Annotated in this window: 48 protein-coding genes, 1 tRNA gene and 1 pseudogene (1 of these 50 only partly in view); 26 read left to right on the top strand and 24 right to left on the bottom strand. The window is 37.5% G+C overall.

Features of this window, described 5'->3' with window-relative positions; translation table 11 throughout:
- Positions 1 to 103 precede the first annotated feature (103 nt).
- The 3 genes from carA (at position 104) to BMX01_RS04350 (ending at position 5,644) form a co-directional block, all read left to right on the top strand.
- Complete coding sequence (gene carA / locus BMX01_RS04340) at positions 104 to 1,273, top strand: glutamine-hydrolyzing carbamoyl-phosphate synthase small subunit (RefSeq protein ID WP_064082297.1); 1,170 nt, start codon at positions 104 to 106, stop codon at positions 1,271 to 1,273.
- A 37-nt stretch (positions 1,274 to 1,310) separates the two neighbouring features.
- The gene (gene carB, locus BMX01_RS04345; RefSeq protein WP_064082298.1) at positions 1,311 to 4,541 is read left to right on the top strand and encodes a carbamoyl-phosphate synthase large subunit; all 3,231 of its coding nucleotides are present in this window, start codon (positions 1,311 to 1,313) and stop codon (positions 4,539 to 4,541) included.
- A 98-nt stretch (positions 4,542 to 4,639) separates the two neighbouring features.
- A complete protein-coding gene (locus BMX01_RS04350; protein WP_074647860.1) occupies positions 4,640 to 5,644 on the top strand; it encodes an ornithine carbamoyltransferase in 1,005 nt (334 codons plus the stop codon).
- A 126-nt stretch (positions 5,645 to 5,770) separates the two neighbouring features.
- Here BMX01_RS04350 and thiQ read toward each other — a convergent pair whose 3' ends face one another.
- Both thiQ and thiP read right to left on the bottom strand, forming a co-directional pair.
- Positions 5,771 to 6,412: a thiamine ABC transporter ATP-binding protein gene (thiQ, locus tag BMX01_RS04355; protein WP_064082299.1), complete on the bottom strand. Its 642-nt coding sequence runs from the start codon at positions 6,410 to 6,412 to the stop codon at positions 5,771 to 5,773.
- Entirely contained in the window at positions 6,409 to 7,995 is a 1,587-nt protein-coding gene (gene thiP / locus BMX01_RS04360; RefSeq protein WP_064082300.1) for a thiamine/thiamine pyrophosphate ABC transporter permease ThiP, read from the bottom strand. Before thiP ends, thiQ begins: the two co-directional genes overlap by 4 nt.
- 274 nt (positions 7,996 to 8,269) lie before the next feature.
- Here thiP and BMX01_RS04365 point away from each other — a divergent pair, with 274 nt between their 5' ends.
- The 5 genes from BMX01_RS04365 (at position 8,270) to ettA (ending at position 14,337) form a co-directional block, all read left to right on the top strand.
- Positions 8,270 to 8,527, top strand: a complete 258-nt coding sequence (locus BMX01_RS04365) for an HPr family phosphocarrier protein (RefSeq protein ID WP_010944269.1) — start codon at positions 8,270 to 8,272, stop codon at positions 8,525 to 8,527.
- A gap of 130 nt (positions 8,528 to 8,657) precedes the next feature.
- Positions 8,658 to 10,379, top strand: a complete 1,722-nt coding sequence (ptsI, locus tag BMX01_RS04370; RefSeq protein ID WP_064082301.1) for a phosphoenolpyruvate-protein phosphotransferase PtsI — start codon at positions 8,658 to 8,660, stop codon at positions 10,377 to 10,379.
- Between the two features lie 89 nt (positions 10,380 to 10,468).
- Complete coding sequence (gene crr / locus BMX01_RS04375) at positions 10,469 to 10,972, top strand: PTS glucose transporter subunit IIA (RefSeq protein ID WP_010944267.1); 504 nt, start codon at positions 10,469 to 10,471, stop codon at positions 10,970 to 10,972.
- Positions 10,973 to 11,151: 179 nt separating this feature from the next.
- Positions 11,152 to 12,579 (top strand): tRNA (N6-isopentenyl adenosine(37)-C2)-methylthiotransferase MiaB, encoded by a 1,428-nt coding sequence (gene miaB / locus BMX01_RS04380; RefSeq protein WP_064082302.1) that lies wholly within the window; start codon positions 11,152 to 11,154, stop codon positions 12,577 to 12,579.
- Between the two features lie 87 nt (positions 12,580 to 12,666).
- Positions 12,667 to 14,337, top strand: coding sequence for an energy-dependent translational throttle protein EttA (ettA, locus tag BMX01_RS04385; RefSeq protein WP_074647833.1), 1,671 nt, complete (start codon positions 12,667 to 12,669; stop codon positions 14,335 to 14,337).
- A gap of 73 nt (positions 14,338 to 14,410) precedes the next feature.
- Here ettA and BMX01_RS04390 read toward each other — a convergent pair whose 3' ends face one another.
- Entirely contained in the window at positions 14,411 to 15,109 is a 699-nt protein-coding gene (locus BMX01_RS04390) for a DarT1-associated NADAR antitoxin family protein (RefSeq protein ID WP_064082304.1), read from the bottom strand.
- Positions 15,110 to 15,119: 10 nt separating this feature from the next.
- Positions 15,120 to 16,118, bottom strand: a complete 999-nt coding sequence (locus BMX01_RS04395) for a DarT ssDNA thymidine ADP-ribosyltransferase family protein (RefSeq protein WP_064082305.1) — start codon at positions 16,116 to 16,118, stop codon at positions 15,120 to 15,122.
- A 177-nt stretch (positions 16,119 to 16,295) separates the two neighbouring features.
- On the opposite strand from BMX01_RS04395, the gene dnaQ reads away from it, so the two are divergent.
- Both dnaQ and BMX01_RS04405 read left to right on the top strand, forming a co-directional pair.
- Positions 16,296 to 17,066: a DNA polymerase III subunit epsilon gene (gene dnaQ / locus BMX01_RS04400; RefSeq protein WP_064082306.1), complete on the top strand. Its 771-nt coding sequence runs from the start codon at positions 16,296 to 16,298 to the stop codon at positions 17,064 to 17,066.
- A gap of 102 nt (positions 17,067 to 17,168) precedes the next feature.
- A tRNA-Asp gene (locus BMX01_RS04405) sits at positions 17,169 to 17,245 on the top strand.
- 72 nt (positions 17,246 to 17,317) lie between these two features.
- Here BMX01_RS04405 and BMX01_RS04410 read toward each other — a convergent pair.
- A complete protein-coding gene (locus BMX01_RS04410; RefSeq protein WP_064082307.1) occupies positions 17,318 to 17,710 on the bottom strand; it encodes a SufE family protein in 393 nt (130 codons plus the stop codon).
- 137 nt (positions 17,711 to 17,847) lie between these two features.
- Here BMX01_RS04410 and clpP point away from each other — a divergent pair, with 137 nt between their 5' ends.
- From clpP to BMX01_RS04435, 5 genes are all read left to right on the top strand, one after another.
- On the top strand, positions 17,848 to 18,441 hold the full coding sequence (gene clpP / locus BMX01_RS04415; protein ID WP_010944262.1) for an ATP-dependent Clp endopeptidase proteolytic subunit ClpP: 594 nt from the start codon (positions 17,848 to 17,850) through the stop codon (positions 18,439 to 18,441).
- Positions 18,441 to 19,697, top strand: a complete 1,257-nt coding sequence (gene clpX, locus BMX01_RS04420) for an ATP-dependent protease ATP-binding subunit ClpX (RefSeq protein ID WP_064082308.1) — start codon at positions 18,441 to 18,443, stop codon at positions 19,695 to 19,697. Before clpP ends, clpX begins: the two co-directional genes overlap by 1 nt.
- A 29-nt stretch (positions 19,698 to 19,726) precedes the next feature.
- Entirely contained in the window at positions 19,727 to 20,713 is a 987-nt protein-coding gene (gene lpxK, locus BMX01_RS04425; RefSeq protein WP_064082309.1) for a tetraacyldisaccharide 4'-kinase, read from the top strand.
- A complete protein-coding gene (locus BMX01_RS04430) occupies positions 20,706 to 20,873 on the top strand; it encodes a Trm112 family protein (RefSeq protein ID WP_064082310.1) in 168 nt (55 codons plus the stop codon). The genes lpxK and BMX01_RS04430 overlap by 8 nt, the downstream gene beginning before the upstream one ends.
- A 162-nt stretch (positions 20,874 to 21,035) precedes the next feature.
- A complete protein-coding gene (locus BMX01_RS04435; protein ID WP_064082311.1) occupies positions 21,036 to 22,670 on the top strand; it encodes an ABC transporter substrate-binding protein in 1,635 nt (544 codons plus the stop codon).
- 43 nt (positions 22,671 to 22,713) lie between these two features.
- Here the strand turns inward: BMX01_RS04435 and pdxH are convergent, their stop codons facing one another.
- The 4 genes from pdxH to BMX01_RS04455 form a co-directional block, all read right to left on the bottom strand.
- Positions 22,714 to 23,343 carry a pyridoxamine 5'-phosphate oxidase gene (gene pdxH, locus BMX01_RS04440; protein WP_064082312.1) on the bottom strand — a complete coding sequence of 210 codons (630 nt, stop codon included), beginning with the start codon at positions 23,341 to 23,343 and terminating at the stop codon, positions 22,714 to 22,716.
- A 66-nt stretch (positions 23,344 to 23,409) separates the two neighbouring features.
- Positions 23,410 to 24,738, bottom strand: coding sequence for an ATP-dependent RNA helicase SrmB (gene srmB, locus BMX01_RS04445; RefSeq protein ID WP_074647836.1), 1,329 nt, complete (start codon positions 24,736 to 24,738; stop codon positions 23,410 to 23,412).
- Between the two features lie 44 nt (positions 24,739 to 24,782).
- Entirely contained in the window at positions 24,783 to 25,220 is a 438-nt protein-coding gene (gene rimI / locus BMX01_RS04450; protein WP_010944255.1) for a ribosomal protein S18-alanine N-acetyltransferase, read from the bottom strand.
- Between the two features lie 8 nt (positions 25,221 to 25,228).
- Positions 25,229 to 25,633 (bottom strand): DNA polymerase III subunit psi, encoded by a 405-nt coding sequence (locus tag BMX01_RS04455; RefSeq protein WP_064082314.1) that lies wholly within the window; start codon positions 25,631 to 25,633, stop codon positions 25,229 to 25,231.
- Positions 25,634 to 25,811: 178 nt separating this feature from the next.
- Between BMX01_RS04455 and rsmC the strand changes: the two genes are divergently transcribed.
- Positions 25,812 to 26,801: a 16S rRNA (guanine(1207)-N(2))-methyltransferase RsmC gene (rsmC, locus tag BMX01_RS04460; protein ID WP_064082315.1), complete on the top strand. Its 990-nt coding sequence runs from the start codon at positions 25,812 to 25,814 to the stop codon at positions 26,799 to 26,801.
- Positions 26,802 to 26,849: 48 nt separating this feature from the next.
- Here the strand turns inward: rsmC and BMX01_RS04465 are convergent, their stop codons facing one another.
- A complete protein-coding gene (locus tag BMX01_RS04465; RefSeq protein ID WP_064082316.1) occupies positions 26,850 to 27,515 on the bottom strand; it encodes a DNA utilization protein GntX in 666 nt (221 codons plus the stop codon).
- 120 nt (positions 27,516 to 27,635) lie between these two features.
- Here BMX01_RS04465 and BMX01_RS04470 point away from each other — a divergent pair, with 120 nt between their 5' ends.
- The gene (locus BMX01_RS04470) at positions 27,636 to 28,445 is read left to right on the top strand and encodes a Cof-type HAD-IIB family hydrolase (protein ID WP_064082317.1); all 810 of its coding nucleotides are present in this window, start codon (positions 27,636 to 27,638) and stop codon (positions 28,443 to 28,445) included.
- Positions 28,446 to 28,491: 46 nt separating this feature from the next.
- Here BMX01_RS04470 and BMX01_RS04475 read toward each other — a convergent pair whose 3' ends face one another.
- The 3 genes from BMX01_RS04475 to rplU all read right to left on the bottom strand — a co-directional run bounded on the left by BMX01_RS04475 (position 28,492) and on the right by rplU (position 30,119).
- A complete protein-coding gene (locus BMX01_RS04475; protein WP_064082318.1) occupies positions 28,492 to 29,424 on the bottom strand; it encodes a DMT family transporter in 933 nt (310 codons plus the stop codon).
- A 105-nt stretch (positions 29,425 to 29,529) separates the two neighbouring features.
- The gene (rpmA, locus tag BMX01_RS04480) at positions 29,530 to 29,787 is read right to left on the bottom strand and encodes a 50S ribosomal protein L27 (RefSeq protein WP_005621788.1); all 258 of its coding nucleotides are present in this window, start codon (positions 29,785 to 29,787) and stop codon (positions 29,530 to 29,532) included.
- Between the two features lie 20 nt (positions 29,788 to 29,807).
- Positions 29,808 to 30,119: a 50S ribosomal protein L21 gene (gene rplU / locus BMX01_RS04485; protein ID WP_010944249.1), complete on the bottom strand. Its 312-nt coding sequence runs from the start codon at positions 30,117 to 30,119 to the stop codon at positions 29,808 to 29,810.
- 291 nt (positions 30,120 to 30,410) lie between these two features.
- On the opposite strand from rplU, the gene slyD reads away from it, so the two are divergent.
- The 3 genes from slyD (at position 30,411) to rpiA (ending at position 33,287) form a co-directional block, all read left to right on the top strand.
- Complete coding sequence (gene slyD, locus BMX01_RS04490; protein WP_064082319.1) at positions 30,411 to 30,980, top strand: peptidylprolyl isomerase; 570 nt, start codon at positions 30,411 to 30,413, stop codon at positions 30,978 to 30,980.
- Positions 30,981 to 31,175: 195 nt separating this feature from the next.
- Positions 31,176 to 32,510: a phosphoglucosamine mutase gene (glmM, locus tag BMX01_RS04495; protein WP_074647839.1), complete on the top strand. Its 1,335-nt coding sequence runs from the start codon at positions 31,176 to 31,178 to the stop codon at positions 32,508 to 32,510.
- 117 nt (positions 32,511 to 32,627) lie between these two features.
- Positions 32,628 to 33,287 (top strand): ribose-5-phosphate isomerase RpiA, encoded by a 660-nt coding sequence (gene rpiA / locus BMX01_RS04500; protein WP_064082321.1) that lies wholly within the window; start codon positions 32,628 to 32,630, stop codon positions 33,285 to 33,287.
- Between the two features lie 111 nt (positions 33,288 to 33,398).
- On the opposite strand, the gene znuA is transcribed toward rpiA, so the two are convergent.
- Positions 33,399 to 34,301 (bottom strand): zinc ABC transporter substrate-binding protein ZnuA, encoded by a 903-nt coding sequence (gene znuA / locus BMX01_RS04505; protein WP_074647842.1) that lies wholly within the window; start codon positions 34,299 to 34,301, stop codon positions 33,399 to 33,401.
- A 147-nt stretch (positions 34,302 to 34,448) separates the two neighbouring features.
- Between znuA and ubiD the strand changes: the two genes are divergently transcribed.
- Both ubiD and BMX01_RS04515 read left to right on the top strand, forming a co-directional pair.
- Positions 34,449 to 35,912 carry a 4-hydroxy-3-polyprenylbenzoate decarboxylase gene (gene ubiD / locus BMX01_RS04510; protein WP_064082323.1) on the top strand — a complete coding sequence of 488 codons (1,464 nt, stop codon included), beginning with the start codon at positions 34,449 to 34,451 and terminating at the stop codon, positions 35,910 to 35,912.
- 149 nt (positions 35,913 to 36,061) lie between these two features.
- On the top strand, positions 36,062 to 36,583 hold the full coding sequence (locus BMX01_RS04515; protein WP_064082324.1) for an isoprenylcysteine carboxyl methyltransferase family protein: 522 nt from the start codon (positions 36,062 to 36,064) through the stop codon (positions 36,581 to 36,583).
- 31 nt (positions 36,584 to 36,614) lie between these two features.
- Here the strand turns inward: BMX01_RS04515 and BMX01_RS04520 are convergent, their stop codons facing one another.
- Complete coding sequence (locus BMX01_RS04520; RefSeq protein WP_064082325.1) at positions 36,615 to 37,613, bottom strand: RsiV family protein; 999 nt, start codon at positions 37,611 to 37,613, stop codon at positions 36,615 to 36,617.
- A 466-nt stretch (positions 37,614 to 38,079) separates the two neighbouring features.
- Here BMX01_RS04520 and rne point away from each other — a divergent pair, with 466 nt between their 5' ends.
- On the top strand, positions 38,080 to 41,139 hold the full coding sequence (gene rne, locus BMX01_RS04525; protein ID WP_172592905.1) for a ribonuclease E: 3,060 nt from the start codon (positions 38,080 to 38,082) through the stop codon (positions 41,137 to 41,139).
- A 157-nt stretch (positions 41,140 to 41,296) separates the two neighbouring features.
- Positions 41,297 to 41,614 (top strand): hypothetical protein, encoded by a 318-nt coding sequence (locus BMX01_RS04530; protein ID WP_064082326.1) that lies wholly within the window; start codon positions 41,297 to 41,299, stop codon positions 41,612 to 41,614.
- Between the two features lie 134 nt (positions 41,615 to 41,748).
- Here the strand turns inward: BMX01_RS04530 and BMX01_RS04535 are convergent, their stop codons facing one another.
- Positions 41,749 to 43,776, bottom strand: a complete 2,028-nt coding sequence (locus BMX01_RS04535; protein WP_078179343.1) for a M13 family metallopeptidase — start codon at positions 43,774 to 43,776, stop codon at positions 41,749 to 41,751.
- A gap of 350 nt (positions 43,777 to 44,126) precedes the next feature.
- Here BMX01_RS04535 and dnaK point away from each other — a divergent pair, with 350 nt between their 5' ends.
- Both dnaK and dnaJ read left to right on the top strand, forming a co-directional pair.
- Positions 44,127 to 46,031: a molecular chaperone DnaK gene (dnaK, locus tag BMX01_RS04540; RefSeq protein ID WP_064082327.1), complete on the top strand. Its 1,905-nt coding sequence runs from the start codon at positions 44,127 to 44,129 to the stop codon at positions 46,029 to 46,031.
- 226 nt (positions 46,032 to 46,257) lie between these two features.
- Complete coding sequence (gene dnaJ, locus BMX01_RS04545; RefSeq protein WP_074647845.1) at positions 46,258 to 47,391, top strand: molecular chaperone DnaJ; 1,134 nt, start codon at positions 46,258 to 46,260, stop codon at positions 47,389 to 47,391.
- A 96-nt stretch (positions 47,392 to 47,487) separates the two neighbouring features.
- On the opposite strand, the gene ptrA is transcribed toward dnaJ, so the two are convergent.
- The 8 genes and pseudogenes from ptrA to BMX01_RS04585 all read right to left on the bottom strand — a co-directional run.
- Positions 47,488 to 50,442 carry a pitrilysin gene (gene ptrA / locus BMX01_RS04550; protein ID WP_074647848.1) on the bottom strand — a complete coding sequence of 985 codons (2,955 nt, stop codon included), beginning with the start codon at positions 50,440 to 50,442 and terminating at the stop codon, positions 47,488 to 47,490.
- On the bottom strand, positions 50,439 to 53,780 hold the full coding sequence (gene recC, locus BMX01_RS04555) for an exodeoxyribonuclease V subunit gamma (RefSeq protein ID WP_064082330.1): 3,342 nt from the start codon (positions 53,778 to 53,780) through the stop codon (positions 50,439 to 50,441). Before recC ends, ptrA begins: the two co-directional genes overlap by 4 nt.
- Before the next feature lie 77 nt (positions 53,781 to 53,857).
- Positions 53,858 to 54,178, bottom strand: a complete 321-nt coding sequence (locus BMX01_RS04560) for a DUF5374 domain-containing protein (protein WP_231087422.1) — start codon at positions 54,176 to 54,178, stop codon at positions 53,858 to 53,860.
- Between the two features lie 244 nt (positions 54,179 to 54,422).
- The gene (locus BMX01_RS07775) at positions 54,423 to 54,842 is read right to left on the bottom strand and encodes a hypothetical protein (protein ID WP_078179341.1); all 420 of its coding nucleotides are present in this window, start codon (positions 54,840 to 54,842) and stop codon (positions 54,423 to 54,425) included.
- Positions 54,832 to 55,551: a prepilin-type N-terminal cleavage/methylation domain-containing protein gene (locus tag BMX01_RS04570; RefSeq protein ID WP_064082332.1), complete on the bottom strand. Its 720-nt coding sequence runs from the start codon at positions 55,549 to 55,551 to the stop codon at positions 54,832 to 54,834. The genes BMX01_RS07775 and BMX01_RS04570 overlap by 11 nt, the downstream gene beginning before the upstream one ends.
- Positions 55,499 to 56,033, bottom strand: a pseudogene (locus BMX01_RS04575) (pilus assembly FimT family protein). The gene BMX01_RS04570 and the pseudogene BMX01_RS04575 overlap by 53 nt, the downstream one beginning before the upstream one ends.
- 88 nt (positions 56,034 to 56,121) lie before the next feature.
- Entirely contained in the window at positions 56,122 to 56,652 is a 531-nt protein-coding gene (gene fabA / locus BMX01_RS04580) for a bifunctional 3-hydroxydecanoyl-ACP dehydratase/trans-2-decenoyl-ACP isomerase (protein WP_074647851.1), read from the bottom strand.
- 110 nt (positions 56,653 to 56,762) lie between these two features.
- Positions 56,763 to 57,671 carry the 3' portion of an AAA family ATPase gene (locus BMX01_RS04585; protein WP_064082335.1) on the bottom strand. The gene runs 729 nt beyond the window's last position, so only the last 909 of its 1,638 coding nucleotides appear in the window; its start codon lies beyond the right edge, outside the window; its stop codon occupies positions 56,763 to 56,765.

Genomic DNA, 57,671 nt, shown 5'->3' on the forward strand with positions numbered 1-57,671 from the left:
TTGAAAGCAATCATTTGCTTTGTTAGAATAGTTCGCCTACTTCTAAGAGAAAGGTTAATGGCGACTCTCAAGTACCAACCCACAACAACTGGAGTAATAAATTATGTTCAACCCTGCAATACTTGTTCTTGCTGATGGCAGTACGTTTTATGGCAAATCTATAGGCTATCAAGCCGTTTCGGCCTACCGCATTGGTGAAGTCGTATTTAATACTGCAATAACTGGCTACCAAGAAATTCTCACTGATCCCTCCTACGCAAAACAAATCGTCACACTCACTTACCCCCATATTGGCAATACTGGTACAAATGATGAAGATAATGAATCAAATCAAATTTATGCATCAGGTTTAATCATTCGAGATCTACCGCTTCTCCACAGTAACTTTCGTGCAACTTCTTCTCTCTCTGACTACCTTATTCAACACAACATTATTGCGATTGCCGATATCGATACACGCCGTCTAACTCGAATTTTACGCGAAACCGGCTCACAAGCGGGCTGTATCTATATACCAAACGAAAATGAATCATTAGCACAAGTGGTCGAAAAAGCTCAAGATCTTGCAAAAAGTTTTGGCTCTATGGCTGGTAAAGATTTAGCGAAGGAAGTTACCTGCCAACACCGTTATGAATGGCAAGAAGGTATTTGGCACTTACCAACTAATAATGCAGGCAAGCCTTTTAATCTCCAAACGACACCTACATTTCATGTCGTTGCTTATGATTTTGGCATAAAACAAAATATCTTACGAATGCTTGCTGAACGCGGTTGTAAAATTACTGTTGTTCCGGCGCAAACCTCCGCAGAAGATATCCTAGCACTTAATCCTGATGGTATCTTTCTTTCTAATGGCCCGGGTGATCCTGAATCTTGTACTTATGCTATTCAATCAATTCGCCAGCTACTCAATACCCAAAAACCGATCTTTGGCATCTGCTTAGGGCATCAACTATTAGGTTTAGCCGTTGGCGCAAAAACACGAAAAATGGCTTTTGGACATCATGGTGCTAATCACCCAGTCCAAGACTTAAAAACAGAACACGTTTTAATCACAAGCCAAAATCACGGTTTTGAAATAGACGAATATAGTTTGCCTGAAAATGTCATAATCACCCATCGATCTCTTTTTGATAATTCAGTACAAGGCATTGAACTGACTAACCAAGTCGCCTTTAGTTTCCAAGGCCACCCAGAAGCGAGTCCAGGGCCACAAGATGTTGCTTATTCATTTGATAAATTTATTAACGCAATGCAAGCAACCAAAGCATAATGCCCACCATTTTTAACAAATTTTAGAGAGATAGAAGATGCCAAAGCGTACAGATATAAATACTATATTAATCATTGGTGCAGGCCCAATCATAATCGGACAAGCCTGTGAATTTGACTATTCAGGCGCACAAGCAGTTAAAGCATTGCGTGAAGAAGGCTATAAAGTAATATTAATCAATTCAAACCCCGCAACAATTATGACCGATCCTGATATGGCAGATGTCACTTACATCGAACCCATTCAATGGCAAACCCTTGAAAAGATCATAGAAAAAGAACGGCCAGATGCTATTTTACCTACTATGGGTGGACAAACAGCTCTCAATTGTGCCTTAGCATTATCTAAAAATGGGGTATTGAAAAAATATGGTGTTGAATTAATTGGCGCAACTGAAGATGCGATTGATAAAGCAGAAGATAGAGGTCGCTTCAAAGATGCAATGACTAAAATCGGCCTGAACACACCAAAATCTTTTATATGCCATAGTTTTGAAGAAGCTTGGCAAGCACAGGAACAAGTTGGTTTTCCTACTTTAATTCGCCCGTCATTCACAATGGGCGGTTCTGGTGGTGGCATTGCTTACAATCGTGATGAATTCCAAGCTATTTGTGAACGCGGCTTTGAAGCTTCGCCCACTCACGAATTACTCATTGAACAGTCTGTATTAGGCTGGAAAGAATACGAAATGGAAGTAGTACGTGATAAAGCAGACAACTGTATTATTGTCTGCTCAATTGAGAACTTTGATCCAATGGGCGTACATACCGGCGATTCAATCACTGTTGCACCTGCACAAACATTAACGGACAAAGAATATCAAATTATGCGTAATGCTTCATTAGCCGTATTACGTGAAATCGGAGTTGATACCGGTGGTTCAAATGTGCAATTTGCGATCAATCCAACCAATGGTGAAATGATTGTTATCGAAATGAATCCTCGTGTCAGCCGATCCTCAGCATTAGCCTCCAAAGCGACCGGTTTCCCTATCGCTAAAGTTGCCGCAAAATTAGCGGTTGGATATACCTTAAACGAATTACGTAATGATATTACCGGTGGTTTAATTCCCGCGTCATTTGAGCCAACAATTGATTATGTTGTCACCAAAGTACCTCGCTTCGCATTTGAAAAATTTCCTCAAGCATATGATCGCCTCACTACACAAATGAAGTCTGTTGGTGAGGTTATGGCAATGGGTAGAACATTCCAAGAATCATTACAAAAAGCATTACGCGGCTTAGAAACCGGCATTTGCGGCTTTAACTTACGTTCAGAATCCCCTGAGACTATTCGTCGCGAGCTGGCTAATCCTGGTCCGAATCGTATTCTTTATGTTGCAGATGCATTTGGTGCAGGCTTCTCACTTGAAGAAGTGCACCACTATTCAAAAATTGACCCTTGGTTTTTAATTCAAATTCAAGACTTAGTGCAAGAAGAAATGGCACTTGAGAAACGTGCTTTTGCTGAGCTTGATTATGCAGAACTGCGCCGTTTAAAACGCAAAGGTTTCTCGGATAAACGGATTGCACAGCTCATCAAGGTCAGTGAAAGTGACGTTAGAGCAAAACGGTATGCTCTCAATTTGCACCCTGTATATAAACGGGTTGATACGTGTGCGGGCGAATTTAAAGCAGATACAGCCTATCTCTATTCAACTTATGAAGATGAATGTGAAGCTAAACCAACAACTCGCCAAAAAGTAATGATTTTAGGGGGTGGTCCAAACCGTATCGGTCAAGGCATTGAATTTGATTACTGTTGTGTGCACGCCGCTTTAGCATTACGTGAAGCAGATTTTGAAACCATTATGGTCAATTGTAACCCTGAGACAGTATCAACCGATTTTGACATCTCAGATCGGTTATACTTTGAACCACTGACACTTGAGGATGTATTAGAAATTATTTATAAAGAGCAACCTTGGGGAGTGATTGTACATTATGGTGGGCAAACCCCGTTAAAATTAGCCAATGCATTAGAGCAAAATGGCGTAAATATTATTGGTACGTCTGCAGACAGTATTGATGCCGCAGAGGATCGTGCTCGTTTTCAAAAAATCTTAACCGATTTAGGCCTAAAACAGCCAAATAACCGTACTGCACGCAATACGGAAGAAGCAGTGAAATTAGCAGAAGAAGTGGGCTATCCATTAGTTGTGAGACCGTCTTATGTATTAGGCGGTAGAGCAATGCAAATTGTCTATAATGTAGATGAATTAAACAACTATATGCAAGAGGCTGTCTCCGTTTCTAATGATAGCCCTATTTTACTTGACCATTTCTTAAAGAATGCAATTGAAGTCGATGTAGATTGTATTTCCGATTCTGAACAAGTTTTAATTGGCGGTATTATGCAACACGTTGAACAAGCGGGTATTCATTCTGGTGATTCAGCCTGTTCATTACCTGCTTATTCATTAACCAATGAAATTCAAGAGGAAATCCGCCGCCAAACTTCGGCGATGGCTTTTGCGCTAGGCGTGAAGGGCTTAATGAACGTCCAATTTGCGGTACAAAATGAGACTATTTATGTATTAGAAGTCAACCCACGTGCAAGCCGTACCGTGCCTTTTGTCAGTAAAGCAACGGGTAATCCATTAGCTAAAATTACTGCCTTGGTGATGGCAGGGAAATCGTTAGCAGAACAAAATGCTACAACCGAAATTATTCCGCCTTATTTTAGTGTAAAAGAAGCGGTTTTCCCATTTATCAAATTCCCTGGTGTGGATACGACACTCAGCCCAGAAATGCGTTCAACAGGTGAAGTAATGGGAACAGGTCAATCCTTTGCTGAAGCTTACTATAAAGCGCAGTTAGGTGCTGGTGAACGTATTCCAAGTACGGGTAAGGTGTTCTTATCTATTGCCGATGAAGACAAACCGCAAATTATCCGTGTTGCACAATATTTACAAGCAGAAGGTTATGGTTTATGTGCCACAATAGGCACAGCACAATATTTACGCGAAAATGGTGTTGGCGTACAAATTATAAATAAGGTACGTGAAGGGCGCCCAAATATTGTAGATAGCATCAAAAATAATGAGATTGCGATGATTATTAATACCGTCAATAATCTGCCTGAAAGCATTAAAGAAGCACAAGAAATCCGTCGTAATGCATTAAAATTACATATGCCGACTTATACTACGCTTGCAGCAGCAGAGGCGATCAGTGAAGCAGTCCGCCATATCAATAAATATGATGTCAATGCACTTCAACAGTTACATCTTTCATCATCAGCGCTCACTAATCAAATAACTCGATAACGACTCGTGGTGTGCATTCCCTCAAGCGGTTTAGTTTTTAAAAAATGCAAAAACAACCGCTTGATTTATATGCTTCGCATTCATATCCGGAGAATAACATGGCTTTTAATCTTAAAAATAGACACTTGCTCAGCTTAGTCAATCACACAGAACGTGAAATTAAATACTTATTAGCATTAGCACGTGATTTAAAACGTGCAAAATATAGCGGTACTGAACAACAAACATTAAAAGGCAAAAATATTGCTTTAATCTTTGAAAAAACATCTACCCGTACCCGTTGTGCGTTTGAAGTCGCCGCTTATGATCAAGGTGCTCAAGTCACTTATATTGATCCAAACTCCTCTCAAATTGGCCATAAAGAATCGATGAAAGACACTGCACGTGTATTAGGCAGAATGTATGATGCCATTCAATATCGTGGTTTTAAACAAGCCACTGTAAATGAATTAGCCAAATATGCAGGAGTACCTGTTTTTAATGGTTTAACTGATGAATTCCATCCAACACAGATGCTCGCTGATGTATTAACTATGCTTGAAAGTTGTGAAAAACCATTAAATCAAATAAGCTATGTCTATATGGGTGATGCACGCAATAATATGGGTAATTCTTTATTACTTATTGGTGCTAAATTAGGTATGGACGTCCGTATTTGTGCACCTCAAGCCTTAATGCCAGAAGACTCCTTGGTCACACTATGCCAACAATTTGCTCAACAATCTAACGCGCGCATCACCATCACAGATGATATAGATCTAGCAATACAAGGGGTCGATTTTATTCATACTGATGTATGGGTATCAATGGGTGAGCCGTTAGAGATGTGGGGCGAACGAATTAATATGTTAATGCCTTATCAAGTGACTCCTGCGCTAATGCAACGTACAGGCAATCCAAACGTAAAATTTATGCATTGTTTACCCGCTTTCCATAATAGTGAAACCACAATGGGTAAACAAATTGCTGAACAGTATCCACAGCTTGCAAACGGTATTGAAGTAACAGAAGAGGCTTTTGAATCCACTGCAAATATCGCCTTTGAACACGCTGAAAATCGAATGCACACCATTAAAGCCGTAATGGTAGCCAGCTTAGCATAATTACTCTATTTAAGTAGAATCAGCTATGCTTGATTTCACAACCTACCTACCACGATTCAAGCGGTTTAATTTACACTTTTTTTTGTTCATTAAACCGCTTGTCGTAAAACACGCCCAATCTGCGCCTTAAAGCAATTGATCCGCAACAATCCGTCCCTGTTCAATATGAATAACACGATCGAATAATGCCTGACTTTCTGAAAATTGATGGGTCACCATTAATAGCGTTAATTGACGCTGATGGCAAATCTCTAACACCAACTGTTGCAATTCATTACGCCGAATAGGATCCAATGCAGAAAAAGGTTCATCTAATAACAAAATAGGCTTATCTTGTAACAAAGTACGGGCCAACGCAACCCGTTGTTTTTGCCCTCCCGATAATTGATCCGCTCGCCGTAATAACAATTCAGCAATCCCCATTTGACCGGCAATCTTTTTTACCGCCTCTTGCTGTTGTAGCGTTAAATGCAAGCTAGGCACCAACGCTAAACCAATATTTTGCTCAACAGTCAAATGAGGAAAAACATTATTTTCTTGAAATAACATCGACACTGGACGATCTGCCACTTCTGCGAAAGTGTAATCGACTTCATTCAACAAAATCTGCCCGCTAGTCGCCAAATCAAAACCCGCAATCAAATTTAATAATGTACTTTTACCAGCGCCACTTTCACCCACGACAGCCACCCGTTGTGCTTTAGCCACTTGCAAGATAAAGTGCATTGGCATTTGTTCATAATCAAACGTTACATTTAATTCAATCATTTTAGGCTCTCTTGTTGTTTAATCAGTAAAAAAGGCAACAAGGCAAATAGCATTAATACCAAAGCGGTTACCGCCGCGTCTTCTGTACGATAGTTGCCTAATTGTTGATAAAGTAGATAAGGTAATGAACTAAAATCTGGACTACCAAAAAAAGCAATCACAGCAAAACTACCTAAACTGGCTGACATAGCCAAACAAAATGCATTGATAAGCGGTCGAATTAAATAATGTTTTTCCACAATCCACCATCGCCGTAAACCACATAATCCTAAATTGCGAGCTAACTGGTCTTGTGCCACAAACACTTGCCACATTGTCGCAAATAATAAACGATAAATATAAGGCAATAGGCTCAAGCCGTTACAAATGCCGACTAACCAAAGCAATTGCGTAGTACTTAAATCCACCTCCATCAATAACAAAAACAACCCCACTGCTAATAAAAAAATCGGCAAAACTAACGGATAATTCACGACCCCACTCAAAATACTGTACCCCATTTTCTGCTGACGGTAACTTTGTTGACGCGTTTCTAATGCTAGTAAATAAGCAAGCGCAACCACTGTTGAAGCCGCAATTAGACTCAGCCATAACGAGAACCAAGTCGCCTGCCATAAAGCATCATTTGCTAGCCGTTGCCAAAAGTTTGATACCTGCAAAGCTGAAATGATCACACTGATTAGCGGTAAAATAATGGCTAAACTTTGCAAAAAAAGTACCGCTTGCAATCCATATTTAGCTTTACCCATTACCTTAGGCAACCAAATATGATCCACTGCTGGCGGTGTTTGTTTTTTATGTTTAAACGCCGTTTTACTGGCCAAATCCATCATTAACTGCAACAACATTCCTACAAATAGCTGAGTAATAATCAACATCGTCGCTTTGGCAAAATCAAATTCAAATGTAACCGCTTGATAAATTGCCACTTCTAATGTGCTATATTTAGGGCTACCGCCTAACATCAGCACAATTGGAAAACTAGTAAAACAAATCAAAAACACATTCGCAAAGCTATAAGGCAAAATGCCACTTAATGTTGGCCACTCCACAATACGAAAATAAGCCCAACCTCGCAATGTTAACTGCGCGGCTAATTTATGCTGACTACTTGGGATTAACCGCAATCCTTCCAAACAATATTTAGTGACTAACGGAACATTAAATAATAAATGCGCTAACAAAATGCCTTGTAAACCATAAAGTGAAAATTGCCACTCCAAACCGAGCAAATTGGCAAATTGGGCTAACCAACCAGCATTGCCCCAAACGCCAATAATGGCAAAAATCACAACCAATGACGGTAAAGCCCAAACGAACGAGATCACCTTATATAGCAACGTTTTGCCTTTAAACTGCAAATAAAAAAATGAACGCGCTAACAATACAGCAAAAATGGTGGCTAATCCTGCCGAAAGCCCCGCTTGTAACAAGCTATATTTTAAAATAGGCCACATTTCTGACCATTGCCAATCACTCTCACCTTGACGATGATTGAGTAAGGCAAACAAACTAAACAGATAAAGTAAAACTATACCTAAATAAACAAGCCAAGCACTAAATTTAGTGAGCGAACGTAACATAATTTTCCCATCAACCAACTATTTGATTATATTTTAACCGCCTGTAAAAAATACTTAGCAATCGTTTAACTAACCATCGCACTAAGCAAGCAATTTATGTATGAAAAACAACCGCAACTGGTTAACTAACAAGCTAATATTTGATTTTTATCACAAGTTTTCAGTTTTAGCGCGTGTTTTTATTTTTTTTTTGTAGTAAAGTTATTCTGAAATAATTATGGATTTAATTATCTGTTTCAACTTTCCCACTTTTAGAATCTCAAGAGGAATTTTTATGTACTCAAAAGACGTTGTTATTACAGCACCAAATGGTTTACACACTCGTCCAGCAGCAGAATTTGTTAAAGCAGCTAAAGGTTTTGCTTCTGACATTACTGTAACTTCAGGTAGCAAAAGTTCAAGTGCAAAAAGTCTCTTTAAACTCCAAACATTAGGCCTTACGCAAGGTACATCTATTACTATCTCTGCGGAAGGTGAAGACGAACAGAAAGCGGTAGATTTCTTAGTAGACTTAATCCCTACTTTAGAATAATTGCTCATCAACAGTTAGATAAAAAATGCAACCCTATTCTTCTACTTTATTAATCAGATAGTGAAGTAGCAATAGGGTTGTTTTGTATTACGATCTAAGCATTTTGTACTATTTAAAACAAGGACAAATTATGATTACAGGTATTGCTGCATCACCAGGTACTGTATTTGGCAAGGCACTCGTTTTAAAAGAAGAACCTATTGTACTAAATACTAAAAAAATTACCGCTGATCAAATTGAAATTGAAAAAGAAAAATTTTTCGCAGGGCGAGCCAAAGCTGCGGCACAATTAACCGCAATTAAAGAAAAGGCAAGACATACATTAGGTGAAGAAAAAGAAGCGATCTTTGAAGGCCATTTAATGATCCTAGAAGATGAAGAACTAGAAGAAGAAATCCTAGAATTCATTACCAACAACCTAGTTACTGCAGACTTCGCCACGCATAAAATTATTGAAATGCAAGCAACAATGTTAGCGGAAATTGACGATGAATACCTAAAAGAACGTGCCACAGATTTACGCGATATCGATAACCGCTTATTACGTAATATTTTAAATATGTATATTGTTGATCTTGGCGATATTCAGGAAGAAGTTATTCTAGTGGCTTACGATCTTACACCATCAGAAACAGCCCAATTAAACTTAGATAAAGTATTAGGCTTCGTGACTGATATTGGCGGCCGCACATCACATACCTCAATTATGGCACGTTCATTAGAGTTGCCCGCAATAGTTGGCACGAATAACATTACCGAACAAGTCAAAACCGGCGATATTTTAATCTTAGATGCAATTAACAATCAGATCAAAATCAATCCATCTGTAGATGAAATTTCCGCATTTAAAGCCATACAAGCAAAAGTTGAAGCAGAAAAAGCAGAGTTAGCCCAATTAAAAGATTTAGCTGCTGAAACGTTGGATGGTCATAAAATTGAAGTGGCTGGCAATATCGGCACAATTCGTGATATTGATAGCGTACTACGTAATGGCGGAGAATCTATAGGCTTATATCGCACCGAATTCTTATTTATGGATCGTTGTAAATTGCCTGATGAAGAAGAACAATTCGAAGCCTATAAAGAAATTGTCGAAGCAATGCAAGGCAAACAAGTTATTCTACGCACAATGGACATTGGCGGCGATAAAGAATTACCTTATTTAAATTTACCCAAAGAAATGAATCCTTTCTTAGGTTGGCGTGCAATCCGTATTGGCTTAACTCGCCGTGAAATCTTAGATACGCAATTACGAGCAGTGTTACGAGCTTCTGCTTTCGGCACATTAGCGGTCATGTTTCCAATGATTATTTCAGTAGAAGAAATTCGTGAATTAAAAGCAATCGTTGCCGAATTAAAAGCACAATTACGCGCTGAAGGAAAAGCATTTGATGAACATTTACAGCTTGGTATTATGGTAGAAACACCATCTGCAGCAGTAAACGCCCGCCATTTAGCCAAAGAAGTCGATTTCTTTAGCATTGGGACTAACGACTTAACGCAATATACATTAGCCGTTGACCGTGGCAATGAGATTATCGCACATTTATATAACCCATTAAGCCCATCAGTCTTAAACTTAATCAAACAAGTGATTGATGCCTCTCACGCCGAAGGTAAATGGACCGGTATGTGTGGCGAATTAGCCGGCGATGTACGCGCTACCGCCCTCCTATTAGGAATGGGATTAGATGAGTTTAGTATGAGTGCCATCTCTGTTCCGCACGTTAAGAAATTAGCCCGCTCTATTCATTACACTGATGCAAAAGCCTTAGCGGATGAAGCATTAGCCCAGCCAACGGTTGCAGATGTTGAACGATTAGTGAATGCCTTTTACGCTAAACTAAACTAATTTTCGAATAAAGTAGCATACAAACACAAAATTCTCGTATAAAATATGCGAGAATTTTTTTAATAAAGATTAAAATAATGGAGATTTCTATGGGTTTTTTCGATAAATTATTCGGCTCAAAACAAACTTCAGCTAACGAAGTTAACATATATGCTCCTATTTCAGGTGAAATCGTAAACATTGAAGATGTGCCCGATGTTGTTTTCTCTGAGAAAATTGTAGGCGATGGCATAGCGATCCGCCCAAATGGTGATACTATTGTAGCTCCAGTAAATGGTACTATCGGAAAAATTTTTGAAACTAATCACGCTTTTTCAATTGAATCGGAAGAAGGAATTGATTTATTCGTCCACTTCGGCATCGATACAGCAGAATTAAAAAGTGAAGGATTTACACGCATTGCACAAGAAGGACAAACCGTTAAGGTTGGCGATGTAATTATCAAATTCGACTTAGAATTACTTGAAAATAAAGCAAAATCAGTATTAACTCCAGTATTAATTTCTAATATGGATGATATCAGCAACCTAGTGAAAAAAGTTGGAAATGTTGTTGCCGGTGAAAGTGTTGTATTGACCTTAACCAAACAATAACATCCTCTCATGATAAAATGTCACGCTAGCAATATCGTGGCATTTTGCTTATTAAGCGATTAACTCTAGCGAAAAAATAAGCAAACAGGTAGAATAGCACGATTAAAGATGCGTAAAGGGAATTGTCTCTTTACGCTTTTATTTTAACTTATTAAGATATTTATTATTTTTTGAAAATTATGGCAAAATTACATATCACAACTTGGGGTTGCCAAATGAATGAGTATGACTCATCAAAAATGGCAGATCTCTTAAACTCAACACACGGATTAGAATTAACCGATAAACCTGAAGAAGCGGATATTTTATTATTGAATACTTGCTCAATTCGTGAAAAAGCACAAGAAAAAGTCTTTTCACAACTTGGTCGTTGGAAAAACTGGAAAAAGGACAAACCCGATTTAATTATTGGCGTTGGTGGCTGTGTTGCTTCACAAGAAGGTGAACATATCCGTGAACGTGCCCCTTTTGTTGATATAGTATTTGGGCCACAAACATTGCACCGCTTACCAGAAATGATCAACCAGATCCGAGCTGGCGATCGTGCAGTAGTCGATATCTCCTTCCCAGAAATTGAAAAATTCGACCACTTACCAGAACCCAAAGCAGAAGGTCCAACTGCTTTCGTATCAATTATGGAAGGCTGTAATAAATACTGCTCATTCTGTGTAGTGCCTTATACCCGTGGTGAAGAAGTTTCCCGCCCTGTTGATGATGTCTTATTCGAAATCGCACAATTAGCAGAGCAAGGCGTTCGTGAAGTTAACTTATTGGGTCAAAACGTTAATGCTTACCGTGGTGAAACCTTTGATGGTGGCATTTGCACTTTTGCAGAATTATTACGTTTAGTTGCCGCCATTGATGGTATTGACCGCTTACGTTATACCACAAGCCACCCCATTGAATTCACCGACGACATTATTGAAGTGTATCGTGATACTCCAGAATTGGTCAGCTTCTTGCATTTACCTATCCAAAGTGGCGCCGATCGTGTTTTAACCATGATGAAACGTAACCACACCGCATTAGAATACAAAGCCATTATTCGTAAATTACGTGCAGTTCGTCCAAATATCCAAATTAGCTCAGATTTCATTGTTGGCTTTCCTGGCGAAACAGCGGAAGATTTTGAACAAACAATGAAAATTATTGAACAAGTCAATTTTGATATGAGCTTTAGCTTTATCTACTCTGCGCGTCCAGGTACGCCTGCATCAGACTTACCTGATGATGTGTCTGAAAATGAGAAAAAAGACCGCTTAGCACGCTTACAACAACGAATTAACCATCAAGCGATGCAATTTAGCCGCTTAATGCTTGGCACTGAACAACGAATTTTGGTTGAAGGCCCATCTAAAAAAGATATTATGGAATTAACGGGTCGTACAGAAACCAATCGTATAGTTAATTTCATCGGCACACCAAATATGATCGGCAAATTCGTAGATATTAAAATCACCGATGTTTACTCAAACTCATTACGCGGTGAAGTAGTCAGAACAGAAGATCAAATGGGTTTACGTATTGTTGAATCAGCGTCAAGTGTCATTGCACGGACCCGTAAGGAAGATGATTTAGGTGTAGGCAAATACGCAGTAAATCTGTGAAAACTCACTAACGCAACGGCTTATCGGCTATTACGTAACAAAATTCTGGCAGCTAAATAGCTTATTTTTCTATGAGGAATACTAAAAATGTCCACTCAATTCGTATATACGATGCATTGTGTTGGCAAAGTTGTGCCACCAAAGCGTCATATTCTTAAAGATATTTCATTAAGCTTTTTCCCCGGTGCTAAAATTGGGGTACTAGGTTTAAATGGTGCAGGTAAATCCACGCTATTACGTATTATGGCTGGTGTAGATAAAGAATTTGAAGGTGAAGCACGCCCACAACCCGGTATTAAAATTGGTTATTTACCACAAGAACCTAAACTCGAACCGCAACAAACTGTCCGTGAAGCGATTGAAGAAGCGGTTACAGAAGTAAAAAACGCCTTAACACGTTTAGATGAAGTATATGCTCTCTATGCAGATCCTGATGCTGATTTTGACAAATTAGCGGCCGAACAAGCAAACTTAGAAGCCATTATTCAAGCGCACGATGGCCATAACTTAGACAATCAATTAGAACGAGCAGCAGATGCCTTACGACTCCCCGACTGGGATACTAAAATTGAACATTTATCAGGCGGTGAACGCCGTCGTGTCGCATTATGCCGTTTATTGCTTGAAAAACCGGATATGTTACTACTAGATGAGCCAACCAACCACTTAGATGCAGAATCTGTTGCTTGGTTAGAACGCTTCTTACATGACTATGAAGGCACTGTAGTTGCCATTACCCACGACCGTTACTTCTTAGATAATGTTGCAGGCTGGATCCTAGAACTTGACCGTGGTGAAGGTATTCCTTGGGAAGGCAATTATTCTTCTTGGTTAGCACAAAAAGAAAAACGTTTAGAACAAGAACAAGCGGCTGAATCTGCCCGCCAAAAATCTATTGCGAAAGAATTAGAATGGGTACGCCAAAATCCAAAAGGAAGACAGGCGAAAAGTAAAGCGCGTATGGCACGTTTTGATGAATTAAATTCAGGCGAATACCAAAAACGGAATGAAACTAACGAACTGTTTATTCCACCGGGTCCACGCTTAGGCGATAAAGTGATCGAAGTGCAACACTTAATGAAATCTTACGGTGACCGTACCTTAATTGATGATCTCTCGTTCTCAATTCCAAAAGGAGCCATTGTCGGCATTATCGGTGCTAATGGTGCAGGTAAATCAACACTATTCCGTATGCTTTCAGGCAAAGAACAGCCAGATTCAGGTTCAATTGTGTTAGGTGAAACCGTTACACTCGCTTCTGTAGATCAATTCCGTGATGCAATGGACGATAAAAAAACTGTTTGGGAAGAAGTATCAAACGGACAAGATATTCTAACCATTGGTAACTTTGAAATTCCAAGCCGTGCATATGTTGGGCGTTTTAACTTCAAAGGCGTAGATCAACAAAAACGCGTGGGCGAATTATCCGGTGGTGAATGCGGTCGATTACATTTAGCCAAATTACTACAACGTGGCGGAAATGTACTGCTATTAGATGAACCAACCAATGACTTAGACGTTGAAACTTTACGTGCTCTCGAAAATGCAATTTTAGAATTTCCGGGCTGTGCTATGGTTATCTCGCACGACCGTTGGTTCTTAGACCGTATTGCAACGCACATTTTAGACTACGGCGATGAAGGCAAAGTCACTTTCTACGAAGGTAACTTCTCTGACTACGAAGAGTGGAAAAAGAAAACCTTAGGTGATGCAGCAACGCAACCACACCGTATTAAATACAAACGTATTGCGAAATAGCTTGTACATATCTGATAAAAACCACCCGCTTGTTAGAAATGCAAGCGGGTGGTTTTTTAGGCATTGTTAATTGTTAGATCAGTCCAGGTTGTATTTTATTCACTTTATATAATTCATTTTTTTCCGAAAATTTAATAGGATATTTTAAAAAATCTCTGACACAATCATTCTCATATAATGAAACACATAAAGCTAGTGTTCTTGCTTGACAACTAAACGATTTTTTGGGGTTAAATTCAATATCACTAAATGCCTCAAATTTTTCATCAAACAATCTTTCTCTTAATTCCAAATTCTTGTCTGAAAATAACACATTTAAATAAAGCCAATCATAAAATAAACTCTTTGGTTCCAAAGGAAAATCTTTTTTATTTATATGAAATTTAATTAAATTACCGCTATTTTTTAAACGTTCATCTTTTTTAGCTTCCCTTGGAGTTACCTTTAATAAACTTCTAAAAGGCCCACCATTTTCAAAAACTTTACTACTTTGAAATAGATTCTCAACAGGGATACCATCAATATTTGACAAATAAAATGCACTTAATTTAATACCAATCGGATCCTCTGACTTGCTTGATGCTTCTAGAATTTTTTTATAACCAGCTTGCATTGCTTTGTTATGTAAACTGACAATTGAGCGCTTACGCACTTCAGCAGACATTCCTAGATGCCAATCAAATTCAATTTCATGTTCAATGACACCGATAGTATTTCTATCAGGAATGAAAATAGGACGTATAGTTTTTCCAATAGATTTTTTTTCTGACATGTTTAATTTCCTAAAAAATAAAAATATATATGATTATAAAAAATATAATAATATAGCAACACTCGCTCCCATCAATATAACTATAGTTATAGCTAGGCTGGCTTACCTTATTTTTAGATACCTTATTATATCGTTCTATAGTTTTCCTATTATTTTCTGACTTTTCTTTTTGCTCTTGAAGTACCCTTCCTATCTGTTGTTCAGAATGTAGGTACTCCTCCATTTCTTTAGCTACATCCCTCCAAGAAGCCTGCTGCTCCTTAATGGTTTCAACTCTTGAAGAAAAGGGTTCTAATGGTGGCTCAAAAATAATTTCATTATATTCTACTATAGCGTTACTATTTTTAATCTTTTGAATTGCTTGATTTAATTCTTTATAAGTTAAAGGTATATCCTTATCAAAGATATAACTAATATATTCAGGCTCAATATCGTCTAAACACTGAACCTCTGCTTGATTCGAAGTAGTTTCACAAAGTTCTAAATTCCCGTGCCGATAAATAGATTGTTGCTCTCTCCCTGATTTCTGATAAATAATTTGTTCAGAAAACAAATTCTCTAACGCTTGTGCTCCCGATAAAGCTAAATCACTCATTGTTCTGAAAGAAGCGGTTGCTGCATTATGTGAATAAAATAAGCAATATTTCTTAAATAAGATCTCTGGGTTAATTAACAATAAACAAAGATCATATCCATTTGCTTTTTTCTTATTAAACATCCATTGATTTGGTTGACTAATAGACAAGCAAATTGCTGTATTATTACGATCATAACGAAAACTATCTGTTACACGCATATTTATATTACGTAATCTCAAACCTTCTCTTTTAATTTTTTCTAGATTTTCTCTAGGTGTAAAATGGCATAACCACTTTATATCACGCTTTTTAATAACGGAATAAATTTCTTCCTGATATTCATTTCTATTTTCTGATTCTCTAATTATAAATTTAGTGTTTGATGAATTTATAAGTTGAATTTGGTTGCGAGTTAAATATTTAATTGGCATAATTTACACTTATTTGCTTGCAATATAGAAAGAAAATTACGCAATCGCATAACCATTCCATTTAAAAAAAGAAAATAGCTTATGTCACGCGATTACAGCAGTTTTTATTTTACGGAATTTTTTCACAAGTAATCAAATCTAGGCTATAATTTGCAAAAAATTTAGTGAGAGAACAAAATGAGTGAACCGCAAATAATCCGGCAAGTCGTACTAGATACTGAAACGACAGGAATGAATTTTAATGGACCGCCACAAATTGGGCATAACATTATCGAAATAGGCGTAGTAGAACTAATCAATCGCCGTTTAACTGGCCGTACTTTCCACGTTTATGTAAAGCCGCCCCGCGAAGTTGAAGAAGAGGCAATTAAAGTACACGGCATCACTAATGCATTTTTACAAGATAAGCCCACCTTTGCTGAAATTGCACACGAATTTCTAGCTTTCATTCAAGGTGCAGAATTAATTATTCATAATGCGCCCTTCGATGTGGCCTTTATCGATCAAGAATTTTCCTCACTCGTAAATCCACCTAGCAAAATGGCTGAAATGTGTACGGTTACTGACACTTTACAAATGGCACGTAAAATGTATCCAGGTAAACGTAATAACTTAGATGCGCTTTGTGACCGCTTGGGAATTGATAATAGCAAACGTGTATTACATGGTGCTTTACTCGATGCGGAGATTTTAGCTGATGTTTTTCTAATGATGACAGGTGGACAACTAGCATTATTAACGGAAGAAGAACATTCCCATACACAACAACAGCGTGAAACATCTCTAGCAGTAAAAGAACATTTTGATACAAGCGGACTAATTGTATTGCAATTAAGCCAAGAAGAATGTCAAGCACATCAAGAATATTTAGCGCTACTCGATAAAAAATCCAAAGGCAATTGTCTTTGGAACATGCTAACAAAAGCAGAATCTGAAGCTAAACATTAAGAATTTACCCATACTGATTTGAAAGTAAGCAAAAAAGCCAATTCTCTTAAAAATTAATTGACGAACTATGCTGAAATACGTATGATGCACATCACCAATTGTGGAGTGGTAGTTCAGCTGGTTAGAATACCTGCCTGTCACGCAGGGGGTCGCGGGTTCGAGTCCCGTCCGTTCCGCCACTTTAGATAGAGAGTCTCTGATTATTCAGAGGTTTTTTTATTATCTATAATCTGCCAATCTCGGCTTGTCTTTTAATCAACTAACGCCGACAAATATAATTGTTGAATGCGCGCTAAACCATTCAAACGAGTCTGTGTCAAACTTTGACTAATATGTAATGTTTGAAACATATTAGTCAACGAAAATTCCTTCAATTCTTGGCTAGATTTTTCTGTTAAAACTGCCACAATAATGACTAATATTCCCTGCATTAAACGTGCATCACTGTATGCCATTACTTGTCGAGGCTCAGCTTGAAATTGAAACCATAAACGGCTCTCACAGCCGTGAATTTCTGGCAAATTGGCAAGCTGTTCAGCCGTTGGCTTCACTAACAAACGACTCAACTGAACTAACAGACGATAGCGATCCTCCCAAGTTTTACAAAGTTCAAATTTTTGGTAAATTTCGGCAACGGTTACCATTGTTTAGGTTTATTGATTGATCATAATAGTTAAAATAGACGAAAGATTCTAACAATTTGGCCGCTTGTTGTTAATGATTTTGTGAAAGTTTGGTAGAATTGGATGCATTTTTCAGAATTCGATATAAGGAACCCAAAATGGCCGTTATTCCTATGGTAGTTGAGCAAACTTCAAAAGGCGAAAGATCATACGATATCTATTCCCGCTTGCTTAAAGAACGCATTATTTTCTTAAATGGCGAAGTGGAAGATCATATGGCAAACTTAATTGTAGCCCAACTTTTATTCCTCGAAGCAGAAGATCCGGAGAAAGATATTTATCTTTATATTAATTCACCAGGCGGTGTGGTAACTGCCGGGCTTGCCATTTACGATACGATGAATTTCATTAAACCGGATGTTGCGACACTATGCACTGGCCAAGCTTGCTCAATGGGGGCGTTTTTATTATCGGGTGGGAAAAAAGGGAAACGCTTTGCCTTACCTAATGCACGGGTAATGATCCATCAACCATTAGGCGGGGCTCGCGGTCAAGCAACAGATATCCAAATTCAAGCACAAGAAATTTTAAAATTAAAAGAAATGTTAACGCGTAAAATGGCAGAACACAGCGGTCAAACTTTTGCTAAAGTTGCTGCAGATACAGAACGAGATAATTTTATGTCGGCAACAGAAGCTAAAAATTATGGCTTAATTGATAAAGTATTAACATCTCGTGGTGAGGTAGCATAATGGCATTTGAAAAAGAGCCACATTGTAGTTTTTGTGGCAAGCGTAGATCCGAAGTTGATCAACTGGTAGAAGGCAGTGAAGGCTATATTTGTAACGATTGTATTGAAGAATCCTACGTATTATTAAATGGCGCAGAGGAGCCATTGATTGATGATTCACAAAATGATGAAAAATTCTTTGAGAATGTACCCACCCCTCATCAAATACACGCGCATTTAGACGACTATGTAATCGGTCAAGAGCACGCCAAGAAAGTCTTGTCTGTTGCGGTCTATAATCACTATAAACGCTTACGCAATGCGCTTTCTCATCATCAAGAAACCAATGGCGTTGAATTAGGCAAGAGCAATATTTTACTGATTGGGCCAACAGGTAGCGGTAAAACATTATTAGCCGAAACGCTTGCACGCCGTTTAAACGTTCCTTTTGCAGTGGCGGACGCGACAACTTTAACGCAAGCAGGTTATGTTGGAGAAGATGTAGAAAACGTTATCCAAAAACTACTGATGAAATGCAATTTTGATGCTGAATTAGCCGAACGCGGTATTATTTTTATTGATGAAATCGACAAAATAACACGTAAGTCTGAAAGTCCATCTATTACACGTGACGTTTCAGGTGAAGGTGTACAACAAGCATTGTTAAAATTAATTGAAGGCACCGTGGCTAATATTAATCCTCAAGGTAGCCGTAAACATCCTAAAGGCGAAACCATTGCTGTGGATACATCAAAAATATTGTTTATCTGTGGTGGCGCCTTTTCAGGCTTAGATAAAGTAGTTGAAGCACGTACTCATACTCAAAGTGGCATCGGTTTTGCCGCTGAGTTGAAGAAAGATAAAGATCGGGAAGATTTAACTTCATTATTCAAACAAATTGAGCCTGAAGATTTAGTGAAATTTGGTTTAATTCCAGAATTAATTGGGCGCTTACCGGTGATCACGCCGTTACAAGAATTAGATGAAGCTGCATTAATTGCAATCTTAACCAAACCCAAAAATGCCATCATTACTCAATATCAAGCGCTTTTCAAAATGGAAGGTGTTGAACTCAAATTTACTAAAGATGCTTTAACTGCAATTGCACAAAAATCCATTGTTCGTAAAACAGGTGCACGTGGCTTACGTTCGATTGTAGAAAATTTATTGTTGGATACAATGTACGATTTACCGACTTTAAAAAATAGTCAAGGCATTACAAAAATCACGGTGGGTAAAGGCTGTGTACAGAATGGCGATAAGCCCAAAATGGCCTAATCTTGTTAATGCAAAATAGGCAAACCATAATGAATATTTGGCAAAAAAAATCCATCATTAGTTGGTTACTTTTTCCATTCTCTTGTTTATTTTGGTTAATTAGTCAAATTCGTTGGTATTTATTTCGCAAAAATTGGTTAAAACCCTACCGCTCCCCCGTTCCCGTGTTAATCATTGGCAATATTTCGGTCGGGGGTAATGGTAAAACGCCTCTCGTCGTTTGGTTAGTGGAACAATTGCAAGCACGCCAGATCAACGTCGGCGTAATTTCACGTGGTTACGGCGGTAAAACGACACAGTTTCCACAACTGGTGGACGCTCAAAGCCAAGCAGAAATGGTAGGAGACGAGCCGGTCTTAATTGTGCAACGAACTGGCGTTCCGCTTGCTATATCACCTAATCGTAAACAAAGCATTGAGCTATTACTTAGTCGATTTCCACTTGATTTGATTATTAGTGATGATGGCTTACAACACTATGCTTTACAGCGTAATATTGAGTGGGTCGTGATTGATGGCGAACGACGTTTCGGTAATGGTTTTCTATTACCCGCAGGCAGTTTACGTGAATTGCCTTCTCGCTTAACCTCTGTACAAGCGGTGATTTGTAATGGTGGAACGGCTAATATCGGTGAACATTTCATGAAGCTTGACGCTACTTTTGCCCAAAATTTACTGACGGGTGAACAACGGCCGTTAAGCCATTTTACTCAAGCTTGTGTTGCGATGGCAGGTATTGGTTACCCGCCACGCTTTTTTAATATGTTACGTCGATTAGGTCTCCAATTAACGCAAACATATAGTTTTGCCGATCACCAAGCATTTAACGCCGTGCAATTAGCAACATTAGCATCACACGAAACACCATTGTTAATGACAGAAAAAGATGCTGTTAAATGCCGGCATTTTGCTCAAGCAAATTGGTGGTATGTCCCCGTTAACGCCACATTTTCAGCAGAATCGACCACTTATTTAATGACGGAAATTTTAAAATACTTAGGAAAATCAAATGAATGAAGCCCTTTTAAAAACCATTGCTTGTCCACTCACGCATACTGCGTTGGAATGGGATAAACAACATAACCGTTTAATCAGCCGAGTAGCACAATTAGCTTATCCTATTCAAAACGGTATTCTGGTGTTATTACCTGAAGCCGCTGAAAAAATAGCGGATTAATTGGCTAAAATCTTTAGCTGATGATTTTTTAATATAAAAATTGCAAAATTAGCCCGCTTTTTATAGCTTATAATTATAAGTATATAACTTTTGTTCTTTACTCAACAATCAAGAAAAGGTACTCTCTCTCGCAATTTTCTTTCTTATTCCTTGGAGAAGCTTATGACATTAGCATCTTTATCTAAAATTAGCTTAGGCGTGTTAATCGCAGTTGGGTTGATCGCGTGTGATAACAAAGGTGACAATACAAACTCAACTAAATCTGTCTCTGAAAAAACCTTTGTTAATTGTGTAAGCCGTTCACCACAATATTTTAGCCCTGCACTGGCAATGGATGGTGTTTCATATAATGCAAGTTCTCAACAAGTATACAATCGCCTAGTAGAATTCAAACGTGAGTCAACTGAAATTGCGCCCGCTTTAGCAGAATCTTGGGATATTTCTGAAGATGGCTTAAGCTATACTTTCCACCTACGTAAAGGTGTGAAATTCCATTCAAACAAAAATTTTACTCCAACGCGTGATTTTAATGCAGATGACGTACTGTTCTCATTTAACCGCCAACTTGATCCGCAACATCCTTATCATCAAGTGTCAAAAGCAACTTATCCCTATTTTAATGCGATGAAAATGCCCACTTTGTTGAAAGCGGTTGAAAAAATAGATGACTATACCGTCAAATTTACCTTGGCTAAACAAGACACCACTTTTATTTCAATTCTTGGTATGGACTTTACCTCCATTTATTCAGCTGAATATGCAGATAAAATGTTAAAAGCAGGCACGCCGGAAATGATTGACACGACACCAATTGGTACAGGGCCCTTTGCGTTTACTAGCTATGTGTTAGATCAAGCAAGTCGCTACGTGGCTCATAAAGATTATTGGCAAGGAAAAGCTGATTTTGACCGCTTGATCTTTGAAGTTGTACCGGATGCGACAACACGCTATGCCAAATTAAAAGCAGGACAGTGTGATTTAATTGATTATCCGAACATCACAGATATTGAAAAAATAAAAACCGATCCAGCCGTGCAATTACTGTCGCAAGCAGGTCTAAATATTGCCTATGTTGCATTTAATACTGAAAAAGCGCCTTTTAACCATATTAAAGTACGCCAAGCGCTCAATCTTGCTGTAGATAAAAAAGCGATCATTGATATTGTTTATCAAGGGGGAGGTATTGCCGCGAAAAATCCTTTACCACCTACTATTTGGGGCTACAATGATAGTATCCCTGAATCAGAATACAATATTGAAAAAGCCAAAAAATTATTATCGGAAGCCGGTTATCCAAACGGATTTGAAACGGAACTTTGGGTTCAGCCAGTGATCCGCGCCTCTAATCCAAATCCACGCCGAATGGCTGAAATTATTCAGGCAGATTGGCAAAAAATTGGGGTAAATGCTAAGTTAGTAACCTATGAATGGGGCGATTATATTAAGCGTACCAAAGCGGGCGAATTTACTGCCGGAACCTATGGTTGGTCAAGCGACAACGGCGATCCTGATAATTTCTTATCGCCACTATTTAGCGCGACCAACATTGGCAACAGTAATTATGCACGTTTCAATAATGCTACATTTGAAGCCTTGTTAGATCAAGCGATTGGCTTAAAAGATAAAGCAGAGCGCGCTAAACTTTATCAAAAAGCTCAAGTTTTGCTACACGATGAGATGCCGTGGATCAATGTGGCTCATTCAGTCAATTTTGCACCGGTTAGCAAAAGGGTTATTAATTATCAACAAAGTCCATTCGGTTACACTTATCTTTATGGGACAAAGTTAGCTGATTAATCAACAAAAAATGGTGGGATATCCCACCATTTTACTTTAGCCATCACGGCGATAATCTTTCCTTAAGCCATTCATTTTCAACCAACCAATAACAAATACGATCATGCAACCGACTTGGTCTCCCTTGCCAAAATTCAATTTTAGTTGGTTGAACAAGATAACCGCCCCAATGTGCTGAACGTGGCACAAACAAAGGATATTTAGCACTTAATAAGGCCATTTTCGCTACTAATGTACGTTTACTGCTTAACACCTGACTTTGATCGCTCGCCCAAGCACCAATACGACTAGCATAAGGACGGCTAGCAAAATAATCATTTGAAGCTTGTTCGCTTAATTTAGTCGCAATGCCTTCAACGCGCACCGAACGCTCTAGCTCTGGCCAAAAGAATGTCAATGCGACATAAGGATTTAACGCAATTGCCCGTCCTTTACAGCTTTGATAGTTGGTGAAGAAAATAAAGCCTTGTTGATCGACTTCTTTTAGCAATACGATACGACTGGTTGGTTTGCCATCTATGACGGTTGCCACATTCATGGCTGTCGGTTCATTCACCTTTGCCATTATCGCTTCATTTAACCACCGCTCAAATTGCTTCATTGGATTTGCATCACACTCTTTTTTTGAAAGTTGTTGCTTAGTGTAGTCTGCGCGAATATTGTGTAAATCCATACGGTTTCCTATTCGATTGGCTAGGACAAGCGATCAAATAATCGCAACATTTTGCTAAAAACGCGTTTATGCATTTGTTGTTGCCACTTTACGCCGTTTACCTATGTTTTTGCTCTCTTTATGCCGAACTTTTAGTTTGGTTTTAGCCTCAATCTTTTTGGCTTCTTTACGCTTTTTAAGTCGTGCTTTTGCTTTTTTCGAAGTGCTATTTAATTCGCCATCTTTAGGCGCTTTTGTACGTGGTTCTAAACCTTCTACTATTCTAGGTTTTAATGCCTCTTGTGTATAACGCTTAATTTTACCCAGTAACTTATAATCGTGCGCTTCCACTAATGAAATCGCTGAACCTTTTTTGCCCGCACGAGCAGTCCGCCCAATTCGGTGCAAATAAGTATCCGCACTATATGGCAAATCAAAATTAATGACATAATCCACTTCATCAATATCAATGCCACGTGCGGCTACATCCGTCGCAACTAATACATTCACTCCGCCCTCTTTTAGGCGTGTAATTGCTTGATTACGTTGTGTTTGCGCCATATCACCTTCAAGATAAGTGCTTCGAATAGCGCGTTTACGTAACGTATCACTTAGCGTTCGCACATCTTCTCGACGGCGTACAAACACTATTACTTTTTCCATTTCAATAGTGGTAATAATACGTGCTAATAATTTAGTTTTATGTTCTACATTGTCTGCGTGATAATACCACTGTTGAATTTTTTTCCGTTCACGCCGACTTGGATCAGCATTAATATGCAATGGATCCGTTAAAATTCGTTCACTGAAATCCGTTAGCAATTCACCTTCTAACGTGGCAGAGAATAACCACGTATATTTGCGCCAACGTGTTTCTGCTACGATCTTTTCTACGTCCTGACCAAATCCCATTTGTAACATACGATCGGCTTCATCCAAAATCAGCACTTCAACAGCACGGCAATCGAAATTTTCTTCTTTGATGTATTGCATTAACCGTCCTAGGGTCGCCACTACAATATCTTGATTACTATTAAAAACTTCACCGTAATTTTGATATGCGACACCACCTGTAATGGTTGCGATACTTAATGTAGTAAATGCTGCAAAAGCCTGCGCTTCTTCTGCTACTTGCATTGCAAGCTCACGAGTAGGCGTTAAAATCAAAATACGGGGCGCGCCAGGCTTACGGCGTGGATAATCTAATAAATGCTGAATGGCAGGTAATAAAAAAGCGGCCGTTTTTCCTGTACCTGTTGGTGCTGAACCTAACAAATCACGCCCTGCTAACGCATAAGGAATCGTTTCTGCTTGGACTGAAGTTGGGCGGGTATAACCTTTTTTAGCTAATGCTTTAAGCAACGCGGGCGCTAAATCAAGTTCTGCAAAAGTAACAATATCATTTTCTGTGGTCATGCTTTGTTATATTCCTAATGGCATTTCTCTCGTTCTCAGAGAAGCTACAAATACAATGCCATAATGACCGCATTTTCACGGCTACCATCCGGCATTGGATAATAATTTTTACGAATCGTGATTTGATTAAAGCCAACTGAATCATAGAGTTTTTGTGCGATGGTATTGGATTGACGAACTTCTAACCAAAGCGTTGATATACCACGCGCTTGTAACTGATTAATTAGCGCAGTTAATAATTTTTTAGCATAGCCTTGAGCTTGAAAAGCAGGATCAACCGCTAAGTTAAACAAGGTCGCTTCGTCTAACAGCGTTTGGCAGATCGCAAATGCAATAATGTTATCTTGTTCGGTATATTTTAAATTAAGATATTTAGCGCCTTGGTTATTTAGTAATGTGCCTTTACTCCACGGCACTAGGTGGGCTGCCTGTTCAATTTCAAATAAGCGGTTAAAATCCTGTTCAACAATAGTTTCAATCATCATTTACCTCAACCATTAGCAAATGGTGCTATTTGTTGCCAAAATTGGCGCTTTGTGGCAACAAATGCTAATTGATGCCAAGATTCATTCTGCCAAATGGGCAAATTAGCATTTTTATGTGCAAAGGCTACCGTTTGTTCAGTATTACCAATTAACCAAAAAATCGGCTGATGTTGAAAAACTAACCGCTTCGCTTGAGCAAAATCAAACCACTGATATTGTTCTTTTTGCATATTTAAAGTCAATAAAATATCTTGAAATAGCTGCGTGGTGTGGTGCCTTTCTTGGCAAACAATAACTAACTTAATACGATTATCTAAGCAAATCTGCGCTTCGCCTTTCAATACTTGAGGCTTAGTTAATTGCCACTGAGTAATCCCCATCTCTTCTAATAGCAAATCTCGCCGATTCATTTCATACCTCGCAAAAACAAGTAGGGAATAGTAACAAAAGTCGGTAAAATGGGGAAATGTTTTATTTGTTTATCCATCACGGCTATATTTAAATGTTAAGGCAAACTCGTTTAACTTATTACCATTCATTTTGTTATAGTTATACCTTGATCTCCGTGATCATTATGCAAGGATTTTTATGCTCTCTTTAAAAAGTGAAGTCTTGGCTCGCCATTTACCATTATTCAATGGCAAGTCAATTTTATTATTTGGCAATGTGCGCGACCGCTTTGCTGATCAGATTCGATCGATTAGCTCACACGTGGCGATTTTTAGTCATTATTTTGATTATGCGCGACACTATAATGATGTTGAATTTGGTTTGGACTGTACTACTCCTGCCAATCTAGGTGTATTTTACTGGACCAAAAACAAACAAGAATGCCATTATCAATTACTGCAATGGCTTTCACAAACTGCCATCGGCCAACAAATGTTAATTATCGGCGAAAACCGTGCCGGCGTACGTTCAGTCGAAAAACTATTATCTCCTTTTGGACAAATTGCTAAAATTGATTCTGCCCGTCGCTGTGGTTTATACCATTTTGAACTACAAACCATTCCCCAATTCGATTGCCAAAAATTTTGGAAATCCTACCGCTTAGCCGATCTGACTGTATTGAGTTTACCGGCTGCATTTAGCTCAACTGAATTAGATGCTGGCTCACAACTATTACTCTCTAGCTTCACCAACCAAGATCACCTAACCGGCAACGTGTTAGATCTTGGCTGTGGTGCCGGTGTTATTGGGGCATATTTGAAACAACAATTCCCCGCTATTTCACTCACAATGTCCGATATTCATAGCATGGCTATTCACTCTGCTCAGGCGACCTTAGCAAAAAATAAACTAACGGGTACAGTGATTGCTAGTGATGTTTTCTCACACATTAATGATCGCTTTGATTTAATTGTGTCCAATCCGCCCTTCCACGATGACATTGACACTGCTTATCACACGGTTGAATCTCTCATTATGCAAGCGAAAAATCACCTTAATTATGGTGGTGAATTACGGATCGTTGCTAATGCCTTTTTGCCTTATCCAGACTTATTAGACAAGGCATTTGGTTCACATCAAGTCGTCACTAAATCAAATAAATTTAAAGTTTATTCTGCTCGCGTTTAACCTAATCTCTAAACAGATCATAAAAAAGCTAATCACCTTAGCTTTTTTTTATGTTCTTGCTAAAGTCCAAACCTGAATATCTTGTACACCTTGCTTTAATAACTCACTACAAATCGCATTTAATGTTGAGCCGGTTGTAACTACATCATCAACAATCGCAACTGATTGATATTTTTTTGTTGGTTGATAGCAAAAAGCCCCTCTTAAATTATAGCTTCTTTCAACTGCACTTAATTCACGCTGAGAACGTGTGGATCGAATACGCTGTAAACTAGCACAATCTAACGGTATCGCTAACCAAGCGGACAAATATTTTGCTAATAACGCCGCTTGATTAAACCCTCGTTGCCAAAACAGTGGAACAGGCAAAATGACTTCAGGCAAAGATAACTGCCGCTCTCGCTGCGCCTGTTTAATCACTAACAATAATAAACGCACCAAAGCCCGATCAAGCCAATATTGATGCTGAAATTTAAAACGATGAATCCAATCCGAAAGCGGTGGTTGATAACGCGAAACTTGCACTAAATGATGCCATTTAGGTTCATTTCGCAAACATTCCCCACAAGCATTGCGATTTTCCAACAATAAACTACCACAGTGTCCACAATAACAATGCCGTTTAATTTTAGCTACACAACCACTACAAATACCATGACTAGCAATAGCTAACGGCGCTTGACAAGCAAAACAGCGAAAACCCAACCAATTCATTTTTTCTCCTTGCATAAAATAGGCTTTTTAACAAAAAAACCAACAAAGAAAAGAAGTTTTTTTGCGATATAAGTCGAAAAAACGTAAAATTAATGCCTTAATTTATAAAGAGACCCTACCATGCTTGAACTTAAAGACCTGATTAAAATCGTCTTTTTTGATATTGATGAAACACTATATAGCAAAGATAAATGTCACATTCCTGATTCTATTACTCAACAAGTCCTTCCTCGTTTAAAAGCTAAAGGCATTATTCCTGCTATTGCAACAGGCAGAGCATATAGTGCTTTTCCTAGCGCATTAATGCCATTGATTAACCAACAAGGATTTGAGCTTTTTGTGACTATTAATGGGCAATATAATTTCTATCAAACTCAGCTAATCAGTCAGTATGGATTAAGCCAACAACAAATTGAACGCTGTATCCATTTTTTAAAACAACTTAATATTGCTTATGGTTTCGTTACCACCGATCAAATCGCTGTATCAGAAAATAACCTAATGGTGCATGAGGCACTCTCGCCCATCAAAGCCGATTATATTGTTGATGCTGAACATTACCGACAAAATAACGTCATGCAACTATTAGCATTTTATCCACAAGAACGTGATCACGAAGTCTTTAATACAGGAATCTTTCAACAGGATTTAAAAGTGCCTCGTTGGCATCAAAATGCGGTCGATATTCTCTGTAAACAACATTCAAAAGCCCAAGGGATTAAAGATGTGATTAAACATTTTAATCTCAACCTAGCCAATACATTAGCCTTTGGTGATGGTTTTAATGATTTAGAAATGTTAGAAACGGTCGGGGTAGGCGTTGCGATGGGTAATGCAGAAGAAGCAGTAAAACAATTAGCCGATTTTGTAACCAAACCAATCAACGAAGATGGTATCTTATATGCATTAGAACACCTAAACATTATTTAAATAACCCACTCGTAAAACAAAGGGTTCTTACGATGATTCATCCGCCTTATTTATCAAGCGGTCGATTTGCATAAAAAATTTTATGGCCAATGGCAGAAAGTGCAGCACCACATACCACTAATAATACACCGATTAAGCTAGATAAAGATAATTCCGGTTTAGCAAAATAACTAGGCATACAATAATAGATAACTTCTGCAAAAATAATAGTGATAATTGGGATTTGCGTCATCATTACACTAACCTTGGCAACTTCCCAGCGATTTAATGCTTCAGCGTAACAACCATAAGCAATCACGGTATTCAAACAACAAAAAATTAAACACGCTGACATAAAAGGCGTTAGTTCAAAGACTTGTGAAAAATTAGCAACCGGAGTAAAAATAATAGAACAGCCAATATAAATCATCAGCAAAATTTGTAATGAACTGGACCGCTTCAACATCAGCTTTTGTGCAATACCGTAACAAATCCAGATCAAAGAAGCAATCACCGCATATAGAATGCCAAAAGCATAATCGTTCATCATAGAAAAATCTGCCAAGCGATGCTTAAAAAATAATAACAAGCCAATAATTAAAGTGATTAAACCAATTTTCTGGTGAATACCAATAACTTCCTTAAACAACACAACACTCGCAAAAATCATAATAAAGGAAGAAAGCGGGGTAATTACTTGGCTTGCTGCAGGTGGGATATAATGCAACGCTAGATTAAATAAGAAAAAGTTACAAGATAAACCAAAAACGCCCAAAAGGATCAGTAAGAATTGTTTAGTATCAATTTGTTTAAAACTAGGTAGTTTTTTCTTGAATAATAATATGAAAAAGGTGCCTACCATCGCACTAAAGAAGCGAAACCATACAATAGTTTGTACATCCATAGCGTGAAAAATAGGTTGTAATACTATTGGTAATAGTCCCCACATTATAACCGCTATCGTGGCTAGAAAGAATCCGAACAAAGGTGATTGTTTCATTTTGATGTGATATAAGAAATAAAAAACACGAGCATAAAATAAAGAAAAAGCCTCACTGAAATCAGTAAGGCTTTCTATTCATATTGAAATGAACGTAAGTCGCTATTATTCAGCAACGATGCTTACATATTTACGATTTTTCTCGCCTTTCACTTCAAATTTAACTTTACCATCTGCTGTCGCAAATAATGTATGGTCTTTACCCATACCAACATTTGAACCTGCGTGGAATTTAGTACCACGTTGACGAACAATAATGCTACCCGCTAATACAGATTCTCCACCGAAACGTTTAACACCAAGGCGTTTAGCTTCAGAATCACGACCATTACGAGTTGAACCACCAGCTTTTTTAGTTGCCATCTACTTGATCTCCTCTGAAATTATGCTTGAATCCCAGTGATTTTCACTTCGGTGAACCACTGACGATGACCTTGTTGTTTACGGCTATGTTTACGACGACGGAATTTAACGATTTTAATTTTATCGCCACGACCTTGCGCTACAACTTCAGCCATTACTTTCGCACCTGCAACTACTGGTGCACCAATTTTAATATCTTCACCATTAACGACCATTAACACTGAATCGAATTCAACTTTTTCACCTGTTGCTAATTCAAGTTTTTCTAAACGAACGACTTGACCTTCACTTACTCGGTGTTGTTTGCCGCCACTTTGGAAAATTGCGTACATTATTTACTCCGCTAATTTGTGCCTATTGCGTATAACTTAGGCACTATTAAATTCATATAAAATAGGTTGCTAATTATACGCAAAGACGATACAAAGAGCAAGAATGATTTTGATAAAAAATTAAAAAATTGTGCGTGATATTTGATAAGGTTCGCTTTGCATTTTATTTTATCTTTTCTCGCATATTTAATCGCCAATAAAGCGCGGTCATTTATTTTTCAATATTTGCAAATCTAAGATAAATAGCTACAATGCTTACTGTCTCTACCTCAATAACAAAGGAATCTTTTAATGAAAATTACAAAAAATGTTGTACCTAGTATCGCTTATCAAGTACGTACTCAAGACGGTGTATTAGTCGATGAAGCGCCTGTTAATCAGCCGTTAGAATACCTACACGGCCACAACAATTTGGTAGAGGGCTTAGAAAAAGCACTTGAAGAAAAAGCGGTTGGTGATGTATTTGAAGTGCGGGTAAAACCAGAAGAAGGCTACGGTGAATACAACGAAAATATGGTACAACGTGTAACAAAAGATGTATTTATGGGCGTGGATGAATTAGAAGTCGGTATGCGTTTTATTGCAGACACTGATTTAGGTCCTTTACCTGTAGTGATCACCGCAGTAGAAGGCGATGAAGTGGTCGTTGATGGTAACCATATGTTAGCTGGCCAAGAATTATTATTCTCTGTTGAAGTTGTGGCTATCCGTAAAGCGACTGAAGAAGAGATTGCACACGGCCATATTCACACTGATGAACACGGCTGTTGCGGTGGACATGGTGATGAAGAAGGCGGTTGCTGTAACGAGCACGATGAACATCATAATCATGGTAACTGTGGTTGTAACGACCATCACTAATTTTAGGTTTGCTCACTGGCACAAACATTTTTTGTTTGTGCCTTTTATTATTTTTTCAACAGCAATTAATCCCTTGAAAGCTATCGCAAAAATAAGCATTATAACTAGATAAATTGAATGATTAGCGAAGCAAGCGGTCATATAAACTTAATATAATTTGCAATAAAAGAAACAAGATGATTTTGAGGTGTTTAGATGGCAGAACGTAAATATTTTGGCACTGATGGCGTGCGTGGAAAAGTAGGTCAATTTCCGATTACACCTGATTTCGCATTAAAGCTAGGTTGGGCAGCGGGTAAAATTTTAGCAACACAAGGAACCAAGCAAGTATTAATAGGGAAAGATACTCGTATTTCAGGCTATATGTTAGAATCTGCTTTAGAAGCGGGCTTAGCTGCTGCGGGTCTTTCTGCTGCGTTTGTTGGGCCAATGCCGACTCCAGCAGTAGCATATCTGACGCGAACTTTTCGAGCGGAAGCTGGCATTGTTATCTCTGCATCGCATAATCCATATTATGATAATGGCATAAAATTCTTTTCTGCCAATGGTGAAAAATTACCAGACGAAGTCGAAGAAGCTATTGAGGCGTTGTTGGATCAACCGATGGACTATGTCGAATCCGATCAATTAGGTAAAGCCATTCGGATTAATGATGCTGCTGGTCGTTATATCGAATTCTGCAAAGGCACTTTCCCTGCTGATGCTAGTTTAAAAGGCTATAAAATAGTAGTCGATTGTGCACACGGTGCAACTTATCATATTGCGCCGAATGTTATGCGTGAGCTAGGGGCAGAAGTAATTGAAATCGGCACCCATCCAAATGGTTTGAATATCAATGATAAATGTGGTGCTACAGATATCAGCACGTTACAACAAGCTGTTTTAGCCTCAAAGGCTGATCTTGGTGTCGCCTATGATGGTGATGGTGATCGGATTATTATGGTCGATCATTTAGGCAATAAAGTCGATGGCGATCAAATTCTATTTATCATTGCTCGTGAAGCATTATGTTCCGGTAAATTGAAAGGCGGTGTGGTCGGCACGTTAATGAGTAATATGGGATTAGAGATAGCATTGAAGCATTTAGCCATTCCATTTACGCGCGCTAATGTAGGTGATCGTTACGTACTAGAACAATTAAAAGAAAAAAATTGGAAGCTCGGCGGAGAAAATTCCGGGCATATCATTGTCTTAGACAAAAATACTACGGGGGACGGTATCATTGCTTCATTAGAAGTATTAGCTGCAATGGAAGCACATAAAATGAGCTTAAATGATTTAACACACGCAGTGCCATTATTTCCACAAGTATTATTAAATGTTCGTTTTGATGGTGGTAACAATCCATTAGAAAACGCAGCCGTGAAAGCTCTTGCTAAAGATATTGAAACGCGTTTAGTTGGCAAAGGTCGTATTCTGCTACGTAAATCCGGTACAGAACCGCTAATTCGTGTAATGGTGGAATGTGAAGATGCCGTTTTAGCACAACAATATGCGGAAGAAATTGTCTCTGCAATACAACACCATTAATACATTGCAAGCGGTCTGCTTTTAGCAATATGTTACGATAAAATAACCGCGTTATTGTTATGATTTAAGTATAATAAGTAACCCTAATTTAATCGCCTAGAAGTGAGAGGTTCTCTGATGACTCAACAAGAAATGAAAAAAATTGCGGCCCAAGCTGCTCTTCAATTTGTTAAACCAGATACGATAATCGGTGTGGGAAGTGGTTCCACTGTCAATTGCTTTATTGATGCCCTTGCCTCAATCAAAGATGAGATTAAAGGTGCCGTAGCGGCCTCTAAAGCATCAGAGGATCGGTTGCGTGCAATGGGTATTGAGGTGTTTAACGCTAATGAAGTTGCGGGATTAGATGTATATATTGATGGTGCTGATGAAATCACGCCACAAGGTGCAATGATAAAAGGTGGCGGCGCAGCATTAACGCGTGAAAAAATCGTCAGTTCGCTTGCTAAACAATTTATCTGTATGGTCGATAGTTCGAAACAAGTTGACGTATTAGGTTCTAGTTTTCCATTGCCGGTGGAAGTAATCCCGATGGCTCGTTCTTATGTTGCCCGCCAACTAGTTGCCTTAGGTGGATCACCCGAATATCGCGAAGGTGTTGTTACTGATAATGGCAATGTTATTTTAGATGTGCATAATTTTAATATTTATGAACCGCTTAAAATGGAACACACTATTAATAATATTGCTGGCGTAGTAACTAATGGTATCTTTGCACAACGTTATGCCAATATCATCATTGTAGGCACAGCTGAAGGTGCAAAAATTATCAAATAGTTTTCCGTTATATACACGCTAAAATAACTATAAGCATAAAAAATAAAGCGGTAAATTTTTAGCAATTTTTTGCAAGAAATCCACCGCTTTTTTAATACTATTCAGAATACATTATTGCGTTAAGCATTGACTAAATTCATCTGCAATCGCTTGTAAAAATTGCGGATACGCCGTTTTACTTAACTTCACTTTGGCACCTAATGGATCTAACTGCCCAACCTTAACCGCAGTACTCTTACTTAAACTATCAATCACTTTTGGCGTAAATTGAGGTTCGGCAAATAAACATTGTGCTTTATGCGCCGCAATATTTTCTTTAATCGCATTCAAGGTTTTTGCACCTGGTGCAATAGTTGGGTTAATGGTAAATGAACCTAGAGAGGTTAGCCCATATGCACGCTCAAAATAACCATACGCATCGTGGAAAGTATAATAACCTTTATCTTTTACCGCTTGTAGCTGTTGGATTATTTCATTACTTTTATCCGCTAAATTTGCTTTGAAAGCGGCTAGATTTTCTGCAATTTTTGCTTTTTTCTCAGGTAATTGTGCGGTTAAACGTTCAGCAATCTGTTCTGCCGCAAGTTGACTCGCTTCAGGTGAAAACCAAATATGCCAGTCTTTATCGTGATGATGGCCATGAATATGCCCATGATCGTGGTCATGGTGATCCTTTTTCTTGGTCGCATCTACAATCATTTTAATGCCCGGTACATCTTCTAGGCGTAACACTTTTTCTTTTGGTAACTTATCAATACTTTTTTCTAAAAAGGCTTCTAAACTATCGCCAACCCAAACGACTAGTTGTGCTGATTTTAATTTCTCAATATCAGAAGGCTTTAAACTGTAATCGTGTGGCGAAGCTGTTACAGGTAATAGGACTTTGGTTTCAGTCACACCATCAGTAATCGCATTTGCAATGAAGCCCAACGGTTTAATTGAGGTTAATACATCCGCATTTGCGACTGTCGTTACGCCTAACATCGCAAGCGTCAACACTGTTTTCTTAAACATAAAAATTTCCTTCTTTAAAAATAAAGTCCACTGATTCTATCAGACTTTATCAAAACGATCACTTTATTATCATAATTTTTTTATGGGTATTTTTTACCCTCTATTTTCTATATACTAGCGATCAACTTTTTTGTTATTGTTACGCTTATGAAATACCGAGATTTACGCGAATTCTTAAATTTACTTGAACAACAAGGTGAGTTAGTCAGAGTAAAACAAGAGATTGATCCTTATTTAGAAATGGCTGAAATTGCTGATCGCACGCTACGGAAAGCGGGGCCTGCAATTCTGTTTGAAAATCCAAAAGGTTATCAAATGCCTGTTTTATGTAATTTATTTGGCACCCCCAAACGTGTGGCACTCGGTATGGGGCAAGAAAATACTCAAGCGTTACGTGAATTAGGCAAATTACTCGCGTTTTTAAAAGAACCAGAACCACCCAAAGGCTTTAAAGAGTTGTTAGGGCAACTGCCACAATGGAAACAAATTTTAAATATGCCGAGTAAAACTCGAGATAACGCCTCTTGCCAACAAATTGTCATTGAAGGTGATGCGGTCAATTTATATGATTTACCCATTATGCATTGTCACGAAGAAGACATTGCACCATTAATTACTTGGGGCCTCACGATTACACAAGGTCCACACAAAAAACGGCAAAATCTAGGTATCTACCGCCAACAATTAATCGCCAAAAATAAATTAATTATGCGTTGGCTTTCACATCGTGGTGGCGCATTAGATTTTCAAGAATGGAAAGCTACGTATCCAGATAAACCCTTTCCGGTTTCTGTCGCTATTGGGGCTGATCCGGCTACTATTTTGGCAGCCGTTACGCCTATTCCTGATACATTATCTGAATATGCGTTTGCCGGCTTATTACGCGGTCATAGAACTGAAGTCATCAAGCCTATCAGCAATCCATTAGACGTGCCTGCCAGTGCAGAGATTGTTTTAGAAGGCTATATAGATGTAAATGAAACCGCATTAGAAGGTCCTTATGGTGATCACACCGGCTATTATAATGAACAAGAGTATTTCCCTGTCTTTACCGTTACACACATTACAATGCGAAAAGACGCCATTTATCATTCAACTTACACGGGGCGACCACCTGATGAACCGGCCGTGTTAGGGGAAGCATTAAATGAAGTTTTTATCCCCATCTTACAAAAACAATTCCCAGAAATCGTTGATTTTTATTTACCACCTGAAGGGTGTTCCTATCGTTTAGCCGTAGTAACCATTAAAAAACAATACGCAGGGCATGCTAAACGTGTAATGATGGGCATTTGGTCATTTCTTCGCCAATTTATGTACACTAAATTTGTGATTGTCTGCGATGATGATATTAATGCGCGTGATTGGAAAGATGTAATTTGGGCCATCACCACTCGTTGTGATCCTAGCCGTGACACTACCTTGATTGAAAACACGCCGATTGACTATTTGGACTTCGCTTCACCGATTGCAGGCCTAGGTTCAAAAATGGGAATTGACGCCACAAATAAATGGAATGGCGAAACAATACGCGAATGGGGAAAACCTATTACAAAAAATCAACAAGTCGTACAACATATTGATGAACTTTGGGATCAATTAGGTTTATAATTAGCAAACTCGCTATGGAAGTATAAGCGGTGGATTTTAAACGTTTTTTATCAAAAATTTACCGCTTATTGCCTTTTGTGATTGAACACTAGATTCACACCCACAAGGTGTGATTATTTTTATAACCTCAGTCTCTCAAAGGAGAATATATGTTATTGGTTAATATAACCTTTGCTGTTTTTTTTATTATCCGCCTATTTAGCCTAAGTATTTCCGTTCGGAATGAAAAAGCACTCATCAGAAAAGGGGCCATACAATATGGTGCTAAAAACTCAAAATTACTTGCTATTGCCCATGTTCTGTTTTACTTTTCTGCCATATTTGAAGCCAACTATTTAAAACATTACTGGGATAAAATCAGCTTATTAGGTGCAATAGTCATGTTCTTTGCTTATCTTGCACTTTTCTGGGTGATTAAAGAACTAAAACAAATCTGGACAGTAAAACTTTATATTCTACCGACGCATCAAATTAACACTTCCATACTTTTCAGAACGATCAGACATCCTAACTATTTTCTTAATATTATTCCCGAATTACTTGGCCTAGCACTACTCTGCCATTCTTGGTATACACTATTTGCGCTTTTCCCTATTTATTTAATGGTACTAAGCGTACGTATTTACCAAGAAGAAAGAGCCATGAAACCGCTATTTGCCGCGACAAGATAAAAATTAAGCCCCCATCATGTGGGGGCTTTTATTATTCAACCAATTCAAACACCGGCGCTAAACCATAACCATCTTTAGGCGTACGCTGATACGCTAAATTTAATAATGAATTAACCTCATTCCACGGCACTGTTAAGCTAATTTCACCCTCAGAAAAAGGCCCTAAAGCGTAAGGCGGATAAATAAATTTTATGCCATCATCAGTAAATAGAAAATCTTCCGCTATATAAAAATCACTTTCAAAAATAAAAGTCGTTGGTTGTTCTGCTACTTTTGTGCTTCTCATTTGCACATAATATTTCCATAAAAGCGCTTTCAACGCTACTTGTTTTGCTTTCGCAAGTAAATCTTCCAATAAAATAATCCGCTTATTATTAACGTCAATATTCAAATATCTCGTATAATAGTTATTATGCGCTCCGCCAGTATATTCATCATAATTTTGACTAAAAGTAACAATATTATGCCGTTGTCCCAAATAAATTGTTTCCGCAGTGCTTGAAATACCTAAGGTCACGCCTTCTTTTAAAGTGGCTAAATTTTCTGCATAATCTCTGGCTAATACCGCATGCAAACGTGCTAATTCATCACCATCAATGTGGTTAATATCGATACTTGCAAGTTGATCAACCGGCGTTTTCGTATAACGCATTAGAATCTGTTTCGCTAATAAATTATCTAACCAACTAAACCCTGTACTCGCCAAACTAACAAAATAATGTTGTTCTGCTGAAGAAATAGGATATAAGGCTGATTGATTAGCATTCATCTCAAATTTAATCCTGTCCGATTTCTCAAAAAACGGATAAATTTCGACCGCTAGCGATGGCACTTCTCCCTGTTCTGTTTGCACCAAGTGTGCTTTTAACTGTCTCAACATCTGTTGTGATTCAAGTAAAGCTTGCTTTAATTCCACGACTCTCCGTTCAGACTGATGTAACTTTTCAGCTAATATAGCTTTCTTTTTATTATCACAAGCAGACAGAAATAACACACTAGCCAGCACAGCGGCTAAGGTTGATTTTTGCATAACAAACTCCTCACTGTTAACAATTCAACGGTAAAAAAAGAGCAAATCTATATCAAATTGCAATCACTTTCAACAAAATCCAACCTATGAATAAAACATATTTACCTTGCTTATTTAGTGATGAAAATGTAATAATAATGCGCTTTTTTACGCTCTTATTTATCAAGCAATTTTGCAAAAATAGCACAAAAAAGTACCGCTTGCTAAGGAGTAAAGAGATATATAACTATTTGATTCTGCAGTAAATTTGAGATAAGAAGAATTATACATAAGACAAGAATCATTGCGCCTTATACTCGCTGATTAAATAAATGCACGACAGTCGAGAGATTGCCCAATTATCCAATAAGAAAAGGTATTCACCATAAAATAATGGATTTCCTCAAGCGTATTCCTATACCCTGAACAATAATTATTTAATCCTACCTCAGCAGTTCAAGATAAAAATGCATAACGAGAAAACAGAATGAAAAGAATGTTAATTAATGCGACTCAAAAAGAAGAGTTGCGCGTAGCGCTTGTAGATGGGCAACGTTTATTTGATTTAGATATTGAAAATCCTGGCCACGAGCAAAAAAAATCAAATATTTATAAAGGAAAAATTACTCGCGTAGAGCCAAGCCTTGAAGCAGCTTTTGTTGATTATGGATCTGAACGGCACGGCTTCCTCCCTTTAAAAGAAATTTCGCGTGAATATTTTCCTGCCGACTATGTATTTAATGGACGCCCGAACATCAAAGACATCATCAAAGAAGGCCAAGAAGTTATTGTACAAGTCAATAAAGAGGAAAGAGGAAATAAAGGTGCTGCCTTAACAACTTTTATTTCACTAGCGGGCAGTTACTTAGTGTTAATGCCTAATAATCCTCGTGCTGGCGGTATTTCACGCCGTATTGAAGGCGACGAACGTTTAGAATTAAAAGAAGCATTAGATTGCCTAGACGTACCAGAAGACGTGGGATTAATAGTCCGTACTGCCGGAGTAGGCAAATCACCTGAAGAATTACAATGGGACTTAAAAGTTTTATTACACCATTGGAGTGCAATTAAACAATCTGCAGAATCTCGCCCCGCGCCTTTCCTTATTCATCAAGAAAGTGACGTAATTGTACGGGCCATCCGCGATTACCTCCGCCGAGATATTGGTGAAATTTTAATTGATAATAAAAAAATCTTTGAAAAAGCCAAAAATCATATCCGCTTAGTACGGCCTGATTTTATCAATCGTATCCGCTTATACGAAGGTGAAGTGCCACTGTTTAGCCATTACCAAATCGAATCGCAAATTGAATCTGCTTTCCAAAGAGAAGTTCGTTTACCCTCTGGTGGCTCAATCGTAATTGACGTAACCGAAGCATTAACAGCCATTGATATTAACTCCTCACGTTCAACTCGAGGTGGTGATATTGAAGAAACAGCGCTCAATACTAACTTAGAAGCCGCCGATGAAATTGCTCGCCAACTCCGTTTACGCGATTTAGGTGGTCTAATTGTGATTGATTTTATCGATATGACACCGGTTCGCCATCAGCGTGAAGTAGAAAATCGTATCCGTGAAGCCACACGACAAGATCGTGCTCGTATTCAATTTGGTCGCATCTCCCGTTTTGGCTTATTAGAAATGAGCCGCCAACGTTTAAGCCCATCATTGAGTGAAGCATCAAGCCACGTCTGCCCACGTTGTCAAGGTACCGGTAAAATTCGTGACAATGAATCAATTGCACTCTCTATTTTGCGCTTAGTTGAAGAAGAAGCCATCAAAGAAAATACTGCACAAGTCCATACGATTGTGCCAATCCAAATTGCCTCTTATTTACTTAATGAAAAACGGGCCGCTATCTCAAGCATTGAGAAACGCCATAATGTACAAGTTGTTGTCGTACCAAATCAAAATATGGAAACCCCTCATTTCAGCGTCTATCGTTTATGCGAAAATGAACTGCTACCTACCTTAAGTTATGATTTAGCTAAACTGTATGAAATGCGTAATGAAGATAGCCCGCTCTATACACACCAAATTCCATCAGCAGAGGAAAACTTAACGACCCGTAATGAACCTGTTATTACTGTTGAATCAGTATTACAAAGCTCAGAGTTAAATATTCAAGCGGCACCTATGCCAACCTCAGCCAATCAACCTTCATTATTAAACCGCTTAATCGCGAAAATAAAAGGTTTATTCGCTAAAACTGAAGAAAAAGTTGAAACCAAACCGAAACCTAACACACGTAACCTACGAGAACGCCGTAATCGCCGTGATCGCTCAAACCGTAATGATCGCCAAGAACGTAAACAAGCGACACTAAACCAAACGCAAGAGGACGCAAAACCTACACGTCAAGAGCGAACCGAACCGAAAAAAGCGCGTCGTCAAATTGTAGAAGAAGTTGCAGGCGTACAAGAAGCGCAACCTGAACGCCGTGTAGCACGCGATCAACAAAGCACAGAACGTCGTCAACGCCGTGATTTACGCAAAAAAGTACGTGTAGAACCAATTACAACTGAAGAGCATGTAATTGAAAACACACCAATACAGACCGAAGTGACTAAACCGCTTGCTGTAGCAAAAGTACAAAATAACAAAGTAGCAGAACCAGTTGTTACGCAAGCGCCAGAACAACCACAACCGCAAGAGCTACCAACAGAAGTAAATGAAGAACGCAACGAACAACGCGAAAACAATCGCCAACGTCGCTTACCTCGCCATTTACGTGTTAGTAATCAACGCCGTCGTGAAAATAACAATCCACACACTGAAAGCCCGGTTGCGGCCATGCCACTCATTGCCGCCGTTGCTTCGCCTGAACTAGCAAGCGGTAAAATTTGGGTTAAATTTGGTACACCACCATCAACAGAACAAGCGGAAGCGAAGCCCGAAGAAAAAGCGCGTTTCCTTTCTGTCGATGAAATGCTAGAACAACAGCAAACACAAAGTAAAGCTAGCAATACCACAACAGAAAATACCAAAGAAAAGGAAATATCCGCTGTTGCACCGCTAGGTGGTTTTGTCACTCAACACAGTGATCGTGACTTAGTTAAAGAAAAAAATGCACGTAACCAACACCTTGTTCAACCGCATACTCAAGTTGAAGACGAGATAGTTGAAAAAGAAATAGTTGAAGAAACGATTGCAAAACATACTTCACCGTTAGGCGATTTTGTTCCACAACATACTGATCGTGATTTAGTGCAAGAAAGGCACGAACGTATGCAAAAACGACCTATGATTGAAGCCGTTGAACCCGCTACCGAACAGCAACTAAATAAAGAAAACGAACCTACGCTACCAATATCTTCTGTAGATAATTGTGCTATTGATCGTCGTTTAGGTACATTCTCACGCGTAGAACATACACAAGCAGGAATGACTGTAGCTGCCGCTGTAACAGAAACAGCCACGATAGTTAACGTAACAGAATGGGCAGAATCTAAATACTATTTCCAGGGTAAAGGATTTGGTGGTCATTCAAGTGCAGAAAACCACGTTTACGCTGCGCCACAGACTACTAAAATAGCAACGGAATAGCTCAAATAACTACCGAAAAGCCTGTTAGCATCACTAACAGGCTTTTTTAATAGCTAAAACGAATAAAAATTGCAACCTTTTAAAAATTTGATAGTCGAAATATATGAATGGCTTATAAAAGCTTAAATTTATTTATCTTACATACAAGGAAAAACAAATGAAAAAATCTATTTTAGCATTAGTATTAGGCACAACATTCACATTAGCTGCATGCGATAAACCACAAGTTGAAGAAATGAAACAAACGGTAACAGACACTGCAGCAAACACAAAAGCAATTGTAGTAGAAAAGGCGGGTGATATGAAAGAATCAGCTAACGAAATGAAAGACGCAGCAAAAGCAAAATTGGAAGACATGAAAGAAGCTGCTGCTGATAAAAAAGCCGAGATGGCTGAAAAGAAAGATGAGATGAAAGAAAAAATGGACACCGCAGCTGATGCAATGAAAGAAAAAGTGGACGAAATGAAAAAATAAGCTGAAAAATAATCACTGCTAATTCATTTTCCAATAAAACTCCTTACTTAGCCCCTAAATTGAATAATAACATTCAATTTAGGGGAATTTTTATATTCAACTCAGCGAAAAAGACCGCTTATCGCGGTCATTTATTACCAAATACGAATTCGTTCCGCATCATTTCGATACATTTTATCACCCAATTTTGTATTAAATGCTCGATGGAACCCACTAATATTTAAGATTGGTGCATAAGCACGGAATTGACCCGGTGCGTGAGGATCACTTTTCACTTGGTGAGTCAGTGCCTGTACTGTAGCTTTATGCCGCCAAGAACGTGTCCAGCTCATAAAGAAACGCTGATCACTGCTTAGATTCTCAATCATTGGTGTAATACCGTGATCTTGTTCGTACAATTTTAATGCATCATACGCAATACTTAAACCGCCCAAATCAGCAATATTTTCACCTAGCGTGAAGCGCCCATTTACATACACTTTTGGTGCAACTTCAAATTGATTAAATTGTGCGACTAATCGATCTGCTAATGCTTCAAACTTTTTACGATCATCTGAAGTCCACCAATCCTTTAGATTGCCCTCACCATCAAATTTAGAACCGCTATCATCAAAGCCGTGCGTAATTTCATGGCCAATAATTGCACCAATCGCGCCAAAATTAACTGCCGGATCAGTATAAACATCATAAAGTGGCGCTTGTAGAATACCGGCAGGAAATACAATTCTATTCATCAATGGATTGTAAGAAGCATTGACGATTTGAGGTAACATTCCCCATTCATTTAAATCAACTGGCTTACCTATTTTTGTTAAATTCTCTTGATAGGCCCATTTTGCTACAGCCCGCATATTATCGTACAAGGTTCCGCCTTCACTGACCGTTTTAAGTTGCAAAGCGGAATAATCACGCCATTTATTTGGGAACCCCACTTCAACAATAAATTTATCTAATTTCTCACTTGCTTTTTTCTTCGTTTCCGGCGACATCCAATCCAATTTTTCAATACGACGATGGTACGCCTTAATTAAGTAATCCGCCATTTCTAGTAGATCATTTTTAGCTGTTTGCGGAAAGAATTTTTCTACATAAAATTGTGCAAACTCTTGCCCTAACCAACTATTCACGATCCCTAATGCCCGTTTATCTAACGGACGTTGTTGCTTCTGACCAACCAATTTTTTACCATAAAACGCAAACTTCATATCATCTAGCTTTTTATGCAAATAACCCGCATTTTCAGAAAGTGTTTTAAATAACAGATAATCTTTAATGACGGCTAATTTTTGTGGATTGATTAATTTATCTAATGCGTGGAAATAACGTGGCTCCCATAAAATGACTTCTTCTGTATTTACCCCCACGGCTTTTAAATAATCAGCTAAATTAATATGTTGACTCAAGTTGGCTAAATCTTTCATTGTCACAGGATTATAGCGTTTTTGCATATCCCGCTCTTCTTCGTTAGTGAACAACGTATTCGCCATTTCTTTTTCATACGCCACAATAGCTGCAGCACTTGCGGTTGGATTTGGCACCTTGGCAATAGTTAAAATCTGACGAATGTAATCCTGATATTGCGCTAAAGTCGCCCGATTTTCTGGCGTATCTTTCTGAAAATAATCATTACTTAGCCCTAAATCACTATTTGCTAAATAAACCGCGTTCTGACGTGAATTTTTTAAATGTGCAAAAACTGACCAAACTATTAAATTATCATTCCCCTCTTTCGCTTCATCAATTAAATAGCGCGTTAAATCTGCAAACGTATGAATAGCATTAATTTTATCTAAATCGGCTTGTATTGGCGTTAACGCAAGTTGTTCACGCGCATCTAAATCAGTATATGTTTGATAAAGTGCTTTTAATCGCTTTGCACGCGCATCATTGGCTAATTTCGGATCATTAATGACCGCTTGTAATAAATTAATTGAGCGCTTCTCATTTAAATCCGCTAATTCTGCTAAGGTTCCCCATGAAGTACGATCGGCTGGAATTTGTGCATTTACTAACCATTTACCATTCACATAGCGAAAGAAATCTTGCTGAGGAGCAACAGCGCTATCCACACCTTCAGTCAAGGTACTATGATAAGTCGTCTGATGGCTACACGCAGTTATACTGCCTGCGACCGCTGAAAATATTAATGTTCTACATAGCATTGTAGATTTTGAAAATTTTTTCACTTGTTTTTCCTTATATTTATTAAAAATTGATAGTTTACTTTCGGCAAAAGATAGCAAAATCTGCCTAAAATTACACTGCTTATAACATATAAAAAACGAAAATAGTTATAAAATTTTATAAATTTTGCATTTTACCCTTGAAGCATTCATTTTTGACCTTATTTAGTATGCCGTCTAAGTAGGAAATAAATCCTACGACTGTTTAACAAATACTTACAAGAAAAATTGTGATAAATGTCTTGAAAAATAGCAAATAGACACCATCTTGTAAGAAATATTACTGAAAATGTAATAACACCAATTTATATTCGGAGGAATTAAAGATTATGGGTAAAATTATCGGTATTGACTTAGGTACAACAAACTCGTGTGTAGCAGTAATGGACGGTGACAAACCTCGCGTATTAGAAAATGCCGAAGGCGCTCGTACAACACCATCAATTATTGCTTATACAGATAAAGAAACTTTAGTCGGTCAACCTGCAAAACGTCAAGCAATTACTAATCCAAAAAACACATTATTTGCTATAAAACGTTTAATCGGTCGCCGTTTTACAGATAATGAAGTTCAACGCGATATTGAAATTATGCCATTTGAAATTACTAAAGCAGACAATGGCGATGCCTGGGTAAATGTTAAAGGCGACAAATTAGCGCCACCACAAATTTCTGCTGAAGTCTTGAAAAAAATGAAAAAAACTGCAGAAGATTTCTTGGGTGAACCTGTTACTGAAGCAGTTATTACAGTCCCTGCTTACTTTAATGATGCTCAACGTCAAGCGACTAAAGATGCGGGTAGAATTGCAGGTTTAGAAGTAAAACGGATTATCAACGAACCAACTGCCGCGGCACTTGCTTATGGTTTAGACTCCAAAAAAGAAAACCAAATTATCGCAGTATATGACTTAGGTGGTGGTACATTCGATATTTCAATTATCGAAATAGATAATTTCGATGGCGAACAAACATTTGAAGTTCGTGCTACAAATGGTGATACGCATTTAGGTGGTGAAGACTTTGATAACCGTGTAATCAATTACTTAGTGGAAGAATTCCAAAAAGAACAAGGCGTTGATTTACGTAACGATCCAATGGCAATGCAACGGGTCAAAGAAGCAGCAGAAAAAGCAAAAATAGAACTTTCTTCTGCACAAGAAACTGAAGTGAATTTACCATACATCACTGCAGATGCGACGGGTCCAAAACACTTAAATATCAAAGTAACACGTGCAAAATTAGAAGCATTAGTTGAAGATTTAGTCAGTCGTTCATTAGAGCCATTAAAAACCGCTTTAGCAGATGCAGGTTTATCTGTCAGCGAAATCAACGACGTTATCCTCGTTGGTGGTCAAACACGTATGCCATTAGTACAGAAAAAAGTGGCTGACTTCTTTGGCAAAGAGCCTCGTAAAGATGTCAATCCTGATGAAGCGGTTGCTATCGGTGCAGCTGTGCAAGGTGGTGTGTTAGCGGGTGATGTAACAGATGTACTTTTATTAGATGTAACACCATTATCGTTAGGTATTGAAACAATGGGCGGGGTAATGACAAGTCTAATTGAAAAAAATACCACTATCCCAACGAAAAAATCGCAAGTGTTCTCAACAGCCGAAGATAACCAATCAGCAGTAACCATTCACGTGTTACAAGGTGAACGTAAACGTGCTGCAGACAATAAATCTTTAGGTCAATTTAACCTTGAAGGTATTAATCCTGCACCTCGTGGTATGCCACAAATCGAAGTGACATTTGATATTGATGCGAATGGTATTATCAATGTATCAGCAAAAGATAAAAACACTGGTAAAGAACAACAAATTAAAATTCAAGCATCTTCAGGCTTAAGCGATGAAGAAGTAGAACAAATGGTTCGTGATGCAGAAGCTAATGCTGAGTCAGATCGTCAATTTGAAGAACTAGTTCAAACTCGTAATCAAGCTGATAGTATTGCACACGCTACACGTAAACAAATCAGTGAAGCAGGTGATGCACTAACGGCTGAAGATAAAGCAAAAATTGAAACTGCATTAGCTGAATTAGAAACCGCAGCCAAAGGTGAAGATAAAGCTGAAATTGAAGCCAAAATTGAAGCCGTAATCAAAGCATCAGAACCATTAATGCACGCTGCTCAAGCTAAGGCACAAACTAATCAAGCAGGTGAACAACAATCTTCTGCAAAAGATGACAGTGTTGTAGATGCTGAATTTGAAGAAGTGAAAGAGAATAAATAATCCTTCACGCCCTCTCTATTTTGCAACAGTTAAGATGGGGGAAAGCAAGTAAAAGGGCGTGGCAACACGCCTTTTTTAATGTTTTTGTTGTATGATCAGCCCAATGGTCAGAAAGACTTACGGTTTATTCAAGTTAATCTGATCGAATCTCATTCATTATTCATCAACTTGATTTTATTAGTGCAGTATACTCGCGATTAAATCAGCAAATAATCAATATATTATTATGGCAAAAAAAGACTACTATGAAGTCCTTGGCTTACAGAAAGGCGCAACAGAAAAAGATATTAAACGTGCTTACAAACATTTAGCGGCAAAATACCACCCTGATAAAAACCAAGGCAGTAAAGATTCAGAAGAAAAATTTAAACAAATTACTGAAGCATACGAAATATTAACCGATGATCAAAAACGTGCCGCTTATGATCAATACGGTCACGCTGCTTTTGAGCAAGGTAGCGGTAACGGTGGTTTTAATGGCTTCGGTGGCGGGTTTGGTGGCTTTGAAGATATCTTTAGTGAAATGTTTGGTGGTGGGTTTGGTGGCGGAAGTCGCCGTCAACACGTAGTACGTGGCCAAGACTTACGTTACGATATTGAAATTTCACTTGAAGAAGCCGTCAAAGGCTGTAAAAAAGATATCCGCCTTTCTACCCTAGCAGAATGTGATAATTGTCACGGCACAGGAGCAGAAGCGGGAACTAAAGTAGAAAATTGTCCGCATTGTCACGGTGCCGGTCGTATTCGTCGTCAACAAGGCTTCTTTGTCACTGAAGCAATCTGTCCAAGTTGTCACGGCACAGGTAAGAAAATTGAGAAACCTTGCCATTCTTGCCACGGCGATGGTCGGGTACAAAAAGCGAAAAATTTATCCGTGACTATTCCTGCCGGTGTAGATACAGGTAACCAATTACGCTTATCAGGCGAAGGAGAAGCGGGTGAAAATGGTGCGCCTGCTGGCGATTTATATGTTGTGATTCACGTACGTGAACATAATATTTTCACACGCGATGGTGCCAACCTCTATTGTGAAGTACCGATTAGTTTTAGCATGGCCGCATTAGGTGGTGAAATTGAAGTACCAACTTTAGATGGTAAACTCAAACTCAAAATTCCTACAGAAACACAAACGGGTAAATTATTCCGTGTACGAGGAAAAGGCGTCGTGAGCCCGCGTGGTGGATATGCTGGCGATTTAATTTGTAAAGTTGTAGTGGAAACTCCAGTTCAATTGAATGAAGAACAAAAAGAGTTACTACGCCAACTTGAAATAAGTTTGGACGGTAAAGCAAATCATCGCCCGCAACAAGCCGGTTTTCTAGACAGTGTTAAAAACTTTTTCACTCATCTCGGTAAATAATAAAAAGCCTCATTCATAGAATGAGGCTTTTTTATTTAGTGATCGTTACTTGCGGTCGTAAAATTGATTTCATTTACGACCGCTGGTTGCTATACATTAGTAAAATTTAACTGAGAATTCTTTTTGTAATGCTTCAATACTTTCTATTTTCTGATAGTCTTGCAAGATTACGCTGTCTGCTGCAGTTGCTTTTGTGCCTAATGCTTGGCTAATAAATGACAATCCTTTCTGTTCAATAACAGCCCGCTGATAAAATTCAATAATATCTTGTTTCGTTAATTTTTTAACAGTAGCAATACTTTTCGCAAGGTGGTCAAATTGATTATTTTTGCGGTAAACATCAAACATAAATAGCGAAAACTCTTGCGCTAAAGATTCGGGCTTACGTGCTAGTTTTTCAACTAAACTTGTTTGATAACGTTTGAATTCTTCATCAGTTAAAGCATTCAATTTATCCGCCGATTCTTTAAAGAAACGCATATTATGTTGCATAATACCTGCTGGCGTGGTGTTTGGACTTTGTACCATAAAACGTAAACCGGATGTTTTACCCATTTGTACATTCGTCGCATAAACAACATAGCCAAGCTGTTTCTTCGTTCGTAAATCATCAAAATACCAACGGCTAATAATATCACTTAATAACCGTGATCGGATAGAACCATCTAACTCATCATAGCCTTTAGCTAAATAAGTTACATTTAACGCATTATCCTCATGAGGGACGGTTTGTACATAATTAAACTTGCGCTCGCTCTCATTTAAATCAAGATAACGTGCTTTACCTAACTCAAGATTGCGATTCTGTACCACTTCATTCACGTGTTGCACAAGTTGTTTAACCTGTGAATCATCTAAATTCCCCACAGATAACACATTTACACCGGTTGGTTTACTTAATACTTTTTCACGTATCGCTTTAATATCTGCTAAAGTAATCTCATTAATCACTTTACGCTGTTTGTCTTCTTCAAAATAAGGATAATCAGCAAAATTTGATAAGATACGATTCGTTTGTTCTAAACTATTGGCTTTATTTTTACGCGCCAATGCTTCAAGTACTCTTTCTTTCGCTTGGGCTAGGAATTCTTCTGTCAATTTAAACTGTTTGAATTTAGTTAAAGTATCCTGCACTAATTTTGCTAAATGTTGCGTATAACCACTGACATTAATCGCGATCCCATTTGCCGAAATGTCTAAACTAGTTTGCATACCGGCTACGGAAGATTGAAAATCAAGTTCGTTTTGTGCCAAGTTATTCATATAACCAAGTAAGGTGGCACTGATATATTGCTTTAAGTCATCCTCTTTTGGCATAATCGAAAAATTAATTGAAATACGCGCTTTAGGATCATTAGCAAAATATTGACTTGGCATTGCATAAATCACTTTGCCTTTATCCGATTCAATTACTTTAGGAAAGTTACGTTCATCTGTTGGCTCAATCAAACTAAAATCCGTGGCAAAATATGGATTTAATGCCGGCAACTTCAAGCTAGGGTTGTGACTGAAATCCAACCATTTCGCTTTTTGAACATCTGTAAATTTGGCAATAGAATAGCCCGCTTCAAAGTAAGGCGTTTTTTTATCCGTTTTGGCCTGTTCATAAACTAAAATAATACGTGCATTATCCAATGTCATTTCATTTAATTTGGCTTTGATTGCCTCAACATCCATTTTATCAACCAGATATTCTGCGTCTAAAATATGTTCAATCGGATAATGTAGCATTTGCTCCGCTAATGCTTCAATATAATAACCATCTTTTTCTACTTGTAAGTGTTGAAAATCCTGTTTTAAACTTTCTCTCACTTCATTGAAATAACTCTCTTGAATACCGTCTTTTTTTATCTGTTCAAGTTGTTGAAAAACAAGTGAAATGATTTGATCTTTATGGACTAGGCCTTTATCCGTTAAATCTATATAAATCGTGAAGCTACCACGATTACGACTTACATTCGGACTAGCACCTGCCGCAATGCCACTGTCTGACAGACCTTGTTTGATCAAATAATCCGATAAGGTTCCTGCCGTATGATTATTGAGTACATAGGCTAAATACTCACCGGTTTTATTCGCAAATTTCGCTTCATCATTTTGCATATCAAAAGAAATACTCAATAATTTTGTCGGCTTAACGGGCTTATACTCAATCCACACACCTTTATCTGTTGGGCGGAAAAAAGGCTCTTCAACGGTAGACACACTCAAATTTTTATTTTGCATTTTCCCTAACGTTTTAGCCGCTAATGTTGCCAATTGCTCAATAGATTGATTTGAATAAAGCACCGCTTTCACTAAGTTGGCAGAATAATGAGTGTGATAAAACTTCTCTAATTCAGCATGTAGTTTACTGTTTGGTTTATCTGATAGGGTTTCGTTATTACCCACCGTAAATTTCGTGATTGGATGCGCAGGATTAGCTGTAGCTAAATTAACACTTTGGATTAAATGCCCATCATTTGATTTAGCACGGATCATTTCAGCATTAACGGCATTAACTTCTTTTTTACCATTACTTTCTGATAAAAGCGGTTGTGCAAACGTATCTGCTAATCTTGTTACTGCTTCAGCAAAAGCATCATTATTTACTTCTAGATAATATGCCGTGCGATCAGGCGAGGTAGATGCGTTATTATAGCCACCATTTTTATTTAAAAATTTATCTAAACTATTCGTTTCGGGATAGGCTTTTGATCCCATCAAGATCATATGTTCTAAATAATGTGCTAGGCCTTGCTGTTCGATTGGATCTTCCATTGAACCAATAGGTAAAGCAAGCGACATCAGTGATTTATTCGCTTTTTCGTCAGAAATTAATAGAACCGTCATACCATTAGCAAGCTCAATCGCTTGATAAATTGCGGTATCGTTTGGGCTCTTATTTATAGTTTGCTTAATAAAAGAAAAATCAGCCATATTTGGCATTGTTTGTACTGAATTAGCGGTCTGATTTGGTAAATCATTAGCAAATGTCGGGTTCATCACTGCTAATGTGAAATAGGAACAGAGCGCATAACGGACTGATTGTGCAATAAAATTCTTTTTCATTCATTTTCCTTACTATGAGGGCTTTTTTTACTAGTTTGCATTAACTCAAACCATTGTAATGTAGTACTGTGAATACTACCATAATCTAACATTACGCTTTGATTTAAAATACGTTTTAAATAGCGACTATTAAAAAATTCTTTTCCGATTAACTTTTCTAAGTTTTCCTGACAGTAGTGCTCAATATTTTCAGCCTTATTAAGATTTTTAAAATAATCATCTAAACCTTCAAACATAGCCCATTTTAAACAAGAAAAATTGGATAAATAATCGGTTAAATAAATACGTAATTGCTTTTCTGCATCATCTTGGCTAATTTCATTAAATTGGAATACTTTCTTTTTATTTTCATCTAAATAGATAACCTTTAATTTCAACGGTTGTGATTGTATTCGAAGAAACAAATAATAAAGCCAATAACGAATATAATCTTTATCTTTTAAACCACTGACTTTCCAAAAAACAATCTCATCACCAAACCTATGGCAAATATTACCTACAACACGTAATTCGATTCCATTAATTAAAAAGGTCTGATCAACTTCTAAAATCTCACTTTCGGTTAAATAACCCACTAATTCGTCTTTTATAATGTTAACCGATGCTACAATTTTTTGTTGTGCTAGTTGAGCAAAATTCGCCGCGGGTAAATTACCTTTCAGCTTTTCCTGTTCAAACATTTGCTGAATTAAATCATCATCTAAGCAAACCAATTTATCACGTAGTTTATAACGATCTAATGCATTCAATACAAATTTTTCACTTTCTTCAATCTGTTTATTATTATCCCTAAAATAAATACCTAAATGCTGATTAAAGAAATACTGCACCGGATTGACCACAAACTTAATTAACTGTTCGAGCTGAATTTCAGTAGGCAATTCAGCGTTTGAATTAAATTCACCCGGGCAAAACTCTTGCATTTTTTCCGTTTGGGTCATGGTGAGCCATTCTAGATCATAGGCATAATTTGTTTCGCTAAAGTTGTTTAGGCTAAATACTGTTAATGGATGTTGTTGCACCATTTCTGCAAAAAAGTGCTGTTCAGAAAATTTACCTTGTGGGCTGACTAATGCTAAAGATTGAGGCGCGAGATATTCAGCGAAATAATCTAGTAACTGCGAAACCATCACCGATGGTAAATGTTGCTTATTATTAATATTAGATTGTCCAATATAACTAATATAGAAAAATTGTTGTGCTGATAATAGTGCTTCTAAAAATAAATAACGATCATCATCACGCCAAGCCCGATCGCCTTTTTTAGAGGCATATTGCATTAAATCAAAACTATTCACCGTCTGCGCACGCGGAAAATCGCTTTCATTCATACCTAATAAGCAAACAACTTTAAATGGAATGGCGCGCATAGGTAATAAAGTGCAAAAATTTACCTTACCGACCAGGAAATTTAAGTTATTTTGTTGGCTATTCAATTTTTCATTAAACAATAAACTAATAATTTCAATATCAATTTGCTGTTCAAATTTCGCATCTGTTATTTTTTGGATAATTTCTGCTAAGGCGAGATTTAATAAATTAATTGCGTGAACGCTTTCTTCATTTTCTTGATAAAAATCATTAATCAATAATGAAAGTTGTTTTTGCCATACTTCAATAGGCTGTTTTTGTTGAATAATTTGATGCCAAGCGCTCAATTTTTCAATAAAGTTTGCTAAATAACCAACAAGCTCTGCCGATAAACCATAGCTTTCATTAAAAGCTACACTATCCTGCCAAATGCCATTTTCTTCTCTTAGGCTAATGCCCATCAATAAACGCGTTAAACCATTTTGCCACGCATTATAATTTTGCCATTCTGATTGATCGATCGTTAAACCAAAACGAATTCCTGCTTGATTAACCCAATGCCGTACAATATGAATATCTTGTAACTGAAACTGAAAACGTTCTCTAATGGCATTCACATCTAATAAATCAAGTAATGATTCCGCATCAAACGAGCTTTCCTTTAAGTTAAGCAGACTCATAAAACTCATCAGAATTGGATCAACCGTTATGACCTTCTGATCAGCAAAAGCGAATGGGATATAGCGTTTATCTTCTTTCATATAACGCGAAAAGACCGCTTCAATATAAGACGCATATTGGTTAATATCGGCTGACATGACAATAATATCTTTTGCAGCCAATGTTGGATCTTGAGCAAACATTTGCAATAAACGGTTATGCAATACTTCCACTTCTCGCATAATGCTATGGCAAGAGTGAAACTGTACTGAATCATCTTGCGAAGCAAGCAATAATTGTTGAGGATTATCAAAAGAAAGAATGGCGTTCTTTAACTTAATCAGATTTGAATCGCCTTCATAAGCATCAAAAACATCAAAAATTTGGTCGGGTTCTTGCTCAATAATTTGTGCTAAAAAATCACGCCCTTGCTTACCCCACATTGATAATAACTGATTATTTTTCTGTACAAATAACGCTTCTAATTCTTTAGCGGTCATTTTCTGCTTAAGTGCTAATTTCTCTAATACCCGATCTTCAACATTATCGCCCCAATATTCTGCACTTGGATTCAAAAAGAAGAGATGAATTTGACAATGTTCACTGAGCTTTTTTAAAACAGCTAATTGCGTCGCGGGCAAAGAGGAAATACCAAAAATAAAGACCCGCTTAGGTAATTTTGATTTTTCTATTTCTGTTAAATTATCTAATTTATTAAAATACTGTTCTTGCAAATAAGCACGATGTGAAGTCACAAACACAGATTCATCACAATCTAATTTAATATCATTAATTAATGCGCGCCATAAAATAGCCTGCCAACTTAAATTTTGCCAAATATCTTCGCTATTTTTCACTTTTAAATTTGCATGGTTCAGAATTTCATCTCGAACAATCTCAAGCCGATCATTTTCCCAATGAACCAACCAATGTGGCCGATAAACTAAATACTGATCAAATAAATCCGCTACTTTTTTAGCTAATTGATAAAGCTTTAATTGGTATTGACGCGAATCTTTAGTTAAATAGTACTGTAAAGATTGAAATTCAGGTAAAGTTAAATAATATGGAATTAAACGTATTAAACGCCAAGTAACCGTTTCACGTTCAAAAATATTTTCAGTAGGAAGCTCTGGAAAGAGGACACGATATTGTTGCCATAAAAAACTCGTAGGAAAAGGGAATTCATAGTTACCTGCGATCCCTATTTGATTGGCAATTTGCATTTGTAACCATTGTGCCATTCCTACACTTTGCACTAAAACAATTTCTGCTTCAAATGGATTAGGATTAGGATTGCTTTGCTGTAATTGAATACATAATTTAGCGAGTGATGATAGCTTCTGAGAAAAATAGACCGTAAACATAATGGCTCCTAAAGTAGAATTTGATTTTCTACTAATTAGCGCTGATATTCAATCACTTTTATAAGTGGTGAAACACGCTATTCTAGCGATAGTTGCGCTGCCATTTGCTTATTCACTCTGACGTTGCCTAATGGGAAATTCACTTGAATATATGAAGCACCACAGTCAATCGTAAATAACACGTCGTTTTGTTGAAATTGTTTTTCACATTCTTGTGTTGCTTGTTTTAAGGCTATTTGATTTTCTAAAATATGTAATGCCTGTTGTTGTTGATATAAATAATTTGTTTGACTCACTTGAGTTTCTTGCCAATGGCTAAAAGCGCTAAATAAAATAGCGAAAATTGCTATCCCCACTAATAGCGAAACCATAGTTTCTGCGCGATATATTTTATTCACTGTGTAAAAAATTCCTTGAAGATGGCAAAACATTCGAGCTTGAATACTTAGCGGCTAAAGCCTCTATAACTGATTTTTTATAAACCAAATTACGTTCTTTTCTTTGATTATCCACAGATGAATATAAAACACCATATATTTTATTATTTCCTTTTATATCAAAGTGATAATTAGTGATCACAATGCCATAAAAATCACGAAATAATGAGTCATCAATAGGCTTATTTACTATCACAATTTTAGGTTATTGTTCAGAACTGATAGGCAATTCGCTTAAACTATCAATATAATTGAGCGCAATAGCGGGCTGATTAAGATCTAAAACATCACTTAATTGAGTAAAAGCAATATATTTCTTTCTAGTCGGTTTATTACCTAAAAATAAATCCTTTTTTTGACAGGCAAATTGATAAACCATATTACCTATCTTATAAACAATGTTTTGTCTTTTTTCCGTTTGACAAATCTTGTTTTCATCTAATGATGTGGGTAAATTAAGCCTATTTGTAATAGCAAATTTATGCTCTAAATAGCGTTTATAATCATAATTCGATAATTTTTCTTGTTGAATAAATTTTTCTTTTGCCAGAAATAAACTACTCAATACGGCCGACATACTGATTAATCCTATCAATAATGTACTTGCTTTTGCTTTAAAGATCATTAACTTGATTACCATTGTTTAATAAATATATGTAACTAACTAATGTATAACTGACCGCTTGTTGTTTAACTGAAGTCAATTTCAATTCAATCCTTAATAATTTTTCTTGTTTATCATTAACGCTAAACTCAAGCTTATCTACCATATAGTCCGTTAAGCTAGTAAACCTTTTCCATTCTTGCTGACAGCTATCTAGCAATGTACTACATTGTGATCCGATACAATGCTCTAATTTATTTTTATCAAAAATATAAAGCTGTTTATTTTCGACTTTAATACCAAAGACTTCTTTTACTAACTCTTTGCTAGTATTTTTATTTTGTTTAACACACGCCGATTTCTTAGTGGTTCTTTTACCTAAACAACCATCGCCATTTAAATCATAAAAAAAGATTAAACACTGCTGATTATTCGCTATTTTGTATCGTTTATCTTGCTGTGAAAATAATGAAAAATTGCTTCCCTGCCGATTTACGCCTTGATAGCCGATATGTTGGCTATGTTGTTTAAGATAATTAAGTAGTTGATGACTTTCTTTTTGCAGAAAAAGTAATTCTTGTTGTTTAACGCTATTTCGATAAACATTGGTGTATAAGGCTAATAGTGGAAATAACAATAAAACGGATAATGTTAAGGCTAACAATAATTCAATTAAACTAAAGGCTTTCTGTCTGCTTACAATTACTCCGTTTAGTTTTCGGTATAACATAAATTCGCCCCCATTGATCTAGCTGTAATATTTCATTCTCCTGATTTAAACGTAAATAAAGGCATTTCGATTCTAATCTACCCACCATACCGTCAATATTAATAAATGAATTGGGATATAAACTTTTATTACTTAATTGAATATTTTGATACTGATTGTGATAAAGGAAAAATTCATTATTTGCAGGACAATGTTTAATATTCAAACAATCGCAGATTACTTCATTTTTACTGCCCGCCTGTTTGGATAAGGCAATTAAACACCAATTACCTGTTTTATTATTTTGTGAAATGGTTAATGTATAATTCTTTTGTTGATAACGTGCTTTAGTTTGAATTTGATAAATAAAAGATTGTAAGTTTGCTATTTCATTATTTAATGCAATCCGATCATACATTTGAAATAGGATAGGAGAAATGAGTAGCAATAACCAAAATAGCTAAAGTGATTAACATTTCAATTATTGTGAATGCACGAAACATAACTAGTATTCCTCCGAAAAGAAATACTAGTTACGTTTGCTAAAGAATAAAATGTGATTATGTTAATTTCACGATCTTGATCGCAAAATTAGAATGATGATGTGTCTTGGAATAAGCCCACTTTCAAATCTGTAGCGGTATAAATCACACGGCCATCTACTTCTACTTCACCATCGGCTAATCCCATTACTAACTTACGGTTAATTACGCGTTTCATATGAATTCTATAAGTGACTTTTTTCGCTGTTGGTAAGATTTGACCGGTGAATTTTACTTCGCCAACGCCCAATGCACGGCCTTTACCTTTACCCCCAATCCAGCCAAGGAAAAAACCAACCAATTGCCACATAGCATCTAGACCTAAACAGCCAGGCATAACCGGATCGCCAATAAAATGACAACCAAAGAAAAGTAAATCTGGATGAATATCAAGTTCTGCTTCAATATAACCTTTATCAAATAAGCCACCATTTTCAGTCATTAAGTTAACTCTATCCATCATTAACATTGTTGGCGCAGGTAATTGTGGTCCTTCTTTACCAAATAATTCGCCCCGTCCTGAAGCTAATAAATCTTCATAGCTATAACTTGACTTGATATTAGGTGTACAATTGTTCATGTTTTTAATCCTTTAAATATTACGAAAAAGCCCGTATAATCTAGGCTGATGATATTTAAAATAGTACAGCCTTTTAAATCAGCTAACAACTGTTAGCTGAACAAATCCGATCAGTTTTTGGTAAATAATTGGTAAATTTTTGCAAAAAATGACCCGCTAGCAGAATTTTCTTGTTCTTGTTCAAGTTGTTGATGAATCAAATTGAAAATAGTTGGTTTATCGCTTGCTGTTGTTTGGTCTTCATCATAAAAATGATGTTCTAATAAAATCCATACGGCCTCAAAGATATTTTTGACGCTCCAAATATGGAATTGTTTTGCTTTAATTGCATTGATCACGTCTGAGATTAAACTTAAATGAGAAAGGCAAGTGGCAGGAATAATAACGCCTTGCTTACCGGTTAACTGACGCGCCTTACAAAGATTAAAAAAGCCCTCAATTTTTTGATTAACTCCACCAACACTTAATACATTACCAAATTGGTCGATCGAGCCCGTTACTGCAATTGATTGTGGCAATGGTAACTTAGCCAATGCGCTGATCAATACACATAAAATCGCTAAAGAGGAACTATCGCCATCAACTTCACCATAAGATTGCTCAAATGCTAACGAAGCCGAGAAAGGTAATTGTGTGGGAAAAGCAAGTAAATTAGCTAAACAAGATTGCGCAATAATAATGCCTTTTGAGTGAATATTCCCGCCTAACTCTACTTTTCTTTCAATATCCGTAATTTCACCATCGCCATATTGCACATTACAACTAATTCGTAACGGCTCACCAAAAGCGTATGGGATACCGTCAAACTCAATTACTGATAACGCGTTAATCTGCCCAATGAATTCGTCTGCGGTATCAATATACAGCTGATTAGTGAGCATATCTTGCAACGTATATTTATTTAACACCGCAGATTGCTGTTCTAAATAACTGAAATAACTTGCCACTTGAGCAAAAGCGGCCTGATTTGCATAAAAATTGGTTAATCCTAACAAATGTTTTTTTAATAAGGTTGGTGA

It is taken from the genome of [Haemophilus] ducreyi, assembly GCF_900109315.1.
Lineage (GTDB): Bacteria > Pseudomonadota > Gammaproteobacteria > Enterobacterales > Pasteurellaceae > Haemophilus_B > Haemophilus_B ducreyi.

Coding starts and splice junctions, on each gene's coding strand:
- BMX01_RS04530 (WP_064082326.1), top strand. CDS start 41,297: ATGAAAAAATCTATTTTAGCATTAGTATTAGGCACAACATTCACATTA.
- glmM (WP_074647839.1), top strand. CDS start 31,176: ATGGCAGAACGTAAATATTTTGGCACTGATGGCGTGCGTGGAAAAGTA.
- rsmC (WP_064082315.1), top strand. CDS start 25,812: ATGCTCTCTTTAAAAAGTGAAGTCTTGGCTCGCCATTTACCATTATTC.
- BMX01_RS04455 (WP_064082314.1), bottom strand. CDS start 25,633: ATGAATCGGCGAGATTTGCTATTAGAAGAGATGGGGATTACTCAGTGG.
- carA (WP_064082297.1), top strand. CDS start 104: ATGTTCAACCCTGCAATACTTGTTCTTGCTGATGGCAGTACGTTTTAT.
- ettA (WP_074647833.1), top strand. CDS start 12,667: ATGTCCACTCAATTCGTATATACGATGCATTGTGTTGGCAAAGTTGTG.
- BMX01_RS04570 (WP_064082332.1), bottom strand. CDS start 55,551: ATGTTATACCGAAAACTAAACGGAGTAATTGTAAGCAGACAGAAAGCC.
- thiQ (WP_064082299.1), bottom strand. CDS start 6,412: ATGATTGAATTAAATGTAACGTTTGATTATGAACAAATGCCAATGCAC.
- pdxH (WP_064082312.1), bottom strand. CDS start 23,343: ATGGATTTACACAATATTCGCGCAGACTACACTAAGCAACAACTTTCA.
- BMX01_RS04535 (WP_078179343.1), bottom strand. CDS start 43,776: ATGCTATGTAGAACATTAATATTTTCAGCGGTCGCAGGCAGTATAACT.
- srmB (WP_074647836.1), bottom strand. CDS start 24,738: ATGACCACAGAAAATGATATTGTTACTTTTGCAGAACTTGATTTAGCG.
- slyD (WP_064082319.1), top strand. CDS start 30,411: ATGAAAATTACAAAAAATGTTGTACCTAGTATCGCTTATCAAGTACGT.
- BMX01_RS04465 (WP_064082316.1), bottom strand. CDS start 27,515: ATGAATTGGTTGGGTTTTCGCTGTTTTGCTTGTCAAGCGCCGTTAGCT.
- BMX01_RS04430 (WP_064082310.1), top strand. CDS start 20,706: ATGAATGAAGCCCTTTTAAAAACCATTGCTTGTCCACTCACGCATACT.
- miaB (WP_064082302.1), top strand. CDS start 11,152: ATGGCAAAATTACATATCACAACTTGGGGTTGCCAAATGAATGAGTAT.
- crr (WP_010944267.1), top strand. CDS start 10,469: ATGGGTTTTTTCGATAAATTATTCGGCTCAAAACAAACTTCAGCTAAC.
- BMX01_RS04395 (WP_064082305.1), bottom strand. CDS start 16,118: ATGCCAATTAAATATTTAACTCGCAACCAAATTCAACTTATAAATTCA.
- carB (WP_064082298.1), top strand. CDS start 1,311: ATGCCAAAGCGTACAGATATAAATACTATATTAATCATTGGTGCAGGC.
- ptsI (WP_064082301.1), top strand. CDS start 8,658: ATGATTACAGGTATTGCTGCATCACCAGGTACTGTATTTGGCAAGGCA.
- BMX01_RS04470 (WP_064082317.1), top strand. CDS start 27,636: ATGCTTGAACTTAAAGACCTGATTAAAATCGTCTTTTTTGATATTGAT.
- rpiA (WP_064082321.1), top strand. CDS start 32,628: ATGACTCAACAAGAAATGAAAAAAATTGCGGCCCAAGCTGCTCTTCAA.
- rimI (WP_010944255.1), bottom strand. CDS start 25,220: ATGATTGAAACTATTGTTGAACAGGATTTTAACCGCTTATTTGAAATT.
- dnaK (WP_064082327.1), top strand. CDS start 44,127: ATGGGTAAAATTATCGGTATTGACTTAGGTACAACAAACTCGTGTGTA.
- BMX01_RS04435 (WP_064082311.1), top strand. CDS start 21,036: ATGACATTAGCATCTTTATCTAAAATTAGCTTAGGCGTGTTAATCGCA.
- BMX01_RS04350 (WP_074647860.1), top strand. CDS start 4,640: ATGGCTTTTAATCTTAAAAATAGACACTTGCTCAGCTTAGTCAATCAC.
- BMX01_RS04520 (WP_064082325.1), bottom strand. CDS start 37,613: ATGCAAAAATCAACCTTAGCCGCTGTGCTGGCTAGTGTGTTATTTCTG.
- BMX01_RS04410 (WP_064082307.1), bottom strand. CDS start 17,710: ATGGTAACCGTTGCCGAAATTTACCAAAAATTTGAACTTTGTAAAACT.
- ubiD (WP_064082323.1), top strand. CDS start 34,449: ATGAAATACCGAGATTTACGCGAATTCTTAAATTTACTTGAACAACAA.
- clpX (WP_064082308.1), top strand. CDS start 18,441: ATGGCATTTGAAAAAGAGCCACATTGTAGTTTTTGTGGCAAGCGTAGA.
- BMX01_RS04475 (WP_064082318.1), bottom strand. CDS start 29,424: ATGAAACAATCACCTTTGTTCGGATTCTTTCTAGCCACGATAGCGGTT.
- lpxK (WP_064082309.1), top strand. CDS start 19,727: ATGAATATTTGGCAAAAAAAATCCATCATTAGTTGGTTACTTTTTCCA.
- thiP (WP_064082300.1), bottom strand. CDS start 7,995: ATGTTACGTTCGCTCACTAAATTTAGTGCTTGGCTTGTTTATTTAGGT.
- rpmA (WP_005621788.1), bottom strand. CDS start 29,787: ATGGCAACTAAAAAAGCTGGTGGTTCAACTCGTAATGGTCGTGATTCT.
- ptrA (WP_074647848.1), bottom strand. CDS start 50,442: ATGAAAAAGAATTTTATTGCACAATCAGTCCGTTATGCGCTCTGTTCC.
- clpP (WP_010944262.1), top strand. CDS start 17,848: ATGGCCGTTATTCCTATGGTAGTTGAGCAAACTTCAAAAGGCGAAAGA.
- BMX01_RS07775 (WP_078179341.1), bottom strand. CDS start 54,842: ATGATCTTTAAAGCAAAAGCAAGTACATTATTGATAGGATTAATCAGT.
- recC (WP_064082330.1), bottom strand. CDS start 53,780: ATGTTTACGGTCTATTTTTCTCAGAAGCTATCATCACTCGCTAAATTA.
- znuA (WP_074647842.1), bottom strand. CDS start 34,301: ATGTTTAAGAAAACAGTGTTGACGCTTGCGATGTTAGGCGTAACGACA.
- dnaJ (WP_074647845.1), top strand. CDS start 46,258: ATGGCAAAAAAAGACTACTATGAAGTCCTTGGCTTACAGAAAGGCGCA.
- rplU (WP_010944249.1), bottom strand. CDS start 30,119: ATGTACGCAATTTTCCAAAGTGGCGGCAAACAACACCGAGTAAGTGAA.
- BMX01_RS04390 (WP_064082304.1), bottom strand. CDS start 15,109: ATGTCAGAAAAAAAATCTATTGGAAAAACTATACGTCCTATTTTCATT.
- fabA (WP_074647851.1), bottom strand. CDS start 56,652: ATGAACAATTGTACACCTAATATCAAGTCAAGTTATAGCTATGAAGAT.
- BMX01_RS04515 (WP_064082324.1), top strand. CDS start 36,062: ATGTTATTGGTTAATATAACCTTTGCTGTTTTTTTTATTATCCGCCTA.
- BMX01_RS04365 (WP_010944269.1), top strand. CDS start 8,270: ATGTACTCAAAAGACGTTGTTATTACAGCACCAAATGGTTTACACACT.
- dnaQ (WP_064082306.1), top strand. CDS start 16,296: ATGAGTGAACCGCAAATAATCCGGCAAGTCGTACTAGATACTGAAACG.
- rne (WP_172592905.1), top strand. CDS start 38,080: ATGAAAAGAATGTTAATTAATGCGACTCAAAAAGAAGAGTTGCGCGTA.